Genomic DNA, 57,671 nt, shown 5'->3' on the forward strand with positions numbered 1-57,671 from the left:
CTGCCATTTTCTCTTTGCGCGTCTTGATGGAATTGCCCCAAACAAAGGTATATCTCCCTGCTATAGACTCTATTTTTGTACCATCTGTAAATACTTCTTTGAGGGTGACAAGTCCTTCTTCTGCTAAAAGTAAAACAACTTGTTTAAAAATGTCTTTAAAAATAGTCTTCAGTTTTTTACTGCGAAAACGTGCAATAGTATTATGGTCAGCAACTTGTTGCGCAGCAAGCCACATAAAGTTGATGTTCTCTCGCATTACCTTTTCTATCTTACGGCTAGAATAGGTATTATCCATATAGGCATAGACCATTACCTTGAGCATCATTTTTGGATGGTAACTTGGTTTTCCTTCTTTACTATATTCTTCTACCAGCAAACTTAAGTCGAGTTGCTCAACTATTCCATTGACTATTCGAACAGGATGATCATCAGCAATAAGCTCTTCAATAGAAGGTGGAAAAAGCCAATTTTGCTGTTGATTATAGGATTGAAAATTTGTATTCATATCTTTGATTATCAACACCTAAAGATACAAAATGACCGGTTTTTATACAAATCATTTAATAAAAAAACCGCCTCAGGTTATAAGACGGCTTCTTTTTATGCAATAATTTTATATTTATCAAAAAAATATAATTATTTTAAAATCAATTATATACTTAATTTTAATTGGTTTTAAAAACAATTTAAAACTAACTTGTTAGTCATATAGCTATATATTTATTTTCCAAACTTGTTTTACAATTGACTCTGTAGCTGCTTCCCATTCATCAATAAAATCAGCCCAACTTCCATCTCCATTAATTTCTTCATAGTATTTTTTAACACTACCACCATCATCGTCCATTTCAGCCCAATTTTTCATTCCCCATACAATTGCTATATCTCTTCCATTGTTTTCACTAAATTGATTTTGGTAAACCTGCATGTCTACATCTCCTTTTTTCGCAAAAGCTTCATTGATTTTTAACATTAAAGCTTTAAACCTGTAATACTCACCTCTTTTTATGTCTAAAAACCAAATTTCTTCTATCTTAGCTTCTTCAGTTCCAGATTTATAAGACCATTCTGATTTATATTTCCAATACTCCACAGCACCATATTTAGCAACTGTTGGTGCTACCTTTTGATCCCAATCTTTTTTATGAGCATCATTTTCTGGTCTAGTATCTAAATCTGTAAAAGTACAAGGACCCATTAACCAAACATACCAACCTGCTTGTTTTCCTGTTAAAATATAATCAACCTGACCTTTATACGCACCTTCTTTATGATATATGGCATTGTGATCTTTAACAGCCTTTTCAAAAGTAGATTCCATTCCAATTTTAGGCAACATAAATGTCAATTCGACCATAACATACTTTTCTTGCGCAATACAAGTAGTTGAAAATAAGACAAATAATAACAATACGGAGACAAATGAACATAATTTTGTTTTCATAATTTAATTGTAGTTTAGTTAAAAAATTGTAGCCTGTTTTGTTAATTAAAACAAACGTACTTTAAATTGATTTGTAAATTACATTTTACAAATTGCACATGCGCCTACATAATGATGTAGTTTTATCAATTGAAATTCTATTATTTTGATATACCAATCATTTAAAGATATCAACTAACTTTTAGTAAACAGTACAACAACTTTAACATTATTTCTCCCACATATACATGTAGTTTTAATGCATTGATTTTTTTTTTGATTAGATTTATTATTCAACAACAAAACAACTCTCAAACTACATATTTACAGGCTTTAACAATGATTTGTATTTTTTTACAGCATTAATTATTGCTTAATATTCACAATCAAATATGGACTTCATTTAACCAATTCAACAATAATTTTTATACATTTACTAAAACCAACTTTTTAAGATTTGTATTTTTTAGAATTATTTTTGGGTAAATACAAACCCCTCTTAATCAATTTCATCCATTACATCTTTTACTAATAACTAACTAAAAAACAATGTATTATGAAAAAACTACTTTTTACCGCTTTATTATTAATGCTAATTTCATCATGTCAAAACAAACAAAGGTATACACAAACTTCTGATGAAATTGAAACTGTTAAAAAAATTATCAATGCATATAATGCTAAAAATTACGAATCTATAGTTGGCTATTTTGCTGATACTGCCAATGTGTTTTTTAACTCACCTCAACCTTTCAAAGCATCAAAACTTCCTGAATATCATGCACAAACCGATTTAGAACTTTCTTCTAGAGGTTTTTTAGATGAAGGCCTTGAATATGAAATGGTTTTAACCGATGATAACAAAACTTGGGTTAATTTTTGGGGTACTTGGGTAGGAACATTGGCTGCAAATGGAAAGCAAATTACACTACCAATTCACCTTACACTTCAATTTATTGATGGAAAAGTAGTTACTGAATACGGATATTGGGATAGTTCATTAATGATTTTGGCTTTACAAGAAATTGAAGCAAATTATGAAAACAAAGAAATTATTAAAAATGCATATGATTTTTTTGCCAGTGGAGATGTGCCTTCATTTTTAGCATTACTTAGTCCAAAAGTAGTTTGGAACGAAGCTGAAAATTTTATTTACGCAGGTGGAAACCCATATATTGGTGCAGATGCTATTGTAAAAGGCGTATTTGAACCTATTGGCAACGAATGGGATTACTGGAAACTTACCGATTTACAGTTAAATGAAATGAGCAACGGGATGGTTTTAGCAACGGGAAGATATCAAGCAAAAAATAAAAAAAATGGTAAATTATTAAATGCTCAATTTGCACATGTTTGGACTTTATCAAATGGAAAAGTTACTAACTTTCAACAGTATACAGATACAAAACAGGCTGCGGAAATAATAAAATAATTTATACTCAATTAATTTTTATTTATTTAACTACTAACTATTTACTAATCATGCACTTAAAAAAATCAATCACAATTACTGTGATTATATTTATAATGGCAATAGGTTCTTGGGAATTGTATTGGCGATCTCAAGGCTATTTACCAAATATTGAGGATGATAAAGCATTGTGGGCAGTACAAAGGGCTTTAGTAGAACGTGCTTCTAAAAATGACATCGTATTATTTGGTTCCTCACGTGTTCTTTTTGATTTTCAACTAGATGCATTTGAAAAAGAAACCGGTATACGACCAATACAATTAGCAACAGCTGGTGCTTCACCTTTACCCGGATTTAGAGATCTTGTAGAAAAAACCACATTTAACGGTACGGTTATTTTAGGCGTTACTCCTGGTTTATTTTTTTCAACAACTTATCCAATGGCATCTCCATGGAATAGAATCCAAAGTAGGGTAAATTATTTTTACGATAGAACATATGCACAACGTATAAACAATATATTATCAATTCCACTTCAAAGCAATTTTGCTTTTTTAAGAGCCGATGATGAAGAATGGTCAGACGATTTAAACTTAAAATCTCTTATTTCGAGAATTAAAATTGGAAATAGAACTAACAATCAAATTCCTCCATTTTATAGATTTTCAGATATTGATTTAGACAGAAATGTAAAAATGTCTGATAAAACAGAAAAAGATACAGCTTTTGCAAATACCATTATAAAAGTTTGGGGATATTTTGGTAGCACTTCACCTCCACCAGATAAAGAGTCTACAATGGCTTTTTTTATGGAAGATGTTGAACGATTTACAGCTCGTGGCGGGAATTTAATTTTAGTGAGGTGTCCTTCTTCTGGAGGAGTTAGAGTTGGGGAAAATATGGCTTTTCCAAGATCTGATTTTTGGGATGATTTAATTTCAAAAACCAATGTTAAATCTTATCATTTTGAAGATTACGAACAATTGAAGCATTTTGAATGTCCAGAATGGTCACATTTATCTGCAAAAGATGCCATGTTTTATACTCGTGAATTATGTAAAATAATGAAAAATGATGGTGCTTTATTTAACCTTAATAGAAACTAATTATGTTATTTAATTCTTTAAGTTTTATTGTGTTTTTAGTCATTATATTGGCTTTATATTATTCCAATTTCTTAAACTGGACTTCTAAAAAGAGAATGCTTTTAATTGCTAGTTATTTATTTTATGGTTTATGGAATCCACCTTTAATTATCTTACTGTGGATTTCAACTATTATAGACTGGATTGCAGGCAATAAACTGAATAAAGAAGAAGACCCTATTTACAGAAAACTATGGTTACTACTTAGTATGTTTGTTAATCTCGGGTTTTTGGCATTTTTTAAATATGGTAACTTTATATTAGAAAATTTTACCGCAATGGTTAATGCTCTTGATATATATTATCATCCACAAAAAATGGATATTTTACTTCCAATGGGTATCTCATTTTACACTTTTCAAACTATGTCATATACCATAGATATTTATAATAAAAAAATAAAACCAGCAAACACTTTTTTAGATTTCGCACTGTATGTTACCTTTTTCCCACAATTAGTTGCAGGACCAATTGTAAGAGCAAAAGATTTAATTGAACAATTTTATGAAACCAAAAAAGCCACATTAAATCAATTTATATGGGGTGTTTTTTTATTTACTTTAGGATTGTTTATGAAAGTAGTTTTAGCTGACACTCTTTTATCCGACACATCAGATAGCATATTTAATTCTGATAAAATACTTAATATTTGGGATGCTTGGTCTGGTACTCTAGCATTTTCTGGTCAAATATTCTTTGACTTTGCAGGTTACTCAACTTGTGCTATTGGTGTTGCCTTAATGCTAGGTATTATTTTACCAGACAATTTTATGTATCCTTATGCCTCATTAGGTTTTTCTGATTTATGGAAACGATGGCACATTTCTTTATCTAGCTGGTTAAAAGATTACTTATATATTCCGTTAGGTGGTAATAAATTTGGAATTACAAGAATGTACATTGCTCTTATGACTACAATGCTAATAGGAGGTTTGTGGCATGGAGCTGCTTGGACATTTATAGCCTGGGGTGGCTTACATGGGTTATATTTAATTTTGGAACGATTACAACGGCAGTATTTTCCTTTTAAAATAACTGCAAAAAACGGTATATTTTTAGCTTTATTAACCTACACTTGTGTAAATATAACTTGGGTATTTTTTAGAGCAAAGGACTTTGTAACTGCAAAAAACATTTTATCATCTATGTTATTTCTTAATCCGGATGGTGAAAAAATATTACAATCATTTGATATTATTAAGGTATTTGTAGTTATTTCAATCTTATTTTTATGCCATTGGTTTATGCGAAATACAACCGTTAAAAATGTTTCAAAAAATACATCACCTACAGTTTTAGGAATCTTATGGGCAATTATGCTCATTTTAATTACAGTTGCTCAAGGCAGTGGTGAACAGTTTATTTATTTTCAATTTTAAATTAAAAACAGCCCATTAAAATATATTTTAATGGGCTGTTTTTATTTAATAATAAATCACTTATTCTATTTCACGGCGCTCATTATCAAGTTGAGAAATATACTTTCCTACAATAATAGCAGTTAAAATTACCATATAAAACTGTCCCATAAATCCAGTTAATAAAGTTGCTTTTTTTGCCAATAAAGTTATTGGTGTTATATCTCCAAAACCTATTGTTAATAAGGTAATATATGAAAAATAAACAAGTGAGCTATATTCTTTTATATAACCACCATCACTTACAACACCATTAAATGATCCTGGGTAAAAAATTTCGATGGTAATAAACATAAAAGAACAAACCAATCCTATACAAAAGTATCCACACATCAATCCAAAAATCACATTTCTATCAATAATAGCGGCGAGTAAAACTTGTTTAATTAAATCATACGTTATCAATACATAAAAAACAGAAAATGCTATTAATTTAAAAACCTCAAAATATCTTGAGTTTTGCTTTAAAAAAAATGAAATAATAAAATGCAAAAAAATCACAATCAGTAAAATTTTAGCAAAATTTATATTTTTTTTACTTTTAAAAACAACAAGAATACCAGAAAAAGCATTTATCAAATAAAGAAATGGAGCTACGTCAATATTAAAAATATTTTCTGGAAAAAAAATACCTGAAAATAAAATACTCAATAAACTGATAAAGAATATTTCAAATCTAAATTTATAGATATCTTCAAACCAACTATCTTTATTTAACATCATTATTTTAGTTTAAAGACTTTCTTTCTTCTCTTTCTTTTTTTCTTTGAATTTTAGCAAACTCCTTTCTTGCTTTTTCTTGCTCAGGTGTTAAGTGATAATCAACTACTTGACCTTGATATACCAACTTACTTTTATCAACTAAACTCACATCAACTCCCTGATCTTTAGCAACTTGTTCAGCATACTTATCTAACTCTTCATTAGATATCCATCCTCCACCTAAAGCTTGGTATAAATTCACATAAGAAATTAATAAATCTTGATAATTTTTTGAATAAGAAAGTTGTGCTTCAAATTCTGTTTGCTCATTTAATATTACTTCTAAATAACTTGTTACACCTTGATAATATCTTTCATAAGAAAGCTTACTTGCATTTTGAGCTGCATCAAGCATAGTTTTATAAGCAACCATTTCATCTTTATAAGTTGAAATTTCAGTTAACGCATTATTTACATCACTAAAAGCAACCAGAATATTTTTCTCATAACTTAACAAATATTGTTTTGCTTTTTCTCTTTCAATATCAACACGTCTTGCATTTTTTCCCCATTCAAATAGCGGACTCAATAAATTTGCACCAGCACTCCAACCTAATCCACTATTTAACAACGACGACATATCATTACTACCAACTCCTAAAAGACCTGTTAAACTAATTGATGGAAAACGCATTGCTGTTGCAACACCAATCAAAGCATTTTGCTGTTTATACAACTGCTCACTTTGAAGTATATCTGGACGTCTTTGCAACATTTCAGAAGGGATTCCACTAGGTATATCAGCAGGTAAAGGATTGTCTTTATAAGAACTATGTACCAAAATATTGTCTGAATATTTACCTAAAAGTACACTTAAATTATTTTCTGTAAAAGCAATTTGACGTTGATAAACTGGTATGGTAGCCTCTGCAATTGCTTTTTGAATTTGAGCCTGATTTACATCAATAATATTTGTATATCCTTTATCAAATCTATTTTGAATAATTTTCAATGCATTATTTCTAATTTCTACCGTATTTTTAGAAATTGCTAATGAAGTTTTATAATTCATTAATTGAAAATAATTTCTGGCAATTTCACTTATCAACCCTAATTCAACTGCTCTTTTACCATAAAAAGACCCTAGTAATGAAGCTCTAGCAGCTTCAGTACTTCTACGGTATTTTCCCCAAAAATCAATTTCCCAGTTAAATGTTGCAGAAGCTCCAAAGGATTTGATATTGTTATTTAAAATGTTACCTGCAATATTATTAGTTCCTGAAGCACTGGCTTGTACGCCAATTTTAGGACCATAATCTGCTTTGTTGTAGCCTAAATTTGCCCTAGCCTGATCAACTCTGCTTGCTGCAATTAGCAAATCTTTATTTTCTCTTAATCCTACATTAATTAATGAATCTAAAATAGGATCTTTAAAAATCTCCCACCATTTTAAATCTATAATACTATCTATTTTGTTATTTTCATATTTGAAAATTTCTGGACTAGCAATTTTAGGCTCGTGATAATTAGGTCCTACTTTACAAGAGGTAACAGTTAAAATCACTAAGAAAATGCTTAAATATGTAATTAATTTCTGTTTCATTATTCAGTGGTTTTAGCAATTTTTAATTCAAGTTCTTTTTGTTGATCTCGCTTCTTTTCATATCCAGCAATTTTACCTATAAAGACAAAAAGCATTGGATACAAAAAAACACCTAAAAATGTTGCAATTCCCATACCACCAAGCAATGCCATACCCATTACTTTTCGAGATTCGGCACCTGAACCTGAAGCTACAACCAAAGGAAAAACACCCAAAATAAATGAAAAAGCTGTCATTAATATTGGTCTAAATCTGGATTTTGAAGCTGCCATTGCTGCATCAAATAAACTCATACCATTTTTAAATTCGTCATTGGCAAATTCAACAATTAAAATGGCATTTTTTGCAGCCATCCCAATCAACATTACAAAGGAGACTTGTGCAAAAATGTTATTTTCAAAAGTTGGACTAATTAAACGACCAATCCATAGAAAAAATAAGGCTCCAAAAATTGCAAATGGTGTACCTAATAAAATTGCAAAAGGCAACGACCAACTTTCATATTGAGCTGCTAATATTAAGAATACAAAAAGCAGTGAAAACGTTAAAATAATACTTAAAGATCCTGAAGCTTTTTCTTCTTGATAAGACATTGCATTCCAACTATAGCCCATATCTGGCGGTAAAACTTCTGCTGCTACTTCTTTCAATGCCTGCCTGGCTTGATCAGAAGTGTATCCTTCTGCAGGAGCACCAGTAACTTCAACAGATCTGTATAAATTAAATCGAGTTGTATAATCGGGGCCCGAAATTGGTTTAATAGTTGCCAATGTTGATAACGGAACCATTTCTCCTTGGTTATTTTTTATAAAGAAATTATTAATTTGTGAAGGATCAACTCTATATTCAGGTTCTGCTTGAATATATGTTTTATACAATCTACCAAATCGGGTAAAATCATTTACATAAGCACCACCCATAAAAGCACCAACAGTAGTATAAAGATCGCTTAATTTAACACCCAATTTCAATGCTTTTTCTTTATCAATATCCATAAATCGCTGCGGAACAGTTGCTTGAAAAGTTGTAGCAGCTCTACCAATTTCAGGTCGTTCATTGGCTGCTTTCAAAAACTTCATTGAATTTTCAGCTAAATATTGAGGCGAATTACCTACCCTGTCTTGTAGCATAATACTAAATCCTGAACCATTACCCAAGCCAGGAATTGCTGGAGGTCCAAAGGCAAATGCTTGGGCATCCTTTATACCTAAAAATAATTTTTTATTTACAATGTCAATTACTTCTTTTGCTGTAATATCTCTTTCAGACCAATCTTTTATTCCTACAAATAAAAATCCGGTATTTGAAATCATTGCACCCGAAAGAATACTGTATCCTGTAGCAGTAGTGATATATTCTACTTCTGGAATTTCCTGTAGAATTTTTTCAACTTCTTTAGTTACTACATCAGATCTTTGAATAGATGCTGCATTGGGCAATTGAACGTTTACAAAGAAATATCCCATATCTTCTTCAGGAATAAATCCGCCAGGAACCATACTACCAAAAATACCCGCACCAATTGTCATAATAACAATAAATACAATCCCTCGTTTTATTTTTCTTGAAACAATATTGGTATAACTCATATAAGAGTCTGTAGATTTATCCATTCCTTTGTTAAACTTTCCAAAAAACCAACCCAAAGGACCTTTATACGGTTTTGGCTCTTTTAATAAAAGTGAACACAACGCAGGACTTAATGTTAAAGCATTTACAGAGGAAACCAATACAGAAACAACAATTGTTATGGCAAACTGTTGATATAACAAACCGGTAATACCTGCCATACCTGCTACCGGAATAAATACAGCAACTAAAACCAAAGTAGTTGCAATTACAGGAGCCGTTACTTTTCTCATAGCATCAAGCGTTGCTTCTTTAGCATTCATTCCTTTTGCTATATTTACCTGAACAGCTTCAACAACTACAATGGCATCATCTACCACAATACCAATGGCCAATACCAATCCTAAAAGTGACAATACATTGATTGTAAAACCTAAACTTGGAAAGAAAATAAATGCACCAATTAAAGAAACTGGAATTGCCAATGTTGGAATTAATGTTGCTCTCCAATCTTGAATAAAAATGAATACAACCAATACAACCAATATTAAAGCTATTATTAAAGTAACCACAATGTCTTTTATACCCGCTTCAATAGCTTTTGTTGTGTCTAAAGAAACATCGTATCTGATACTTTCTGGAAAATTTTTTGATAAACTTTCCATTTCTGCTTTAATTTGTTTTGCCAATTCTAATCCGTTAGATCCAGGTGCTTGATATAAAGCAATAATTGCTGAAGTTTTACCATTCATTCTTGGAATCATATTGTAAGTTTCAACGCCTAAATTAACGCTTGCAACATCACCTAATTTAATTTGAGACCCATCAGATTGTGTTCTAACTACTATATCTTCAAAGGCTTCAGCAGAGTTAAAACGCTCTGGCAAACGAACCGTGTAAGTAAACTCAGTACCTACCGGTGCTGGTTCGGCTCCAAATTTTCCACCTGGAACAATAATATTTTGTTCATTTATTGCATTTATTATTTCTGGTACAGTTAAGCCTAAATGTGAAATTCTATCAGGCTTAATCCATATTCTCATAGAATAGTCAGATGCTCCCATAACATCAACTTTACCAATACCTTTTACTCTGGCCAATTGATCTTTGATATTGATTAAAGCATAATTTCCTAAAAAATCTTGATCATATCTACCATCATCAGAAGTTAAAGCTACCAACATTAAAACGTTAGGCAAAGCTTTTTGGGTTGTAACCCCTAATTTTGTTACAGAAGAAGGTAGTTTTGCTGAAGCTGCAGATACTTTGTTTTGTGTTAAAACCGTATTCATATCAGGATCTGTACCTACATCAAACGACACTTGTATATTCATACTACCATCATTGGCATTGGTAGATTTCATATAAATCATATTATCAACACCATTTATTTGTTGTTCTAATGGTGTGGCTACAGACTCTTCAACATTTATGGCGTTTGCACCAGTATATTTTGCACTAACCTGAACAATTGGAGGTGTTAAATTTGGATATTGCTCAATAGGTAAACCTACTAAAGATACCGTACCAACAATCACAATTACAATGGCAATTACAATGGCTACAATTGGCCGGTGGACGAAAAAATTTCCTTTATTTTCAGACATATTCAGCTTATTGTTTTTTAAATTGACTTTCAAAAACAGTGATTTCAGGTATCACCTCTAAACCATTACCTACTTTTTGCAAGCCTTCAAATACAATTTTATCTCCTTCAGAAATTCCTTCTTTAACAATATAATAATCATCAAAAGAATCTCCTATAACAATTCTTCTAGATTCAATTTTATTTTCAGCATTGACTACAAAAATTGAATATTCACCCTGTAATTCTGTTACAACTCTTTGAGGCACCAATAATGCATCCTTTTCTACTTTACTTTTAACTTTAATACGAGCATACTGTCCTGGTCTCAAAATTAATTCGGGATTAGGAAAAGAAGCCTGTATTAAAATGGCTCCAGTTGAAGCATCAATTTCTCTATTTATAAAATCTACTTTACCTTTGTATGGATGCGTAGACCCATCAGTAAGCAACAATTCTATTTCAGCTTTTTGCGCTCTTTTTTCAACATCTAAATCTCTATGAGCTTCTGCAAATTCTTTTGCAAAAATTAAATAATTTGTTTCATTGATAAAAAATTGCACTCGTACATTATCAACTTTTGAAATGGTATTAATAATTACAGGATTTGGGCTTCTACCAACAAAATCACCTACTCTAGCTTGTGTTTTACCAATAAAACCATTAATAGGTGCTTTAATTTGCGTATAACTTAAATTAATTTGTGCCATTTTTAAAGATGCTTCAGCTGCTTTTCTGGCTGCTAACGATGCATCTCTATCTGCTAAGGCAAAATCTAAATCACTTTTACTTACCGCATCCATTTCAGCCAATGGCTTTACCCTTGCTAAATTATTTTCAGAATTTAGATATTTTGTTTGCGCTTCTGTAACTTTACTTTTTTCACCAGCAATAGCTGCATTAAATGGCTCTGGATCTATGGTATATAATAAATCTCCTTTTTTTACTCTTGCACCTTCAGTAAATAAGATACCTGTTAAATAACCTTCAACACGGGCATTTATAGAGACGTCTTCTTCTCCAAAAACTTCTCCAACAAAATAATTATAAATTGGAATGTCTTTTTTAATAACTTCAACAACTTTAATTTGTTGTGGTGGCATTTTTTGTTGTTCTTTTTCTTTACAAGAAATAAATAAGAAAAAAGACAACCCTAGAATAAGTGAGCTTAGTTTCATTGAATAAATTTTTAATAGCTAATATAACTAATTTTTAAATTTATATTCAATAACAAGATATTTTTTCAATAAAAACCATTGAATAATTACTGTTTTATATGAATATCATATCAAAAACCAATCTATCTATCAAAGTAATTTAAATAACATTTAGATTACTAAAAAAAAATTACAATAGCAAAAAAGCCCTGAAACACAAATTTCAGGGCTTTTTTATAATCTAAAATATTAATTTATATTAAAAAACGGTAATTTACTGAACCTAGGATTGATTTTCTATTCCCAAGAACACTGGCTTCCGTTCTAATCATCCAACGTTTATTAATTTGATATTGAGCACCAACTAGACCACTCCATGTTTCCTGTGGTCTTTTCTCTAAACCATATCTAACAGTAGCATCTTCCTGAATATTATCAATAGCATCAACAAGCGGTGTTAGTACTTTATCAGCTAATAGTTTTTCAGCAATTGATAAACCATCATACCACGCATCATAATTTTCAACAAACTGGTCTTTTTTATCCCAAAAATCAACTGGTAATGCCTCTTTTAAAGCAAGTTCACCTTTAGTATCAGCTGCAATTCCAATATTCATTGTACCTATCCAAACACCAATATTACTTTTAGGATTGTTTTTAAAAGTAAATACATGTCCTGCTCTTAATCCCATCACATTTACCATAACACTTTTATCTAAATATTCAGGCTTACTCCAAGTCCAGTTAAAATCGGCTGATATAAAAATAGGACCTAAACCTGCAGCTAATAATGCTCCAAAACCACTAGTTCTAACATTTTGTTCTACAACAGAATTAAGAGAAATAGGTTTAACAATGTTAATTTCGGTTCTTGAAGTAGAATTACCATAAATACCATACACATTAAAAAAAGGCAACACCCATAAATCGGCTCTAACGTTATATCCCCAAGCAGTACTGGTATTTTCACCAAAACCAATAAAATCTGTAGGAGTTAAAGGAATATCTGTATCTCCATTTTTAAAACCTAATTTTAAATTTTCTACAATTATATTTTGTTTCATATAAATATAATTTGCCATAACACCAGCAGGATAAGGAATATCAAATCCTTTTTTATAGGCTCCTTTTCCTAAAATAGGAAAAACAAATTTATAGTCTACCTGCTTTAAACTATCTGTATAAGCTTCGTGCTTTGTTCTAATTTTTTTAGTTGCGTACTGTGCGAAACCTGTTCCTATAAAAATAAAAACGAGTAGCATTGTTAAAATTGTAGTTTTTTGATTTTTCATAAGTATTTATTAATTAAAAAATAAGCAACAAATATATTATTTAATTATTTATTATAGATTTTTATTTACTCCAAGCACTTCCAAAAACAATGCTAAAAGCAAAATCTTTATTGTTGCTCCAAGCAAAATCTACACCTGCATCTACATCAAACAAACGTGCCAATTTATATCTAAAGCCAAGTCCGTAATTATAAACCAAAGTTGCAGGTCCAAATTCATCAAAAGATTTGAAAGCTTTACCTGTACCACCAAAAAAATCTAACGACCAACGTTTGTAAACTTTAAATTTCCATTCTGTTTCTACAAGCATTGTATTGTCACTTTGATATTTCATAGCAGGTACACCTCTTAATTGTATAAATGGCTTTGCATAAAAAGGAGAATCACCTCCTATCATAAAATTAGAATCAAATCTAAAGGCCGATAAAATATTATCGCTTATTTTTTGATATCCTAAAAAATAAGGATTAATTTGATAATAATTTTGATCACCACCAAGCCAGGTTGCATTGTACATAAATTGAAAACCAGTATTCACACCTTTTGATGGGGTAAAAATATTATTTCTAGTATCCCAATTTACCATTGGTGTAAGCATACTAATGGTAGTTGTATTATTTAATTTACTCAATAATTTATCAAATATTGGCCCTAAAACGGGTGTGTCTAAATACGGTTCAAATTTTGTTTTTCCTTGAAAAAACATATAAGAGCCCCCTACAAATAAGTTAGATTTAGCAACTCTAACATTAACACGTTGCATAACTAACCAGGCATCTAAGTTAAACTCTATAGGATTTTTACTTAAAAAATCACTATTGTTCCCATAATATTTAATATTTACGCTTGGTTTAGCAACAGCTCCTAAATATCTAATTTTATCTGGACCCCAAACATGAAAATGAAATAAGGCTGCCATCCATGTTTTATTTGATGTCCCTAAACCGATAACCCCAGAAATATTTGGAGGTACCGGAACATCATATTTCTTTTTTTGAGGCGTTATAAACAACGCTGCAAGTCCACCTCCATAACCAACCGCAGGCTCTGTAACAATAATTGGAATGGGCATAAACCCCTGTGGTTCAATTAAAAACTCGCTAATATCAAAAGCACCATCAAGTGAATCTTTAAATGAAATTTTCTTTTTTTCTTCTTTTTGAGCAAAAATCTGATTAAAATGTGTGCATAAAATAAGTAATAACAAACAACAAATTTGTCTAAAAGTAATTTGATTTTTCATAAAACATTTTTATTTTCTTTATTCTCTAATATAGCTATTGCTTCTTCGCTTGAGCCTAATAAAATAGCAATCCATTGGGTTTGCTTATTTTGCTCTAACATAATTTTTATTGCCATAGTTAAAGGCACTGATAAAAACATACCAATTGTACCTAAAATAAATCCCCAAAATAATAATGATACAAAAACAACATATGTAGAAAGCCCTAAACCTCTTCCCATTACTTTTGGTTCAACAAAATTTCCAACAATCATATTTACCACAAGAAATATTGATACCGTCCAAAAAACACCATCAAATCCTTGCTGAATTAAAGCAAAAAGTATTGCAGGAATGGCTGCTATTATAGAACCAAAATTAGGAATAAAGTTTAATAAAAATGCTATAAGTGCCCATATTATAGCATAATCTAAATCAATTATATACAAAGGAATCCATATAAGTACACCTGTTAAAGCACTAGTCATTGTTTTTATTGTTAAATAATGACGGATATTTTTAATTATAACACTAAAATACGAACTTGATTTTTTTGAATCTTGGTAAATAATTTTTGTTTTTATTGAAATACTATCTAATTCTAAAAGAAGAAAAATGGTTAAAAAGAAAATGGTTAAAGCATTACCCATAAAACCCCCTAATTTACTTAATAAATTGGCTGTAATATTCATTGCTTTTGAAACATCTACCAAATTAGTTATGTTTTTAAATGAAACATTAAAGCCCCTACTTTCTAAATTTAAAAACAAGTTTTCGCTCATTTTTTTTAAGTTAGCTTCATAAACATCAACATTTTGAGAAAACGATGATAACGAACTACCAATTACTTCAATAAAAAAAATAAAAACTACAGTTATCCCTATTAAAACAATTAAAAGAGCCAAGGATTTTGGCACTTTTTTAGATTGCAGCCAGTTTATAGGCTGAGCACATACTATGCTAATAAAAAGCCCCATTAATAAAGCATTAATTAATGAAACAGCATTCATAATTCCGGCAATGATAATAACAAAAGAAGCAATTATTAAAACTATTGGTGTGTGATTTATACTCGTAATTTTCTTGTTCATATAATTTATTTACAAAAGGTAACTATATATTCATTGTTATTAAAATCAATTATCTCTATTGAAGTAATATCTCCATAATCATTTTGTGTTTCCCATAATTCGAGTGGTGCATTGATAATATGATTTAATTCAACAGCATCACCTCCTACTGATATAACCATATCATACCCTTTAAACTGGTAATTGTAATTTACGCTCATTAAAGGAATTTCGTCTACTAGTATCTCTGAATTGCATAAAGTAATTGACACAAGTCTTCCTTTATTATCATCAGAAAATACACTAACACGTTCAATCCAATTTTCAGGCTGTATTTGTTTGGTTATCGACATTTATATTCTATTACACTTCTTTTTTTTAGCTACGCTCTCAAATTCCAAAAAAATCTTTAATTCCATCTAGCATAAATTGTAATCCCATAGCTACAATAATTAACCCCATAAATTTGGTTATAAACCCCTGTCCACTTACATTTTTTTTTGCTGCTACAAAGAGCATTGCTAAAATAATTACTAATGAAATAAGCACTGCAGCTATAACACCTACAACTGCAGAAACAGGAATACCTTCATAATGATGCACGGCAGCCAAAGTCATTACCATTGTAATTGTTCCTGGACTCGCAGCAAATAAAATAAGCTTAGTTAAATCTCCTGTTGTATTGTTATTTGAATTTCCCTGAATACCAAATAACATTTGAAATCCAAGAAAACCAATAATAATACCTCCTACTATTTTAAATGCTTCTTCTGAAATTCCAAAAACATTTAAAATAAACTTACCTCCAAATGCTGATATTAATAAAATTATTAAAACAATAAACATTGCTTTAAATGCTACTTGTATATTTACATTTAAATCTTTACCCTTTTGAATATCTAATAACATAGCTCCACAAACAACAGGATTTATAACTGCCAACATTGCTATGGTAGCTTGGAAATATTGTTCCATATTTATTTTAAAAATAAAAAATTCATTAAAACTTAGCTTAAAAACTAAATTTTAGTGAATTAAATATACTATTTTATTTGCTTGAGATTAATTTTTATTTGATTTCTTTTTACCTTTTTTACCTTTATCTATTCTTTTGGCTGCTTTTTCAGCGGCTTTTATTGCCTTTTTTTCAGCAGCAGCTTTTTTCTTAGCTTGTGCTCTTTCTCCAGCCCCAACAGGCAAACCAACATAAATATAATATGAAGTGTTTTTTTGATTTGCATTTTCTATTTTTGAAGTATTTACCAAACCATGATAATAGCGTACACCAAAATTAAGACCGTGCAGTACATTTTTAGCATGATAACCAATTCCTCCTTCTAGCCCCATATCAAGAAGCGAATTTTGTTTCTTAATCTTATTGTCATATTGCAAATCATCTCCATCAACTTGATTTGTAAATATATCGGTTCCTTTATAAAAAACACCAATCATTGGACCTGCCTCTATAAAAATATTGTTATTAAACTTATATCTTGCTAAAAAAGGTATATTCCAATATTGCAATCTTCTATCTACTTCTCCATTTAAAAAAAGCGCATCCAAAGCTTCGTCTTCTAATGAATAGGGTGCTAATTTAGCTCCCATAGTAGATTTAACAATAACACCTGAATGCAAATACCAATTAGGACTATCCTTTATTTTAAAATCAAAATAAAACCCAATATTAAAAAATGTATTCGTTGTTGCAGTTTCAAGATTTGAAACATTGGCAAAATTCATTCCTCCCTCTAAACCAAATTTTATCTTATCTGAATTTAACTTATCTCCAAACAAAAGAGTTATCAACACCTGACTTTGAGCCATTTGCACACAAAATAACAACATACATATTGTTGAAATATACTTTCTCATTCTTTCTTTTTAATTTATTAAAAAATATTTTAAAGATTTTTTTTATCAAATATAAACTAATATCAATAAAAAAAGCTTTTAAGTAATTGTGTAATTATTTAAAAGCTTTTTTTATAATAAGTTATTTAAAAATTTATTTATTTTTTTATTGGTTTAATCGGATAATTTTTCATCAATTTTGAAACACCTTTAGGAATTGTTTTACTTCTTTTACTTGCGTTTTCATTGATTGTTTTTTGAGAAACACCTTGCCATACTAATTTCTTAGATTTCGCATCATAAATATCAACTACAAAAGTACCTACTCTATAATCATCTTCGGTATATGTTGTTGTAGAATATCCACCACCCCAGCCCCAAGCCGGTCTATAATACCCACCATAAAAACCTCCACGAAAACCAGGACCATAACCCATACCTGTTCCCATGTAATTAGAATAAGCTGTTGTGCTAGTTTTTTCATCAATTACCAAAAATAATGTTACAACAACATCTGCATCTCCTAAAACATAATCCATATCTCTTTGTGTAAATTCAGATTTAAAAGATTGCAAAATTCTTTTTTTATCTAAATCGTTAATTAACTTATCACAGTCATCTTGCCAACCACCAAAACTATAAGTTTTAAATTGTGTAAAATCAGCATCTTTATCATAGTCATAAGTTATCTGAGCTTTTAATGTATTACTAAAAATAATACAGATTATAAAAATTGATAAAACCTTAAAATAATTTTTCATAATTGATTTTTGTATTTAAATTATAAAACAAATATAATAGTTCAATTTTAAAATACTGAGAATTACAAATGTTATTTTTAATTATGTAAAATAAAACTTAAATTATTAAGAGATCTATTTTATATTTATAATTACAAATATTGAATATAAATTAAACTTAAAATAGCTAAAAATATAACTTTAATTATCATTAAGATAGGTGTTAGATAAATTAATCATTAATTTTAAATGTTAAAAAACTGTACATTAAATTTATTTGTTTAGTCTAATTACCGCTAATTTTAAAAAATAAAACGTTTTGATTTTATTTACATTTAATTATTTTAGTTAATTTACAACTAATCCCACTATTAATGAAAAAATTATTTTTTATAATTCTATCCCTATTTATTATAAATATTCAAGCGCAAAAAAAAGTTGATTTAGACTCGCTTTTTAATGTACTTAAAACCAATATTTCAGAAAAACAAAAAGTTGACACTTATATACAAATTGTACGACAAGTAAGAAAAACTGATTCTTTACAAGCAATCACAAATATTAACAAAGCACTGAATATTGCCAAAAAAATTAATTATAAAGAAGGTATTATTGAGGCAAAATTTGAAGAAGCTTTTTTTACCAATTTATATGGTAACCCTGAACTTGCATTAAATCTATATAAAGAATTGATTAAAAATGCTACCAAGATTGGACATAAAAAAATTATTGGAAAAAGTTACTTTCAAATTGGATTAATTTATAAAACCAAATCCGACTACTCAAATTCAATTAAAAACAACATAAAATCTGCCGAAGCTTTTGAAGAAATAAAAGATACCGCTTCTTTTATAGTTGTCTACAGCTATATAGCAGGTCTTAGTTTATATCAGGATAATTATGCTTTTGCTTTAAAGTATTATTTAAAATTATTAGACATCAGCAAAAAAAAGAATGATCTTGAAGGTATTGCGCTGTGTTATAATAACATTGGGATTATCCACAAACAAAATAACGAATTTGATGATGCCATTAATAATTATAAAAAATCACTTATAATTTATGAAAAATTAAATGATTCGGCCAGAATAAGTGACTGTTTAAATAATATTGGAAGCATCAACGAAGTTAAAGGCAATTATTCTGAAGCTATGATTAATTTAAAAAAATCACTTGGTATTAGAATAAAACTAAAGGATACATTTAGTATCGCAGAGAGCTATAATAGCATTGGAAAGGTAGAGTTTGGACTTGGTAATTTTACAAAATCTTTAGAAAATTATTTTCAATCTATACAAATCAATAAAAGTTTTGAATCTAAATTGAATAAAACCAATTCATTAATAGGAATTGGGAAAAATTATTACAAACAAAACAAATTTAATAACGCAAAACAATATTTAGAAGAAGGTATTTTTCTTGCAAAAGAGATTCCTTCTCCAGATTTAATAGGTGAAGGAACAAAATATCTCTCAAAAGTTGAAAATGAATTGGGAAATTATAAAAATGCCTATAACAATCATTTAATATTCTCTAAAATTGAAGACAGCCTTCGTAACAAAGAAATGCTAAAAAAGCTAACAATTATGCAGGCTAACTTTGCATTTGAACAGCGACTTGATTCTATCAATTTTCAAAATGAAAAAAATCAACAAATAATTTCACAAAGACTAGAAGATGAACAAAAAATAGGTTTTTTTACTCTTTTCGTTTTAATAATTGTAATCATTTTTTCTTTTATTTTATTTCATAAAAATAAACGCATTAAACAAACAAACCACCAGCTATCTAAAGCTAATATTGAATTACAAAAACAACGTAATGAGCTTGATAGTATGAATAAAACCAAAACCCGTTTTTTCTCAATTATAGCGCATGACATAAGAGGGCCTATAGGCAACTTTATTGGATTTTTTGATCTTTTAAGAGATCATATAAAAGAAAATTATAGCGAAAAACACAATGAAGATAAATTTTTAGACAATACTTTAAATCTATTAAATAAATCTAAAGACCAATTGTTAAATTTACTTGATGGTTTATTAAATTGGGCGCTAAAAGAAGAAAATGTAATTCCGCATAAACCTGAAAATTTAAATTTAAAAAATTACATTGATAAAAACATTGAAATTTATTTACAACAAGCAAAAGCAAAAAACATTCAATTGTTGGCTGAAATTGATGAAAACATTTATGTATGGGCCGATAAAAACTGTGTGATGACCATTTTAAGAAACTTAACCAGTAATGCCTTAAAATTTTCTACTGAAAATAGCAGCATTTATTTTAAAGCATCTACAAATAATAATTTTACTGAAATACAAGTTATAGATCAAGGTGTTGGTATTTCAGCAGAAAAACTTAAAAATATTTTTGATATTGATGAAAACAAAACTACAATTGGCACAAAAGGTGAAAAAGGAACAGGACTTGGTCTTAACATTGTGCATGATTTTGTAAAATTAAATAATGGTCAAATAACTGTTACAAGCGAACTTAATGTGGGAACTACTTTCAATATTTTATTGCCAAAAAATAAAGTAATTTGATTTAAAAATAATAACATTTAAAAAAATAAACTTCTAGCAACTACAAATTTCACAAGCTTAAGTTTAACTAAAATCTGTAATTTAATCTAAGCATTTAGGTGGAATTAAAAAACAGTAATTACAAGCAAAACCTCTGTAACAAATGTTACAAAAAATCACATGTTTCATTTGAATAAAAAAAAATAAAAAGTTTTTATCAAATCAAAACCGCCCTGTTTTAAGGCGATTCAAGAGGTTTATTTACAATTTAATACTGTTTCTTAAAAATAAAAGTACATTAAAAACAATACATTGTACCACAAAATTAAGCGACCTAATAAATGTTTAAAATCTACATTTTTTTTATATTTGAGTTGTAACAATTTCTATAACAGATTTTGAAACAAAAAGTATTATAAAAAAATCTATTGTAATATAAAAAACACCTCAATATAAAACAAAAGTTATATAAAACCATTCTGCTTCTTTGTGAAATTTAGCAAGTAAAAACAATATAATTTCAGTTGATGTTGAGAGATCAAACTAGCAAAAAAATATAAATGGAAAATCACATTTCTGAAGTTATTGATATAAAAAAGCTACAAAATTTATTAGAGAAGTTTACAGATACAACAGGTACTACAGGAGTTTCTGTACTAGACAAAGAGGGCAATGTTTTAGTTTCATCAGCTTGGCAAGAAATCTGTAGTAAATTTCATAGAGTAAATGCAGACTCTTGTAAAAATTGTTTAACAAGTGATACTGTTATAGCAAGTAAAATAAAAAACGGAGCACATTATTCAATTTACAAATGCCTAAATGGTATGACTGATGTTGCTATGCCTATTGTTGTAAAAGACAAAACTATAGGTACCTTATTTATTGGACAATTTCTTTCAGAAGAGCCTAATATTGAATTTTTTAAACAGCAAGCTAAAAAATTCAATTATAATGAAAAAGAATATCTAGAAGCTCTTTCAAAAGTTCAAATTATAAGTAATGATGAAGTTAAAAAGAAAATTGAACTTTTATCTGAATTCACCTTTTTTTTAGCTGATTTAGGAGCTTCCAACTTAGATTTAATTGCATCTAAAAAAGAATCTCTTAAAATAATGCAAAAAGCAAAAGAAAATGAAATCATCTTTAAAAAACTTTTTGAAGATTCTTCTGATGCAATATTACTTCTTAATAGTTCTGGGAAATTTGTTGAGTTCAACCAAGCTACTTTGAATTTATTAAAAATGACCAAAGAGGAACTTCTGTTACAAACACCTGCAAGTATTTCTCCTAAATATCAACCAAATGGTCAAACTTCAGAAAAATGTGCTGAAGAAATGATTGATATTGCTTACCAAAATGGTTCACATCGTTTTGATTGGACCTGTATAAATGCTAATAGTGAAGAGTTTATTGTTGAGGTATCTCTTATGCCTATTGTTGTAAAAGGCGAAACAATGTTGCATGCCACTTGGAGTGATATTACACAACGCATTCAAAATGAAAAAGAACTCAAAAAAGCCAAAGAACAAGCTGAGAGAAACGAGTTAGAACTAAAAAAAGCACAGGAAATAACACATATTGGTAGTTGGTATTTAGATATAGAAACAAATAATGTTATTTGGACTACCGAATTATACAAAATGTACGGCTTTGATCCAACCCTCCCAGTTCCTCCGTACACTGAACATATGAAATTGTTTACTCCTGAAAGTTGGGAAACTTTAGCAACAGCTCTTGAAAACACAAAACAAACAGGCACACCTTATGAACTTGAATTAAAAACGGTTCGTACTGATGGTGGTCATGGTTGGATGTGGGTACGCGGTGAAGCCGTTAAAGACACCAATGGTAAAACAATAGCTCTTTGGGGTGCCGCTCAAGACATTACAGATAGAAAAAATATTGAATTAGAATTAATAAAAGCCAAAGAAAAAGCTGAAAGAAACGAAAGAAAATTTCGTGTACTATTTGATACTTTGCCAATAGGAATTACATTGGCTAATGAAAATGGACAAATCATAACATCAAATTCGGCTGCAGAAAGAATTTTGGGACTTTCTAAGGAAGAACAATTACAACGTTCTATTGACGGAGTTGAATGGTCTATAATTAGACCTGACGGAACATTAATGCCTCCAGAAGAATATGCCAGTGTTAGAGCATTGAATGAACAACGCCCTATATTTAATATTGAAATGGGTATAACGAAAGAAATCAATAAAACTGCATGGATAAATGTTAATGCTGCACCAATAAAGGATTATGGAGTTGTAATTTCGTATGAAGATATTACTGAGCGAAAAATGGCTGAAAATGAATTAATTACAGCTAAAGAAAAAGCCGAAGCAAGTGAAAAACAATTAAAACTAATTGCTGACAATTTTGTAAACGGTATGATATATCAAGTTGCTATGTTAGATGAAAACAAACGGCAATTTAATTATGTTAGTGAAGCTGTAAATAAATTATACGGTTGTACTGTTAAAGAAGCAATGGAAAATCCAGATTTAATTTATTCCAAATTACATCCTGATGATATTAATGGGCTTCTTGAAAAAGAAAAAGAGGCTTTAAAAAATATGTCAATATTTCAAACTGAAGCAAGAGTTTTTAATCCTGATGGAACAATTAGATGGTCTTATTACATTTCACAACCTCGAATAATTAATGGAATTGTATGTTGGGATGGACTTGAAATTGATTTAACTGACAGAAAAGAAATTGAATTAGAATTAATAAAAGCCAAAGATGATGCTCAAAAAAGTGAAGCGCAATTTAGAAGTCTGTTTGAAAATATGGATGAAGGTTTTGCAATTCACGAAATGATTTATGATATAAACAACAAACCAATTGATTACCGATTTGTAAATTTAAACAAAGGGTTTGAAAAATTAACAGGTCTTAAAAAAGTTGATTTATTAGGTAAAACAATAAAAGAAATTATGCCTAATATTGAACAAGTATGGATAGATAATTATGGAAATGTAGCCAAAACTGGTACCCCATTTCATTTTGAAAATTATTCACAAGAATTAGATAAGCACTATAATGTTGTGGCTTACTCTCCTAAAAAAGATTTTTTTGCAGTTATATTTTCAGATGTAACACAAGTTAAAAAATTTCAAAATGAATTAATTACAGCCAAAGAAAAAGCTGAATTAAATGAAGCACGTTTAATTGATGCACAATCTGTTGCAAAAGTTGGAAACTGGGAAACAAATTTAGAAACCATGGAAGTTGTATGGTCGAAAGAAACTTATAATATTTTTGAACTCGATGAAGAAGACTTTAAAAATTCACACCCTTCATTTTTAAATTATGTTCATCCTGATGATATTGAACGAATTGAAGCTGCTTTTGCGGAATCCTTTTCTTCAAAAAATTATCACAGTGTACAACATCGCATTATAACGCCTTCAAAAACAATAAAACATGTGCAAGAACAATGGCGAATTATACACGACAAAAACAACAAACCGATTAAAGCCTTTGGAACTTGTCAAGATATTACTAAAATAAAACAATTTGAATCAGAATTAATTAAGGCTAAAGATAAAGCAGAAGAAAGCGATCGATTAAAATCTGCATTTTTAGCAAATATGAGTCACGAAATAAGAACGCCTATGAACGGAATTCTAGGTTTTTCTGAATTATTAAAAAATCCAAATCTTACTGGTGAAAAACAACAGGATTATATTAAAATAATAGAAAAAAGTGGCAATCGAATGCTAAATATTATCAATGATATTATTGATATTTCAAAAATTGAAGCAGGACTTATGAAAGTTCATAAAACCAAAACCTGCATTAATGAAAAAATTGATTTTATTTATAAATTCTTCAAACCTCAAGTTGAAGAAAAAGGGATGCAACTTAAATTAAATTCTCCTTCAACAACACAAGAAATTTTTATAGACACTGATTCTGAAAAATTTTATTCAATATTAACTAATTTGGTAAAAAATGCGCTAAAATATAGTGATGAAGGCGAAATTGAAATTGGATATTACATAAAAGATGAAACACTTGAATTTTATGTAAAAGATACAGGAATTGGAATTCCAAAAAACAGACAATCAGCAGTATTTGAGCGTTTTATCCAAGCTGATATTCTTGATAAATTGGCTATACAAGGCGCTGGTCTAGGTTTGTCAATATCTAAAGCCTATGTAGAAATGCTTGGGGGCAAAATTTGGGTTGAAAGTGAAATTGGTATTGGGTCTACTTTTTATTTCAAATTACCTTATACGTCTAAAACAAAAACTAATTTAAACAATGATTCTTTGTTAAAAGTTGAAGATTACAATACTGATAAACAAAAACTTAAAATATTAATCACCGAAGATGATGAAACATCTGAATTACTAATTTCAATAATGGTTGAAACTATTAGTAAAGAAATTTTAATCGCTAAAAACGGAAAAGAAGCTATTGAAATTTGTAAAAACAATACTGATATTGACTTAGTTTTAATGGATATTCAAATGCCCGAAATGAATGGCTATGAAACAACAAAACAGATACGAGAATTTAATAAAAAAATAGTTATAATTGCGCAAACAGCCTTTGGCTTATCTGGTGATAAAGAAAAAGCGCTGAAAGCAGGATGTAATGACTATATCTCAAAACCAATAAAAAAATCTGAATTACTTTTATTAATTCATAAATATTTAATGTAATTAAAATATCTATACAATTAATTTTTTAACAAAACGAATAAGGTAAAATCTATAAAATACATTAAAAACAAGCTCTCTTTTCTAACCAATAAAGTTGAGAAAAAATCAGTGTATTTAGCCCTTGGTGAGGTCACAAAAAAATGGACAATGCCTATTCATAACTGGAGATTCATTTTAAACCAATTTATGACTATATTTGAAAATAGGGTTCAACTTGATAAAATTGAACCCTAAAAATATGTTTACACACTTTACGGAATAGTATCGATATTGTGTCAATTTAAATCAATACTTGCCTATTAAATCATCCAATAACGTTCTTACCTTTTTACTATTCCAATCTGCAGAACCCGTTTTACTAATTAAAACATTTCCGTCTTGATCTATTAAATAAGTTGCAGGTATACTATTTGTTTTTGTAAACAAAGCTGGAGGTGAACTTATAGAATTATATACTGGCAAATTGTAGTTGTTTTTCTTAAAAAAAGAATCAACTGTCTGCCAATTTTCAGTGGTTACAAAAACAAATTCGATTTTATCTTTATAACCATCATACAATTCTTGAATCATAGGTAATTCAGCTCTGCAAGGCGGACACCAAGTAGCCCAAAAATTAACCAAAATAACTTTACCTTTCAACTGATTAAAATTGATATTTTCAGTATTTAAACCTTGCAAATCCCAATTGTAATTTGCAATCTTATCAGATTCCTCAACATTTTCAATAGAAGGAGAAAATGCAATTTGACGCATAACCCATTCTCTACTAGGTGGATATAACATAACAACCAAAACAACCATAAAAATGATATTAGAAGGTGAAAATGTTTTTTTTGTAAATATTTCTTTCATAAAATTGATTTGATCTTTTAGTAGCAAAAAAACAGCTTTACTTACACAAATTTACAAAAAAAAGACTGTCTTTTCAGACAGTCATATTTTTGTACTTTTAAATCTATTTTAAACAGGTTCTCCGTATAAATCAAATTCTGTAGCAGATGTTATTTTAATATTGGCAAACTTACCTACTTGCACATAATGCTTTGTTGCATCTATTAAAACTTCATTATCAACGTCTGGCGAATCAAATTCTGTTCTTCCCACAAAAACATTTCCATCTTTTCTATCTATAATCACTTTAAATATTTCTCCAACTTTTTCCTGATTTAAATCAAAAGAAATTTGACTTTGAATATCCATAATTTCATTAACACGCTGTTGCTTAACATCTTCTGGAACATCATCAACCAAATTATATGCATGCGTATTTTCTTCGTGAGAATAAGCAAAAGCACCTAAGCGCTCAAAACGCATTTCTTTAATCCAATCTTTCAACTCTTCAAAAGCTTCTTCAGTTTCACCAGGATAACCAACAATTAAAGTCGTTCTAATTGCCATATTTGGAACAGACTTTCTAAACGCTGCAATTAAATTTGTTGTTTTTTCGTGTGAAGTACCTCTGCGCATAGACTTCAAAATATCATCATTAATATGCTGTAACGGAATGTCTAAATAATTACAAACTTTTGGTTCATTGTGTATAACTTCCAACACATCTAAAGGAAATCCAGTTGGAAAAGCATAATGCAAACGAATCCACTCAATACCATCAATTTTCACCAATTCTTTCAACAAATCGGCCAAAGCTCTTTTGTTGTAAATATCTAAACCGTAATACGTTAAATCCTGCGCAATTAAAATAAGTTCTTTAATTCCTTTTTTTGCCAATTTTGTAGCTTCAATAACCAAATTTTCTATAGGTGTTGAAACATTTTTACCTCTCATTAAAGGTATAGCACAAAATGAACATGGTCTATCACAACCCTCGGCAATTTTTAAATATGCGTAATGAATTGGTGTTGTAGTTAAACGTTCACCTATTAACTCATGTTTATAATCTGCTTCTAATACTTTAAGTAAATTTGGCAAATCGTGTGTTCCAAAATACTCATCAACATTCGGAATTTCTTTTTGCAAATCTGGCTTATAACGTTCACTTAAACAACCCGATACATAAACTCTATCAACTTCACCTAATTCTTTTTTATTTACATAATGTAAAATAGTATTGATAGATTCTTCTTTGGCATCACCAATAAAACCACAAGTATTAATTACAACAATATTTCCTTCATCGTTTTCATCTTCATGAACAACATTTTTGTTGTTTGCTTTTAGTTGCCCCATTAAAACCTCACTATCGTAAATGTTTTTTGAACATCCCAAAGTTACAACATTGATTTTATTTTCTTTTTTTGATTTGGTTCTCATTTTCTTAGTTTAACGACGTCAAAAGTACTACTTTTTAAATGAATGCTATAAAAAAAGACCTTTTACATTTTAGAAACATAAAAGGTCTTTTGTAAATTATTCGATAATTTTTATTTGAAAAAAGAATCTACAAATTCAATTTTATTAAAAACCTGTAAATCATCTATGCCTTCACCTACTCCAATATATTTAACCGGAATTTGAAACTGATCTGATATACCAATAACAACGCCTCCTTTTGCTGTACCATCTAATTTGGTAACAGCCAACGCAGTAACTTCAGTTGCCTTTGTAAATTGACTTGCTTGTTCAAATGCATTTTGACCAGTAGAACCATCTAATACCAATAAAACTTCATGTGGCGCATCTTCAACAACTTTTTGCATTACACGCTTAACTTTTGTCAGCTCATTCATTAAGTTTACCTTATTGTGCAATCTTCCTGCTGTATCAATAATAACAACATCGGCATTTTGTGCAACTGCAGATTTTAAAGTATCAAATGCTACAGATGCAGGATCACTCCCCATTTCCTGACGAACAATTGGCACACCTACTCTATCTGCCCAAACTTGCAATTGATCAATAGCTGCAGCTCTAAAAGTATCGGCTGCACCCAATACAACTTTATATCCTTTTTTCTTGAATTGTGAAGCCAACTTACCAATAGTTGTTGTTTTTCCAACCCCATTTACACCAACAACCATAATTACATAAGGTTTTTTGGTTGAAGGAATATTAAAGTCAATTTCGTTACCAACATTGGTTTCTGCTAATAAACCTGCAATTTCTTCTCTCAGAATGCTATTTAACTCCTCAGTTCCTAAGTATTTATCTTTAGCGATTCTAGCTTCAATTCTATCAATAATTTTTAAAGTAGTTTTAACGCCCACATCCGACGAAACTAAAACTTCTTCTAAATTATCAAGTACATCATCATCTACTTTGGTTTTACCTGCAACTGCTTTAGATAGTTTTGAAAAAAAAGAGGTTTTTGTTTTTTCCAATCCTTTATCTAAAGTTTCTTTCTTTTCTTTTGAAAAAATTCTTTTAAATAAACTCATTTTTTACAATTTAACGGTATAAATATAAAAAGAAAAAGCTACTTTCTAATAAGAAAGTAGCTTATATATTATTTTAATAAGTAAAATTATTTTTTACTTAAAAAATCTTTAACATTTGCTGGATCAACAATTGCTTCAACAAAAGTATAAGCTCCAGATTTTGGAGATTTTACCATTTTTATTGCTTTTGTTAATCTCTTTGAACCTGTTTGTAACGATGCTACTGATTTCTTTGCCATAATCCTATGTTTTATTTGACGTTTCCTTTAGAAAACCTCTAATTATTTAATTTCTTTATGAACAGTTACTTTTTTCAAGATAGGATTGAATTTTTTAATTTCCATTCTATCAGGTGTGTTCTTTTTATTCTTCGTAGTAATATATCTAGAAGTTCCTGGTACTCCAGTTGCCTTGTGCTCTGTGCACTCTAAAATTACTTGAATTCTATTCCCTTTAGCCTTTGCCATTTCCTAATATAATTAATTTTTATAAAATCCTTTTTCTCTAGCTTTTTTAAGAACAGCCGAGATTCCTAATTTGTTAATATTCTTTAAAGCTGATGTAGAAACTTTTAAAGTTACCCATTTATCCTCTTCAGGAATATAAAAACGCTTCTTTATTAAGTTAGCGTCAAATTTTCTTTTAGTTTTATTCATGGCGTGAGAAACATTGTTTCCAACCATTGCTTTTTTACCAGTAAGTTCACAAACTCTTGACATAATTCTATACTTTTTTATGTATTCTCAAAACGAGATGCAAAATTAAATTTTTTAAACGTAATACACAAACTTATTTTACTAGTTTTTTAAAATTTCTTTTTGAAGCAATTCCAATGCTTTAATTGAAGTACGTTCAATTACCTTTTCACGTGGTTTTCCAAAAAAATATTTCTCTGAAAAAACATGTGTTGGCGATGCAATTGCAATATAAACAACACCAACTGATTCATCAGTTAAATCTGTCGTAGGCCCAGCATTACCAGTGGTTGCAATCGCATAATCTGTTTTGTATTTTTCTCTAATTCCAATAGCCATTGCTTCTGCAACCTGAGCACTAACAACTGTATGTTTTTCTATTAATTGGGCATCAACATTTAATTCATTTATTTTTATTGAGGCATTGTAAGCAACCACTGCACCAATAAAATAATTAGAAGAACCCGCAATTGAAGTCAGTTTTTTTGCAATATTTCCACCAGTACAACTTTCTGCAACAGCTAAATGCTGTTTTTTTTCAGTTAGTAACTTACCTATTACCGCTTCAATCAATTCACTTTCATCAAAACCAACAATAACATCTGGTATAATTGCTTTTAATTTTTCAACCTCTAAATCAATTGCATTTACTAAAATATCACTATCTATTCCTTTAGCAGTTAACCGCAACCTTACACTGCCAAACGAAGGCAAATAAGCCAAGCTAATAAAATTAGGCAGATTTATTTCCCAATCTTCAATTTTTTCAGACAACATACTCTCTCCTATTCCGTAGGTTAAAATTGTTTTGTGAAGTATATAAGGTAGCTTAAAAGTTTTTGTAAGTTTTGGCAACACACTTTTTTCCATCAATCCCTTCATTTCATATGGCACACCTGCTAATGAAACCAACACTTTACCATTATTATAAAACCACATTCCAGGTGCGGTTCCCAATTCATTTTTTAAAGGTTCACATTTTGTAGGTACCAATGCCTGATTTCTGTTAATTTCTGTAAACGTATAATTTAGCTTCTCAAACATATTTTTAATATGATGGGCGATTTCTTCATTTAAAACAAGTTTGTCATTAAAATATTCAGCCAATGTTAACTTTGTAATATCGTCTTTTGTTGGCCCTAATCCACCTGTTACAATTACAATATCACAATTTTCCTGAGCCTGTTTTAATGCCTTTAAAATATGCTGCTTATCATCTTGGATAGATGTAATTTGGTATACTGAAATTCCAATTTTATTTAACTCTTCAGCAATCCATTTAGAGTTTGTGTCTAAAATTTGACCAATTAATATTTCATCTCCAATTGTAATTATTTCTGCGTACATATTTTTTTATTATATTATAAAGGTAAATGTATAAACTTTTTAAGAAAAATATAACATCACATCCATCAAAAAAGCACTTCTAAACGCAACCATTTTTATAAATTTGCATCTTTTAAATGAACATAATTATTAACTGCTATGACACCCGAAATTGAATTAAGCGACAATGAACTATTAGAGCAAATTGAAAATTGCACTTTAGACCCTGCATTATTTACACACGAAACCCTTTTAAGGCTAACTTGGATTTTAATAAATAAGTATGGCTTAAATATTGCTATTCTTAAAAACAATGAAATTAAAAGTAATTATTACAAAAATGCACTTAAAAGCGATAAATTCAATATTACTTTAACCAAAGCTTATACTGAAATTTTACATCACTTTATGCAACAATCATCTACAAAAGATTTTAATAAATTGTTGCGTGAATTTCCTAGATTGAAATACAATTTTAACAATTTAGTAAAAACACACTACGGATATAATATTTTAAAAGAACACAGAAAAGAAGGTCCTGAACCAACAAAACCTTTTTTATTTGCGACCTGTTAAAAAGGTTATTTTATTTTAACCGAAAACATTTCTTTGTTTTGAATTGTCCCAGTAAGTACATCATTTTCATGTACCTTACCAACTCCTGCTGGAGTTCCGGTAAAAATAACATCGCCCTTTTTAAGGGTGAAGTATTGTGATACATATGCAATTAATTCGTCTATTTTCCACAACATTGCGTTGGTATTTCCATCTTGAACCAACTCATTATTTTTAAATAATTTAAATTCTAAATTATTTAAATCACCAAAATTTTCTTTTGGAAAAAATTCACTCATTGCTGCACTACCATCAAAAGCCTTGGCTTTTTCCCAAGGCAAACCTTTTTCTCTGCTAGCATCTTGAATATCACGAGCTGTAAAATCAATTCCCAAACCAATTTCATCGTAGTATTTATGGGCAAATTTTTCTTGAATGTATTTACCAACTTTATTGATTTTAACCAAAACCTCTACTTCAAAATGAACATTGTTTGAAAAAGGTGGTATAAAAAAAGGTTGATTCTTTGCCAATATTGCAGAATCTGGTTTTAAAAAAACAACAGGGTTTTCTGGTTTTTCATTTTGTAATTCTTCTATATGTTTTGCATAATTACGACCAATACAAATTATTTTCATATCACCTTTTATTTTTATTTCCCCAAAAAGGAAATTTTAATTATTCATTTTTTAATTATTCCTTATTCATTAACCATTAAGGAATCCATTTTTTTTCAAAATTTGGTTTTCTCTTTTCTAAAAAAGCATTTCTACCTTCTTTTGCTTCATCTGTCATATAAGCCAAACGAGTAGCTTCACCAGCAAAAACCTGCTGCCCAACCATACCATCATCGGTTAAATTCATAGCAAATTTCAACATTTTAATAGATGTTGGTGATTTTGCTAATATTTCCTGAGCCCACTCATAAGCCGTATTTTCTAATTCGTTATGTGGAATAACAGCGTTTACCATACCCATTTCAAAAGCTTCTTGTGCAGAATAATTTCTTCCTAAGAAAAATATTTCACGCGCTTTTTTTTGTCCAACCATTTTAGCCAAATAAGCCGATCCATAACCACCATCAAAACTTGTAACATCTGCATCGGTTTGTTTAAAAATAGCATGTTCTTTACTTGCTAAAGTTAAATCGCAAACCACATGCAAACTATGTCCGCCTCCAACAGCCCAACCTGGCACAACCGCAATTACAGCTTTTGGCATAAAACGAATTAAACGTTGAACTTCTAAAATATTTAAACGATGATATCCATCTTCACCAACATAACCTTGGTGTCCACGAGCAGTTTGATCGCCACCACTACAAAACGAATATACACCATCTTTTGTTGATGGGCCTTCAGCAGAAAGCAACACAACACCTATAGATGTATCTTCACCAGCATCATAAAACGCATCATAAAGTTCTTTAGTTGTTTTTGGTCTAAAAGCATTTCTAATATTGGGTCTGTTAAATGCAATTCGAGCAACACCATTACACTTTTTATAGGTAATATCTTCAAATTCTCGAACGGTTTCCCATTTAATTTCTTGCATATATTTATTAATTTAAGGGTAAAAATAATTTATTTTTATGGTTAAAAAAACTAAAGATTAAAAAGTTTAAAAAACCTTTCATAAGTAAATTAGCTATTTATACTTTAGAATTAGTTTGGCTAAAGATTTTAATTAAAATCACTATTTTTGCTGTCAAACCTATTTTTATGAAAAAATTAGTATTATTCTTACCTATATTTTTAATGGCATTTAACTGCTGGTCACAAGACATTAAAATTAAAAATTTCGAGTCGTATGAATTAGACAATAACCGTACGTTAAAAATCTACATTCCGCCAAGTTACCATCAAGATTCTACAAAATTTTATCCGCTTACCATTGTTTTAGATGCTGAACTATTATTTGATGCTTATGTTGGAAATGCTATTTTATTTGCAAATACCGATGAAGCTCCTGAACAAATTATAGTAGGAATTCAACAAAATCAATACAACGAACGTGAAGAAGACTGTTCATACAAAAAAGAAAATAGCTTACCTACCAAACAAAGTGAAGCATTTTACAGGTTTATTAGAAGTGAACTTTTTACTTATTTTAATGATAATTACAGAGTTTCACCATTTAAAACAATTATAGGAAACACTTTAACTGCAAATTTTACCAATTATTTTTTAATTGAAAATTACCCTGGATTTAATGCCTACATAAACATCAATCCATCTCTTGCTATGGACATACCTCATTTAGTGAATGATAAATCAAAAGTTATAAAAGACGAAAATATTTACTATTACCTATCTAACTGCAAACGAAATTCAGACAAAAAAGAAACTACAATAAATGCATTAAACCAATTATTAGTAGCAAACGAAAATCCTAAATTCAAATATAGATACGACTATTTTCAGAATAGTACAGTAACTTCATCTGTTGGACAATCTATTTCAAGCGCACTGTCTTTTATTTTTGAATTATACTCTCCTATTTCAAAAGAAGAATTTGAGTCAAATATCAAAGATTTATCTCCACCTGAAGCCATTGCGTATTTAGAAAATAAATATGTTGAAATTGAATATTTATTTGGAAGTAATTTAAAAATGAGAGAAAAAGATATTTTTGCTATTGAAGGTATTGTAATGGATAAAGAAAATGGCGATTATCTAAAAGAATATGGCGAAATGATAAACAAACTTTATATTGAATCTCCTATTGGAGATTATTATATTGGTCGTTATTACGAAACTGGAAACAAACCAAAACAAGCCCTTAAATATTATAAAAGTGGCTATATGAAATTACCTGAAGGTGATCCAAATGCCGATGCCTATTATCAAAATGTTGAAAGAGTCCTAAACCAAACAGGAATAGGAATGTAATCTAAACCTCAAAATTAAAACAATCCCATGAAAAAATTATTTACAACTTTTTTATTACTTTTTATTGCTACCCAATTGTTTGCACAAGAAGGTGCCGTTTTAAAAGTTAACATCCCTAATGAACAAAAGTATGCGTTTACTACCATAATTGACATAGAAGCTTCGGCTGTAAAAAGTCAAGGAAATACTGGTACTTGCTGGAGTTTTTCTACTTCTTCATTTTTAGAATCTGAAATTTTTAGAACTACAGGTCAAATGATTGATATTTCTGAAATTTACAACGTTCGCAATACTTATGAAGCAAAAGCTTGGAATTATGTAATGCGCCAAGGCAAAACCCAGTTTAGCGAAGGAGGTTTGGCTCACGATGTTTTAAACTCTGTTCAATTAAATGGTTTAATGCCTGAAAGTGCATATAGCGGTTTGGTTGGTGATGCTACAATTCACAATCACGAAAATGTGGTTCCTGAACTTCAAAAGGTATTGGATATTTATATTAAAAACGATAAAAATGCGATCATCCCAAATTGGAAAATAGCTATTGATTCTATTTTAAATGCGCAACTAGGTGCGCCTCCAAAAACATTTAAATACAACGGCGAAGTTTACGATGCTAAGTCGTTTTTAGCAATGACACAATTAAATACAAGTAACTACATTACTTTAACTTCATTTATACACCAACCTTACAACACGTTTTTTGTTTTAAATATTCCTGATAACTTTTCAAATGGACTGTTTTATAATATTACGCTAAATCAGTTGGTAGATGAAGTAGATTACGCCTTAAAAAATGGTTATACTTTGGCTTTGGACTGCGATGTTTCTGAAAAAACATTTTCTTCTAAAAATGGTATTGCTGTATTGCCAAACAACCCTGCTGAAGAAGAAAAATCATTGGCCTATATTGTTGAAGAAAAAAATGTTACTCCCGAATTTAGACAACAGGAATTTGAAAATTACAACACTACAGACGATCATTTAATGCACATTGTTGGACTTGTAAAAGACCAAAATGGCACTGAATATTACAAAGTAAAAAACTCTTGGGGAGCAGACTCTAACCGTATTGGAAATAATGGTTACGTATATATGAGTAAAGCCTTTTTTAAATTAAAAACCATCTCAGTTATGGTTAACAAGCAAGCTTTAAGTAACAATTTAATGAGTGTAGATTAAACTAAAATATGGAATCTAGCATTTATTTTTAAATGCTAGATTCAACTTTTGACTTTTTTTCCTTTAAGATTTTGTAATCCCTTCTTCTGAAATAACAATCAACTTTTGTTTAAACAAACCACCTACAGCACTTTTAAATGCTTTTTTACTCATACCTAACTGGTATTTTATTTCGTCTGGAGTGCTTTTGTCATGCAGTGGTAAAAAACCTTCATTTGCTTTTAAAGCATTTAAAATCTTAATTTCATTGGTAACAACCGTTCTTTTAAAACCAATCGGATTTAAACTAATGTCCAGTTTCCCATCATCTCTAATCTTTTTAACATAACCATCTAAACGTTGACCTTCTTCTATTTTTTGGTACAATTCATTGCGGTAAAGCATTCCTTCAAACTCTTCTTCAACCAAAACTGTAAATCCAATTCCTGCTTTTCTAACCACAATTAAACTTACTTTATCTCCTATTTTTAAATCCATTTTTTTATTCTTTTAAATTGTTGAAATATGCTTTCAATATCAAATCGTTTTCTTCTCTAGGTGTAAAAATTTCTAATAATTTAGGGAAACTTGATTCATTATAAAAATCTGACAATTGATTTTTTAAAGATATTAAATCATGTGCCGATTTATATTCAAATTTATACATTTTACACAAATGTTCTGCTGTTAATTTATGTGGTGTTTCAAAATAATCCAATGATTCCGATTGCTTTGGACCTGGAATAAATCTAAAAATACCACCACCGCCATTATTTACTAAAATAATTCTAAAATCAGAAGGCATATAATTGTTCCACAACGCATTACTATCATAAAAAAAGCTGATATCACCCGTTATAAATACTGTTTTTTTAGCTGAAACAACTGCAGCTCCAATTGCCGTACTGGTGCTTCCATCAATTCCACTTGTACCTCTATTACAAAAAACTTGCAGTGATTTTTTAATATCAAACAATTGTGAATATCTGATAATTGAACTATTACTTATCTGTAATTGACTATTTTCAGGAATTGATTTTAGTAAAACATCAAAGACTTTTAAATCTGAAAACACACAATTTTCAATATATTGTTGATGCTTTTGCAATCTGATTGCTTTTTTAGACAACCAAAATTGTTGAAAATTGCTTTCAAAAGGTTTTGTTAAAAAGAAAAACTGACTAAAAAATAATTCGGGTGAAATTTTAAAGTGATGTTTTAAACAAAAAAAAGTATCAAAAGCCCTTTTTGAATCTACATGCCAATGTAAAGTAGGTTTAAATTTACGAAGATGTTGCTTTATTTTTTTTGAAACAATTAAACCACCTAAAGTCAGCAAAATTACAGGTTGAAATTGTGTTAATTCAGCATCTTCCAACGGAAAAATTAACTTATCAATGCTATTGATAAATTTATCGTGCGAAACATTTGCTGTATTTTCTACCAAAACCAACACCGAAGGATCTTTAGTTAAATGTGTTAACTGTATTTGCAACAAATCACTTGGATAATGTTCACCAACCAAAACTATTTTTTTAGCTGCGCTATTCCAAACATTGGCATATTGTTGCAATTCATCAACATCCAAAGGAATTTCCTCAACTTCATCTAAAACTTCATCTAAAACCAATATATCTGAAGTCGTTTCATACAAAGGTTCATCAAAAGGAATATTGATATGAACAGGTCCTTTTTGCAATTTTGAAACTGTTATTGTTTCATCAATCATTTCAATAACTGAACTTTTAACAGCGTAAGTTTCATTTAAATTAATGGCCGTCAAAATATGATTTTCAAAAACATTATCTTGTCTAATGGTTTGTCCGTCTCCAACATCAATCAAATGAGCAGGTCTATCGGCAGAAACTACAATCAACGGAATATTGCTATAAAAAGCCTCAGCAATGGCTGGGTAATAATTTAACAATGCAGAGCCCGATGTACAAACAACAGCAACAGGTTTTTGCAATTGCTGTGCCATACCCAAAGCAAAAAATGCAGCACAACGCTCATCTACAACACTATACGTTTTAATAGATGGATGATTTGAAAAACCAATAGTTAAAGGTGCGTTTCTAGAACCAGGTGAAATTACTACATGCTCAATATTGTGAGCTACAAAAGAAGCAATTAACAGTTGCGCTAATTCATTTTTGGGATACAAAGGCATTTTATATAATTAAAACGCAAATTTACATAAACTTTACATAGCAATTAACATAGAAATGTGTTGAATTTTGAAGTTGACAAATATCATTTAAACATCTGTAAAATTACCCTATTTTTATTTTTTAAACCTAAAAAATTTTACTTTGATTAAAATTATTGCATTACTATCAACGCTTTTTGTAAACTTGTATGGTGCCATATTTTTAGCTGCTAGTAGCAATAAACAATTTAAAAACAGATTGTTTTTAGCACTGTTTTTTTTCGATAGCTTTTTATTATTTGTAGGGCATTTTTTATCGTTTAATGAATACTGGGCTGCATTTCGGTTTTTTGATTTTTTATTTTTAGCCTCATTACTAGCATTTTACCCATTATACTACTTATATATTTATAGCGCTTTTAATTTTTCGCCCATATCTATTAAATGGATATACCACTTTATTCCTTCTATTGCTATTGCCATATTTATGCTGTTTACTGTTGTTTTTTCGAATTGGGCAGACTATGAATCTTATATGAATAATAATTTATACGGAACTGAACTCAATAGTTCATCTGCAAAATATTTGGCTTATTTATACAAAGGAAGTCGTATGTTTCATTTGGTTCAAATTGTTTTCTATAATTATTTAACCATCAAATTTCTATTTTTTGCCAAAAATAAAATGAATGATTTTTATTCTAATTTAGATAAATTTCAATTAAAATATTTTTATATAGTAAACATTTCTTTCATTTTATTAATGTCTATTCCAGGATTTTATGTAACCGTTATTGGAAGAACACCTTTAAATGAAAACGGATTACAATTACTATATATGTGCACTTTATTTACCTTGTTGTACATTATTTTAACCATTGTTGGATTGCGTCAAATTCCTGCGGAAATAAATTTAGATATTGATTCCGATGCTACTTTAGAAGAAGAAAACCATCAACAGGAATTGGTGATAATTGAAAAAAACTTACTGCATTATTTTAACACTAAAAAACCTTGGTTAAATTCACAATTAAATATTTTAGACGTAGCCAAAAATATTGGTACCAACCGCTCTTATGTTTCAAAAGTTATTAATGAAAGTTTTGAATGTAATTTTAATTTATTTGTAAATAAATATCGTGTAAATGAGGCAAAATTATTATTAAAAAACCATCCAGAACTAACCATTGCCGAAATTAGTGAACGGGCTGGTTTTGGTTCTGTAAATTCATTTATTCGAATATTTAGAAACGTTGAAAACTACACACCCACAGAGTTTAAGAAGAGAAACAGTGAACAGGGATAAGTAAACTTTTATTCAGTTGCAGTAAAAGTTTAATATTTGTAGTTTATCAATACAATCTAAAAATTTACCTTATTAAAACAAAACCTTAGCGTATTTCAATTCATTGTAACTATTATTATACTTTTTCACCCCTTAAACCTTTCAACTATTAAACTATTTAAAATTTACAAGTTTAATTTACGATTTAGGTATTGATTTTTACGATTTGAAAGCTAATATCTATACAACATTGCTACTTTTGAATGCAAAACAAAGAAATACTGGGTTTATTTAAAATCGTTAAAATTTGGGAATAATTGCTAGTTTTTTTTAAAAAAGTCCCCACCAACATTTAAAAAAAATCCTTTGAAAGGTGAACTTGGTATTTCTTGTTTTTTTACAATATTTTTTTCATTACTTCCGTCTTAAAAACGGTTTCGTCCCATTCCTTTTCAGCATTGCTTTCGGCAGTAATTCCTCCTCCAATATAAATTGAAATTTCACTGTTTACTATTTGCATACAACGTAAATTTACATACAAATTGGTTTCACAATTTAAGTTTATTTCACCTAAATAACCTGCATAAAAACTTCTGTTATAACCCTCATTTTCAGCAATAAAATGATTGGCTATTTTTTTAGGAACACCACAAATAGCAGGAGTTGGATGCAATCGTTCAATCAACTGTTCCAAGCCATTTTCGCTTTGTAAATCGCCATAAATATCGGTACGCAAATGCAATAAATTTCCGGCTTTAACGGTATATGGTTTTGTGTATTTTATATGATTAACAACACCATTAATGGTATTTAAAATATAATCTGTTACAAATTGTTGCTCTTCTTTTTCTTTGTGCTTCCAATCAACTTCAACAGTATCTACATAAGCTTGTGTACCTGCTAAAGCCATTGTTTTAAAATGTTGTTTATTACAATGAATTAAACGCTCTGGTGAAGCGCCCAACCAACAACCAACTTTTGGATGAAACCACAAGTAAACCATTGCATTTGGATAATTATTCAACATTTTTTTATAACTATTCAACAAATTAAAGTTTGAAGATTTTAACCGCTCTTTTCTTGAAACTACAATTTTATCAGCTTCTTTTTGTTGAATAAAATCAATTGTTTTTTGCACCAAATTCAAATGCTGAAGCTTTGAATCTTGAACATCTAAAACATTTTCTACAATTGTTTTTTCTTCAGAAATTTGCAATTCATTAAAGTCTGTAATATTTAATGAAAATTGTTCACAAGCAGTTAATGGAAATAATATTTTTTCTTCATCTTTATTAAACGGTGCAAACACAAATCCATTTGTAGCAAAAGTATCTAAATAAAAAAGTTTGTTAGTGCTTTGTACTAAAACTGATACCAATTTTTCATTGGGTTTACGGTACACAACAAAGGGCAAGTCTGACTTTAAAACTTCGCTTATTTTATTAAAAAAATGAATTATTTGATGTTGCAAAATAGCAGATTTATTGTTGAAGATTGTATTTTATTTAGCTAATATATAATTGGTTATTTTACAAATAGAAATAAGCCTGTCACGGTCATCAACAATTTTAATTTCAACCAAATGAATGGTTTTTCCTTTGTGAATTATTTTTGCAGTTGCCGTAACCAATCCGCTTTTAACACTTCTTAAATGATTTGCCGAAAATTCTATTCCACGAACGCTGTATTTACTGCGATCAATCGCCAAGATAGATGCCGGACTCCCAACACTTTCGGCCAAAGCCATCGTTGCTCCTCCATTTAAAATTCCATCAGGCTGGTGAACTCTAGAATCTACAGGCATTGTAGCAACTAAAAAATCTTCACCCAAATCTGTATATACTATGCTTAAAGTTTCATTCAATGTGTTCTCACACATTTTATTTAATTCTAAAAGTATTTCTTTTTTACGATTCATAAAAAAATGTTAGACTGTAAAAATAGGAATTTAACTTTAAATTGTAACTTTGTGCTTTCTTAAAAAATGAAAGTTATGGCTTATAAAATTAGAGTTATTTTAGATGTTGAAGAAGATGTAATTAGAGATATTATTGTAAATGAAACTATTAGCTTAGAAAATTTACATTTTACCATTGCAAAATCTTTTGGTTTTAGCGGACAAGAAATGGCTTCTTTTTATAGAGCCGATGAGGATTGGGAACAAGGAATTGAGATTCCTTTGTGCAATATGTCTGAAGATGATGACGATATTTCTATGGATAACTGCTCGCTAACTGAAGTTTTAAGACGCAAAGGTGATAAACTAATATATGTTTATGATTTTTTTGCTATGTGGACGTTTTTTATTGAATTAACCGATAACAAAGCTACTTTGAAAGAAGGAAATTCAAAAACCGTTTTTTCTTTTGGAGATGCTCCAGAAAAAGCTCCCGAAAAGGAATTTACTTCTGAGAGCATTTATGGTGATGTTGATATTGATGACTTTAACGACGAGTTTGAAAGCCTAGACGATATGGATTTTGATAATTATTAATTAATAATATACGTATTTACGTTTTCGTAATTTCTAGTTACAAAATTAAATGCCACTTGTAAAATTTCACCCATTGAGTTACAATCTTTGAAATTTTTATCGTTGGTATATTTTTTCAAATCCATTTTTAATTGATGAACTTTTTCTGGAGTAGAAATTGAATCATTAACCATACAAGCCAACAAATCTGTAACACGCTCGTGAGATCCTTTCAATCTTCGAGCAATTGCAGAGCGTTCTTCTTTTTTGTATTGCTCAATAGACTCTGGTCTTAAATTATCGGTAACCATTTTTACAAACGGAAAGTTTTCTTTAAAAAACTGCGGAAAATAAACCTTTAAATTACCTTCAAAACTTTGTTGATCAAAATCCATTGCTCTAATTCGGTATTCAACTTGGTCAAAATCGTATGACGCAACAATCACATAATTATAAGCGCGCATATCTCCCAATAAACGTATCATACAACGCTCATTAAATTTCACAAATTCTTTAGAAATACGCTTTAACCCACTGGTTGATACATTTTTAAGATTTTCTTCTAAAAACTGATCTCCTGGAATTCCTAAAACATGTTCTTCAATTAAAGTATCCTTATAAACCAAAAAGTTGATGTTATTTGGCGATAAAATATGTTCCAATTCTAAACCATAAACCCTTGAAGCATCTGCTTTTTTAATGTATAAATAGGTATGGTTATCGTTTAAAATGTTTCTAATTTTTATTCTAAAAGGTTTAGAATTACCAAAGGTGCAATAATCTATTGCATCAACAGATAAAAACGGAATAGAATCTTCACTACCATCGCCATGCAAAATTAAATACATGCGTTTTAAACTCAAATCAATTTCTTCTCGCTCGTGATCTGCATAGTAAACACGAATCCATAAAGTATCTTCTCCGTTTTTATCATACACATTTATAGCACCTGCAAAACGCAATAAATCATCATAAGAAGACGGAATTTTAATATTTCTATTGTACTCCGTTAAATAATCATACAATTGTTGATTGATTGGAAATGCTGGTTTCTTTTTTGAAATTAATTTTTCTTCCTCCATATTAAAAATATCATGTTGACGCCAAATTTACTATATTGCTGTAACAATTTTTAATAATTAGCGTCTTAATTTTATACTAAACACAAAAATATTGGAAACAATTATATCTATCAACAACCTAAACAAAAAATTTGGGCATATACACGCTGTTAACAATTTATCGTTCGACATACAAAAAGGAAATATTTACGGAATTTTAGGCCCAAATGGTAGTGGAAAATCTACTACATTGGGTATAATTTTAAACGTTGTAAACAAAACTTCGGGTGAGTTTAGTTGGTTTGATGGTAAATTATCTACCCACGAAGCGCTAAAAAAAGTGGGCGCAATTATAGAGCGTCCAAATTTTTACCCATATATGACTGCTGCTCAAAATTTAGCTTTGGTGTGCAAAATTAAAGAAGTTTCTTTAGCAAATATTGATGATAAATTAAAACTTGTTAATTTATACGAACGCCGAAATAGTAAATTCCAAACATTTTCATTGGGTATGAAACAAAGACTTGCCATTGCCTCTGCCCTATTAAACAATCCTGAAATTTTAATTTTAGACGAACCCACAAATGGTTTAGACCCACAGGGAATTCATGAAATTCGTCAAATTATTCAAAATGTTGCAAAAAACGGAACAACTATTTTATTGGCTTCGCATTTATTAGATGAAGTTGAAAAAGTATGTACACATGTTGTAGTTATAAGAAATGGCATTAAATTATATGCTGGCAGGGTTGATGAAATGACTGCTTCAAACGGTTTATTTGAATTAAAGGTTGAAGAAAACTCAGAAAAATTAATAGAATTACTTTCTAATTTCAACGGAATTTCTTCAACAAAAACAGAAAACGATATTATTATAGCCACATTAAACAAGCCTATATCATCATCAGAAATAAACAGTTACCTTTTTAACAACGGCATTATCTTATCTCATTTGGTAAAAAGAAAACCAAGTTTAGAGCAACAATTTTTAACAATAACCAACAACAACAATTAAAATGTTACGATTACTAGATATTGAAATTCATAAATTAAAATACAACCGTGCTAGTCGCATTTTAATTTTTATATATTTTGCATTACTTACTTGCATTGCCCTAATAGCAGCCATAAAATTTGACATTGGCCCAGTACAATTTCATTTAGCTGAAATGGGCATTTTCGACTTTCCCTACATTTGGCATTTTAACACTTACGTAGCAGCAATTATTAAATTCTTTTTACTGCTGGTTATTGTTTCTATGATGTCTAATGAGTATAGCAACAAAACCCTAAAACAAAATTTAATAGATGGATTAAGCAAAAAAGAATTTGTACTTTCTAAATTTTACACTGTAATTCTGTTAGCAAGTATTTCAACATTATTTGTGTTTATTGTATCGTTAATTTTGGGATATACTTATTCTGATTTCAATGAATTTTCAATAGTTACAAGCGATTTAGAATATTTGGTTGCCTTTTTTGTAAAACTTGTAGGTTTCTTTTCTTTTGGATTATTTTTAGGAATATTGGTAAAAAGATCTGCTTTTGCTGTTGCCGCAATGTTAGTTTGGGCGATGGCTGAAGGTTTTATAAAAGGAATGCTTTATTGGAAACTTGACAGTCACGTAAATGATTTAATGCGTATGTTGCCTTTAGAAGCCATGAGCAATTTAATTAAAGAACCTTTTACACGTTTAAGTGCTGTAAAAACGGTTGCAAAACAAGTTGGAGAAAATTTGTCAAAAGATTTTTCAGTACAATTTTTAGATATTGTTATTGTACTAATTTGGACCGCCATTTTTATTTATTTATCATATGCTTTATTAAAAAAGAGAGACTTATAATCAATTCATCATTTTTTTGTGCAATTTTTACAGTTTTAATTAAACTTTTAAACTTAAATTTGGTCAAACCCAAAATGGTCATTTGTGAAGATAAAAAGTTTAAAAAGTAAATTACTTTTATTTGCTGTATTATTAGTTGTTCAAGTAAGTTTTTCGCAATTAAGTAAAACACATTATATACCACCTTTAACAGCAGCAGATTCAGGAAGTTCTGAACCTGAAAATCAATATTTTTATATTTCAACACCCAGTACAAAAGATGTCTCTGTAACTATACACCGTGTTGGGCAATCTTCATCAAAAGACAAAACTTATATAGTCTCAAAAACCGCACCCCAAGAAGTTTATATTGACAATGGCTATGCGCAATTGTTTATTCCATCGTATTCAACTGGTCAAATAATTACGGATAGAGGTTTTATAATTGAAGCAACCGATTTAATATACGTTTCCGTTAGAATGGAAGCTGGTGGCGCACAAGCTGGTGCGCTGGTTAGCAAAGGTGCATCTGCTCTTGGAACCGTATTTAGAGTTGGTAGTTATACAAATGAAAATCCTAAAGATAATTACCTAAACTTTGTTTCAGTAATGGCTACTGAAGATGGTACAAAAGTTACTTTTGATGACTTGCCTACTGGCTTGATTGTTAAAAATTACACAGGTTCTTTTCCAATTAATACAACATTAAATGAAGGCGAAAGCTTTATAGTTGCTACAAATAGTTTTGACAATACAATTAATCGTGATGGCTTGATTGGAACTTTGGTTAAATCTGACAAGCCAATTGTAGTTAACTGTGGTTCAGCAAATGGCAGCTTTCACAATGGGAATGCAAGAGATTATGGTATTGATCAAATTGTGGGTGCCGATAAAATTGGAAACGAATTTATTTTTGTAAGAGGTTTTGGTTCTGATGGATGGGAAAACATTTTGATTGTTGCTCATGAAGACAATACCGCTATTTACATCAACGGAAATACAACAGCTGAAACTACTATAAATGCAGGAGCATATCATTTAATTGAAGGAGATAAATACAGTGCTAATGGAAATATGTATGTTGAAACTTCAAAAAAGGTATTTGCTTATCAAGGTGTTGGAGGTTTGGGTAATAATGGAGCTCCCAATGAAGCCAACCAAGGTATGTTTTTTGTACCACCATTAAGTTGTGAAACAAAAGGCAATGTTGATAATATTGCTCAAATAGATAAAATTGGAAGTGAAATATATAATGGTGGTGTTTCTATTGTTACAAAAGTTGGTGCAAACATTACAATAAACAAAAATCCTATTACAGCTTCACCAAATACTGTCACAGGAAAACCAGATTATGTTACTTATAAAGTTTTAGGCTTGTCTGGTGATACTTCGGTTGAAAGTGATGATGAATTGTATTGTGCTTATTTTAATTACAATGGTTCTGCTACTTCGGGTAGTTTTTATTCTGGTTTCCCAACGGCGCCTGAAATTAATTTCGACAATAATTTTACAACCTTGGGTAATTGCATTGACAATATTACCCTTGAAGCTGCCAATATGGGGAATTTTGACAGTATTGAATGGTATTATGATGATGGCTCTGGAAATGGTTTTATACCTACAGGAAACACCACAAAAACATTTAAACCTACATTTCCTGCTGATGGTCCATTCAGCACAGGAACTTATAAATTAATTGGTATTACCTGCACAGGCATTAAAATAGAATCTATTGAAATTCCTGTTAGTATTTGTCCGGATGATACTGATAATGACGGGATTATAGACAACATAGATATAGATAACGACAATGATGGTATTTTAAACTGCACCGAATCTTATGGTAATCAAACTATCAATTTAGCAGATCCAACTAGTGGTAATTTACCAATTGGAGGTTATCATTTTATAGGTGATGTAAAAACTGTTGAAGTTTCTTCAAATAGTATTACAGGAGATATCAACGGAAATTTCACCAGTTCTGTAGCTTCAAAAAACAACGTAATAGCATCTGGTGTAAAACATTTGTTAACCTTCAACAAAAAATTAAATCTTGAAATATCAAACAATAGTGCTTTAACCAATCAAGATGAATTCATAATTCAGGTTACAAACGATAAAACAATTACACTATTAGATCCAGACAATCAATTGTTGGTAGATACTAATTTTGATGGTGTTTATGAAGCTGGCATCACACAATTTTCTTCTTTTGAAATCAGATTTAAATTAAACTCAACCTCACTTGCTGCTGGTACCTCCACCTTCAAATTTGTAACAAGTATGGTCGATTTTTTTACTTATAAGCATTTAAACATTTCTGAAACCAATAATAGCACTGCTTCTTTTAAAATAACAGCAACTTGTTTACCTTTTGATGCTGATTTAGATGGAATAACCAATGAATTTGATTATGATAGCGATAATGATGGTATTCCTGACCGAGTTGAAGGAACAGGAACATTGCTTACACTTTCAGGAAATGATAGCAACCTTGACGGTTTAGATGATATTTTTGATGCTAATATTTTGCCTATTGATAACGATAACGATAAGGTGCCTGATTATTTAGATTTAGATAGCGACAATGATGGTATTTATGATTTAGAAGAATCAAATAGTAATTTACCCGACCTAAATTTTGATGGAATTATTGACAATGTAAACACTACTATTGGTTTAAACGGATGGGACGACAATGCTGAAACAAGTCCTGATAGCGGAGAAATTAACTTCAATATTAGAAATATTGATGGAGATAGCAACTTTGATTATATAGATAATGACAGTGATGGAGATACTTGTTTTGATGTTTTTGAAGCCGGTTTTACACCTAGCGATACCAATCAAACTATTATAAAAGGTACAAGTATAAATTCTACCAATGGTTTAATTGTTGGAAGCGACGGTTATAAAACTCCAAATACCAACTATAGCACTCCAGGAATTATTGAGATAATTGCTCAACCTACAGATTTAACCAGCTGCGAATTAGACACTACAATTTTAACTATTGAAACAAATACTATTGATAGTTATCAATGGCAAGTAAGCATAGACAATGGTAATTTATGGACTGATATTATTGATGATTTAACGTATAGCAATTCTAAAACAAATAAATTAACTATTTTAAACACACCGCTAAGTTTTAAAAATTATAAATACAGGGTGGTTTTAAATACAAATGGAAATTCTTGCGGATTAATTTCTAATGAAATTATTTTAACAGTAAATGCCTTACCTATTATCAATCCAACAGCTGAATTAACTCAGTGCGACGATGCTAGCAATGATGGTATTAGTTTTTTCAATTTAATTGAAGCTGCAAAGCTAATAATGCCAACAATTTCAACAGAAATAATTACATTTTATACCACACTTACTGGAGCAGAAACTGCTGACCCAAATTTCTTAATTTCCGATAGTGAATCTATTGCTTTTGAAGCTAAAGATGGCACAAAAGTATATGCAAAAGTAACAACTTTAGCAGGTTGTTTTAATATTGCTGAAGTAACATTATTTGTTGAACCAACTCAATTAAGTTCTAGTTTTAAAGTCGATTTTTCAAAATGCGACGATAATAGAGATGGCATTACAACTTTTGATTTTAGCAATGTAACCAATTTAATTTATACCGAATTAAATACAGACGCTTCAAGAGTTTCAATAAAATATTACGAAAACGAATCTGATGCTTTGGCTGAAATAAATGCCATTGACCCTGCAAATTATACAAATACCAATTACCCAATTTTAACTCCAATAACATCCCATCAAATTTATGTTCGTATTGACAGTAACAATAAAAATGCTTGTATTGGATTAGGACCGCACGTTAATTTATTTGTTGAAGCTTTACCTTTTGCAAACCCAGTAACAATTGCACAACAATGTGATGATGATGCCGATGGAAAATTCCCTTTTGACACTTCAACAATTGAGTCGACTGTTATTGGCACACAATCAAATGTTACGGTTAGTTATTTTGACGAAAACAACAATCCACTACCAAGTCCATTACCAAATCCGTTTTTAACGGCAAGTCAAACCATTACAATTAAAGTTACAAATAACACTACCAACGCAACAAATGGACCTTGTTTTGACCAAACAACATTGATCTTTACCGTAAATGTTGCTCCTGTTGCCAACCCGGTAGTTATTGCACCTGAATGTGATGATGAGTCTAATGATGGTATTTATAATTTTAACACAACAAACATACAAGCTACTATTTTAGGCAACCAAACAGGAATGGAAGTTCATTATTTTGATGCCTCTGGAAATGAATTATCTAGTCCACTTCCAAATCCTTTTTCAACAGCAACACAAACAATTACAGTAAAAGTTGTCAATCCTTTAAATACCACTTGCATTGCTTCAACCAATATTGATTTTGTTGTAAATCCGTTACCTGATTTTGAAGTTGATACGCCTCAAATAATTTGCACTTCAACACCAAATGCAATTGTCAATTTATTTGTTACTCAAAAAAACAACAACGAAAATTTAGACTATGAATGGAAAGATTCTAACAGTACCGTAATTTCAACAGATAAAACAACAAATATTTCAACACCGGGTATCTATTTTGTTACTTTAACCAAAAAAGATGGTACTTTATGTTCTAGAACAAAATCAATTGAAATAAAACCTTCTGAAATTGCAAAAATCACTTCTGAAGACATCCAAGTTAAAGATGATAGCGATTACAATACCATTACAATTAATACCCTTAATTTAGGCAATGGTGATTATGAATTTGCGCTAAACAAAGATTATGGTTATCAAGATGAGGCAATATTTGAAGGCGTTGAAGCTGGTATACATACTGTTTTTATACGTGATAAAAATAATTGTGGAATTGCTAAAATTGAAGTTTCTGTAATTGGTTTTCCTAAATTTTTCACCCCAAATAACGACGGGCATAATGATACTTGGAACGTACTAGGAGTTAACAGTAAATTGTATAAAAGTGCTAAAGTTTATATTTTTGATAGATTTGGTAAATTACTCAAAACTTTTGACCCAACTATTACAAATTGGGATGGTCTTTTTAATGGTGAACAACTACCTCCAACAGACTATTGGTTTTCTGTAGAATTGATAGATACAAAAGACATTTCAAAAGTAAGAAAAGGACATTTTAGTTTAATCAGTAAATAAATATACAGCTATCTAATTTGATATTTATATCTTTGATTTACGATATGTTTGTAGTGCATGAAAAAATTAACTTTTCTTATATTTCTTTTAAATGCTGTTGTGGTTTTTGCACAAGGTGAAGCCAATAATTGGTTTTTTGGGGAAAATGCTGGTATTAATTTTAGCAATGGCACTACCAATATTGTTACTGGATCAATAATCACCAACGAAGGTTGTGCTTCTTTTTCTGATAAAAACGGAAAATTGCTATTTTATACTGATGGTACTCAAGTTAGAACTTGGGATCACAGCATTATGAAAAATGGAGATAATTTATTAGGAAATCCTTCTAGTACACAATCTGCTATCATTGTACCTTATCCAGGTATCGCAAATAAAGACAAGTATTTTATTTTTACTGTTGGTGCTTATTTTGACAAAAAAACACCTGGTTTTAATTATTATATGGTAGATATGGCTACCAATGGCGGCTTAGGTAGTGTTGTTTTAGGACCTATCAATTTATCAAACGGAAAAGATTCAGACTGGACAGAGAAAGTAACCTCAGTTAAAGGGGCAGATTGCAATACCTTTTGGGTAATATCGCTGGTTAATAATAATTATTACAGTTATAAAGTTGATGATATTGTAGGCTTAAATCCTGTTCCTGTAATTTCAACCGTAAATTATAACACTACAGACTTTAGAGGTTATTTAAAAGTTTCTCCTGATGGCAAAAAATTAGCAAGTGCTACTTTTACACAAGGTACAAACCGAGAAACTGGTGAAAATATTTTGGGAGATGGCAAGCTTCATTTATACAGTTTTAATGATGCTACTGGTAAAGTTAGTAATGATGGTATTGAGTTAATTTCAGACGTAACTATTGATGGCGCTCCTTATGGTGTCGAATTTTCTCCACAGTCAACAAAAATATACTGTGCTACATTTAATGGAACCGACAATAAATTATTTCAATTTGACCTAGATAATTCAAATTTTAAAACATTGATAAAATCACAAGTTGGTTATAGAGGTGCTTTACAATTGGCTCCTAACGGAAAAATTTACGCAACTGTACCTGAAAACTACTATATTGGAACCAATTATTTGGACGCTATAAACGCACCCGATGAAATTGGGTTAAATTGTAACTATCAACAAAAGGCTTTAAACTTAGGCTCTGGAGTGGCAATGCAAGGTTTACCACCTTTTATAGCCTCATTATTATTGCCAATTAAAATTACAAGTGTTGAACGAAATAATGAAATTATTACCAACAAAACCTTAAAATTATGTGTGGGCAGTAATTACACTTTTAATGCAGAAAATTTACCTGGAAACCCTCAATATTCGTGGACAAAAAACAACGTTGAAATTGACACAACAGCAAGTTACACTTTTCAAAATATTCAATTGTCAGATGCTGGTACCTATAAATTAGAGGTTAACTTATTAGATTCTTGTGGTTTTCCTATTATCTACAAAGGTAATTTTAAAATTGAAACTTACATTCCGCCTTCAACTTTTAACACCATTGTTTACGACCAATGCGATATAGATGAAGACCCTACAGATGGAATTTCAACCTTTAATTTATCAACCAAATTAGCTGAACTCACCAACAATGATCCAACTACTGAAGTGCTTTTTTATAAAAATCAATTAGATTTAGATAACAATTTGGCAATAACCGATATTTCAGCATATCGAACTTCAAATACCCAATTGTTGGTAAAAGTTACAAACAAACTTTCTGATTGTTACACCTTTGGAGCAATGGACTTAAATGTGTATCCTACAAGTTTAGATTTTTACGAAAACAGCTATACTTGTGAAAACGACTTGGCAAACTCAAACGATCTGAGCAGCTTTGGAAACGGAGAAGGTACTTTTAATTTTGAAACAAAAAGACAAACCATTGAAGCTATTTTTAATGACCCAACAATTGCAGTTGATTTTTATGAAAACAGCACAGATACACAATTGCAAACAAATCCTATAACCGGAATTAAAGAATATCCTTCAATGGCAATTTTTGTGAAAATTTCTGATAAAATCACAAAAAATTGTATTTCTGTTGGAAAATTTGATTTAGTTATAAATCCTATTCCGCTTCCAAAAGGAAAAGATGAGGCTACAATTTTATGTATCAACAATCCCAGAGACACACCTCAACAATTTACAAAACAATTAAATGGGGCTACAGGTATTACAAACGACACTTACCAATGGTATTTTAACAACAAAATAATTGCAGGTGCTACAACTGAAAATTATGATGCAAATGCTGAAGGTATATACAAAGTTGAAGTCACACATAATTACGAAAACAATATAAATGATTTAAATGATGATACTTATTGTATAGGCTTCAACACTTTTGAAGTTATTGAATCCAATCCAGCTTTAATTCGTCAAAAAGACATTAGCATTACAGACGACTCTAACAATAACACCATAACAATCAACAATATAAATCAAAATTTAGGTGTAGGAGATTACGAATTTATGTTAACTGATACGAATGGATTTATTGAATTTTCATATCAAGATGAACCTCATTTTGAAAATGTTAAAGCTGGGATACACACTATTTTTATTAGAGACAAAAGAAATTGTGGTATTTCTCAAATTGATGTTTCTGTTTTAGGTTTTCCTAAATATTTTACACCAAATAACGATGGCTTTAATGATACTTGGACAATTGAAGGGATGAATTCCAATTTTTATGGAAATTCTAAAGTATATATTTTTGACAGATTTGGAAAATTATTACTTCAAATACAACCTGATGGAGCTGGCTGGAATGGCTTATTTAATGGGCAATCAGTACCTGCAACAGATTATTGGTTTACTGCTGAAATGATAGACAACGAAGGTAACATCAGAAATCGAAAAGGTCATTTCAGTTTAATTAGATAGTAATTATTGCTTATTTTTGCAACATGCAATTCAAATTAGAGTCCAATTTCAAACCTACTGGAGATCAGCCAGAAGCCATCAAACAACTTGTTGAAGGCATCAATTCTGATGAAAAATTTCAAACCTTATTGGGTGTTACTGGTTCAGGTAAAACATTTACAGTGGCCAATGTAATTCAGCAAGTTCAAAAACCAACTTTGGTTTTGGCTCATAATAAAACCTTGGCAGCACAATTGTATTCAGAATTCAAACAATTTTTCCCAAACAATGCTGTGGAATATTTTGTTTCATATTACGACTATTATCAGCCTGAAGCTTTTTTACCAACTACAGGAACTTATATTGAAAAAGATTTATCTATCAACGAAGAAATTGAGAAATTGAGAATTAGCGCCTCTTCTGCCCTACTTTCAGGAAGAAGAGATGTACTTATAATTGCTTCTGTTTCTTGTATTTATGGTATTGGAAACCCTGTTGAATTCAAAAAAAATATCATTTCTATTGAAGTTGATCAGGCCATACCAAGAACAAAATTTCTTCAACAATTGGTAACCAGTTTGTATTCTAGAACAGAAGCCGAAGTTAGTAGCGGAACTTTTAAGGTAAAAGGTGATACCATTACCGTTTACCCATCATACGGAGAACACGCTTATAGAATTCATTTTTTTGGTGATGAAATTGAAGAGATTGAAAGTTTTGATATGACTAACAATTCAGTTGTTGAAAGATTTGAACAACTCAATATTTATCCTGCCAATTTATTTGTAACCTCACCAGATGTATTGCAAAATGCCATTCACGCCATACAAGATGATTTGCTAAAACAATACAATTATTTCAATGAAATTGGGAGACCTTTAGAAGCAAAACGCCTAAAAGAACGTACCGAGTTTGATTTAGAAATGATTCGTGAACTGGGTTATTGCAGTGGTATAGAAAATTATTCGAGGTATTTAGACGGCAGAGAACCTGGTACCAGACCTTTCTGCTTGTTAGACTATTTTCCTGAAGATTATTTGATGGTTATAGACGAAAGTCATGTAACCGTTCCGCAAGTTCACGCCATGTACGGTGGAGATAGATCTAGAAAAGAAAACCTGGTGGAATACGGTTTTAGATTGCCTGCAGCAATGGACAACAGACCTTTAAAATTTGATGAATTTGAAATGATTCAAAATCAGGTGATTTTTGTGAGTGCCACGCCAGCTGATTACGAATTAGAAAAAACAGAAGGTCTTTTTGTAGAGCAGGTTATTAGACCAACAGGTTTATTAGATCCAATTATTGAAGTAAGACCTAGTTTAAATCAAATAGATGATTTAATTGAAGAAATTCAAATTCGTGTAGAAAAAGATGAGCGAACTTTAGTTACAACGCTAACAAAACGAATGGCTGAAGAACTGACCAAATACTTAAGTCGAATTCAAATTCGCTGTCGTTACATTCACTCTGATGTTGATACACTTGAACGTGTAGAAATTATGGCAGATTTGCGAAAAGGACTTTTTGATGTACTTATTGGTGTAAACCTTTTGCGTGAAGGTTTAGATCTACCTGAAGTTTCTTTGGTTGCAATTTTAGATGCCGATAAAGAAGGATTTTTGCGCTCTCACCGTTCACTTACACAAACCATTGGTAGAGCTGCTCGAAATGTAGATGGTAAAGCCATTATGTATGCTGATAAAATTACCAACAGTATGCAATTAACTATTGACGAAACAGATAGGCGACGAGAAAAACAAATTGCTTACAATACAAAAAACAACATTACGCCTACACAAATTAAAAAAAGTATTGATAATATTTTATCTAATAAAACCACTGGCTCATACAATTACGACGAAATTAGCAATATGGCCGCTGAAGAATCCTTGAATTATTTATCCAAAGATGAAATAGAAAAAAGAATTCGCGAAAAAAGGAAACAAATGGAAGCAGCTGCTAAAGCTTTAGACTTTTTAATTGCGGCAAAACTGCGTGATGAAATAAAAATATTGAAAGAAAAATTATAAAAAAAAGGCTGTCAAAATTGACAGCCTTTTTTTTATAAAGTAGTTGATAATTATTCTATTATAAATAAAGTATCTCCTTTTGCAACACTGTCTCCAGAATCAAATTTAATTCCTGAAATCACACCGTCTTTAGCAGCTTCAAAATTGTTCATCATTTTCATTGCTTCTAAAACAACAACAATATCACCAACTTTAACTTGATCACCATTTTTCATTTTATACTCAACAATCATTCCTGGGATTGGTGATTTTACAGCTCCATTAAGTTCTTCTTCATCTTCTTTCGCTTTTTTCTTTTTACGTTTAGGTCTAGAAGAAGCTTTTCCACTTGGAATTGAAACAGTGAATTTTTCACCATCAACATAAACATCCATTTCTTGCATAGGAACATCTCCGTTTCCTGCAGAAGCAGATAATTCACCAGCTAAAGCTTTTCTCACTAATTCTTCATCTCTCTTAACTTCCTCCATCGTTTTAGCCTTCATATCAGCAGGTAATTGATCAATACCATACTTGATTTTCAAGAAACGTTTTCCAGTTACAGGGTATAAAGCCATCAATACTTCATCATCAATATCTTTTGCCAATCCTTTAGCACCTTCCTTAACAGCTTCCATTTCTGGTTCTAAAATACTACCAGGTCTAACTTCAATATGTTGTTCACCTCTTGGGTAATCTTTTAAAGCTTTCTTTCTTAATTCAGGATTAATTGGTAAAGTTGTTTTACCATACAATCCGTAACATAAATCTTTAACCTCTTGCGTAATTTTAGAATATTCTCCTTCATAAGAATCAAACAATACATTGTTTACTGTTTGTACACCAACAATTTGACTAGTAGGTGTAACCAAAGGAATTTGTCCTAAATCTTTTCTTACTTTAGGTAACATTCTAAATACATCATCCAATCTATCTAATGAATCCATTGCTTTTAATTGATTCACCAAGTTAGATAACATACCTCCTGGAGTTTGATGTAAAATTACATTTGTATCAATAATTGCGTATTTAGGACTGTTATCTAAATGTTTATATTTAGGAATAACAGTTTCCATTTGAGCGCTAATAGCTGTTAACTTTTTAATATCCAAACCAGTATCTCTATTAGTTCCTAATAAAGAAATAACCAATGGCTCAATAGCTGCATGAGAAGTTCTATAAGCATATGGAGACATACAAGTATCAACAATATCAACACCCGCTTCAATAGCTTTAAAAATTGCTAAATCACCCATACCTGAAGTAAAGTGTGTATGCAAGTTTAAAGGAATATCAGTAATTTTTTTAAGTTCAACTACTAAGTTATAAATATCATAAGGAGCAATTAAACCTGCCATATCTTTGATACAGATAGAATCAACACCAAATTCAATCAATTCTTTTGCTTTGTTGATGTAATATTCCATATTATACACTTCTCCACCCAATCTAGGTTCTGTTAATGTATAACATATTGTACCTTGAAAATGTCTACCATTACGTTTTACAACTTTTGCAGCAGTTTCAAAGTTTCTATAATCATTTAATGCATCAAAACATCTAAAGATATCCATCCCATTGTCACAAGCACGTTGAACAAAACTATCAACAACATCATCAGCATAATTTCTATAACCAACAACATTTTGTCCTCTTAACAACATAAAAAATGGTGTTTTAGGCATATATTTTTTAAGAGTCCTTAAACGTTCCCAAGGATCTTCACCAAGGTATCTGTGCATGGTATCAAAAGTTGCTCCTCCCCATGTTTCAATAGCGTGAAAACCAACCTCATCCATTTGCTCAGCAAAAGGTATCATATCTTCAGTTCTACCTCTTGTTGCAAATAACGATTGGTGTCCATCACGAAAACTTAAATCCTGAATTTTTATTGGATTTTCTGCTTTTGGTCTGTCTGCATCATAGTTCATTGGAGTCATAATTAATGACCCGTGTTTATCGTATATCATTGTACGTTTATTTTAAATTTATACTCCTGTTATTCTACCTTGATTAAATAGAAATTTTTTATCATTTGCTATTCTATTCATTCCCATTTTACTCCAATTACATGAATTTTTACTCCAATTGCATGAAGCTACTCCGCTTTCGTTGCCATTGTTTTCATCTGCTTGTAAAAATAGAGAAACTGCAATTGCTGCTGCTCTTTTCTTTTTTGCTAATAATTCCATATATTTAAAGTTTATTGAGGAATGTTTCCATGTTTTTTAGCTGGTACTAATTCTACTTTAGAGCTTAATGCTTCTAAAGCCATTATCAAACGTTCTCTGGTTTCACTTGGTAAAATCACCTCATCAATGTAACCTCTTTCTGCAGCTAAATATGGTACTCCAAATGCAGTTTCATATTCATTAATTTTTTCTTCTCTTACAGCTGCTTTATCTTCTGCTACGGCAATTTCTTTTTTATAACTTGAAATTACTTCAACAGCACCTTTAGCACCCATTACAGCAATTTCAGCAGTTGGCCAAGCAAAAACCATATCAGCACCTAAATGTTTAGAACTCATTGCTACATATGCTCCACCGTAATCTTTACGAACAACAACTGTAAATTTAGGCACAGTTGCTTCTGAATAACTCCATAGCAATTTAGCTCCGTGTCTAATAATTCCATTCCATTCTTGTTGAACTCCAGGTAAATAGCCAGGCACATCAACAAAAGTAATGATAGGAATATTAAAAGCATCACAAGTTCTAATAAATCTACTAATTTTATCTGATGCATCAATATCTAAACATCCAGCCAAGAAACTTGGTTGATTTGCAATAATACCAACAGATCTGTTATTTAATCTACCATAACCAACAATACAGTTTTCAGCAAAATGCTCGTGTACTTCATAAAAATGACCCGCATCCAAAACTTCTTCAATAATCTCCTTCATATTATAAGGTACTTTTGAATCGTCTGGAATAAAAGTATCTAACATATCACAAGAACGTTTTGGATCATCACCCATTTCTAACAATGGTGGTTTTTCCATATTGTTATTAGGTAAATATTCTAACAATTCTCTAATTTGCTCAATACAATCTGCATCATCTTCACAAGCAAAATGTGCATTTCCACTTTTTGTATTGTGAACCATAGCTCCACCTAATTCTTCAAAAGTAGTCTCTTCACCAGTTACTGTTTTAATTACATATGGACTGGTAATAAACATATTACTTGTTTTTTTCACCATAAAAATGAAATCTGTCATAGCAGGTGAATAAACTGCACCACCAGCACAAGGACCCATAATTGCAGAAATTTGTGGTATTACACCCGATGCTCTAGAATTTCTAAAGAAAACATCACCATATCCTTTTAATGCATCAACACCTTCTTCAACTCTTGCTCCTCCAGAATCATTTAATCCAACTACAGGTGCTCCAGCTTTCATAGCTAAATCCATTATTTTACATATTTTAGTTGCGTGCATTTCTCCTAAAGCA

At 30.2% G+C, this 57,671-nt stretch carries 45 protein-coding genes (1 of these 45 running past the window's edge); 15 read left to right on the forward strand and 30 right to left on the reverse strand.

Annotation, left to right across the window (positions count from 1 at the left end; genetic code table 11):
* The coding region (locus tag EC396_RS16380; RefSeq protein WP_164975337.1) for a transposase at positions 1-505 on the reverse strand (505 nt) is incomplete at its 3' end.
* A 207-nt stretch (positions 506-712) separates the two neighbouring features.
* Complete coding sequence (locus EC396_RS16385; RefSeq protein WP_129367937.1) at positions 713-1,444, reverse strand: hypothetical protein; 732 nt, start codon at positions 1,442-1,444, stop codon at positions 713-715.
* Positions 1,445-1,979: 535 nt separating this feature from the next.
* Here EC396_RS16385 and EC396_RS18185 point away from each other — a divergent pair.
* From EC396_RS18185 to EC396_RS16400, 3 genes are read left to right on the forward strand one after another with little or no spacing between them, the layout of a single operon-like run.
* Positions 1,980-2,855 carry a nuclear transport factor 2 family protein gene (locus EC396_RS18185; protein WP_240665755.1) on the forward strand — a complete coding sequence of 292 codons (876 nt, stop codon included), beginning with the start codon at positions 1,980-1,982 and terminating at the stop codon, positions 2,853-2,855.
* A gap of 50 nt (positions 2,856-2,905) precedes the next feature.
* Complete coding sequence (locus EC396_RS16395) at positions 2,906-3,940, forward strand: hypothetical protein (RefSeq protein WP_129367938.1); 1,035 nt, start codon at positions 2,906-2,908, stop codon at positions 3,938-3,940.
* Positions 3,941-3,942: 2 nt separating this feature from the next.
* A complete protein-coding gene (locus tag EC396_RS16400; protein ID WP_129367939.1) occupies positions 3,943-5,358 on the forward strand; it encodes an MBOAT family protein in 1,416 nt (471 codons plus the stop codon).
* Between the two features lie 60 nt (positions 5,359-5,418).
* On the opposite strand, the gene EC396_RS16405 is transcribed toward EC396_RS16400, so the two are convergent.
* From EC396_RS16405 to EC396_RS16455, 11 genes are all read right to left on the reverse strand, one after another.
* On the reverse strand, positions 5,419-6,120 hold the full coding sequence (locus tag EC396_RS16405) for an ion channel (protein ID WP_129367940.1): 702 nt from the start codon (positions 6,118-6,120) through the stop codon (positions 5,419-5,421).
* A gap of 4 nt (positions 6,121-6,124) precedes the next feature.
* On the reverse strand, positions 6,125-7,702 hold the full coding sequence (locus tag EC396_RS16410) for an efflux transporter outer membrane subunit (protein WP_129367941.1): 1,578 nt from the start codon (positions 7,700-7,702) through the stop codon (positions 6,125-6,127).
* The gene (locus EC396_RS16415; RefSeq protein ID WP_129367942.1) at positions 7,702-10,878 is read right to left on the reverse strand and encodes an efflux RND transporter permease subunit; all 3,177 of its coding nucleotides are present in this window, start codon (positions 10,876-10,878) and stop codon (positions 7,702-7,704) included. The genes EC396_RS16410 and EC396_RS16415 overlap by 1 nt, the downstream gene beginning before the upstream one ends.
* Positions 10,879-10,885: 7 nt before the next feature.
* Complete coding sequence (locus EC396_RS16420; RefSeq protein ID WP_129367943.1) at positions 10,886-12,034, reverse strand: efflux RND transporter periplasmic adaptor subunit; 1,149 nt, start codon at positions 12,032-12,034, stop codon at positions 10,886-10,888.
* A gap of 233 nt (positions 12,035-12,267) precedes the next feature.
* Positions 12,268-13,305 (reverse strand): hypothetical protein, encoded by a 1,038-nt coding sequence (locus EC396_RS16425; protein ID WP_129367944.1) that lies wholly within the window; start codon positions 13,303-13,305, stop codon positions 12,268-12,270.
* 61 nt (positions 13,306-13,366) lie between these two features.
* A complete protein-coding gene (locus tag EC396_RS16430) occupies positions 13,367-14,548 on the reverse strand; it encodes a BamA/TamA family outer membrane protein (RefSeq protein WP_129367945.1) in 1,182 nt (393 codons plus the stop codon).
* Entirely contained in the window at positions 14,545-15,618 is a 1,074-nt protein-coding gene (locus tag EC396_RS16435; RefSeq protein WP_129367946.1) for an AI-2E family transporter, read from the reverse strand. Before EC396_RS16435 ends, EC396_RS16430 begins: the two co-directional genes overlap by 4 nt.
* A 5-nt stretch (positions 15,619-15,623) precedes the next feature.
* Complete coding sequence (locus EC396_RS16440; protein WP_129367947.1) at positions 15,624-15,950, reverse strand: DUF5335 family protein; 327 nt, start codon at positions 15,948-15,950, stop codon at positions 15,624-15,626.
* Positions 15,951-15,987: 37 nt separating this feature from the next.
* Positions 15,988-16,572, reverse strand: a complete 585-nt coding sequence (locus EC396_RS16445; RefSeq protein ID WP_129367948.1) for a MarC family protein — start codon at positions 16,570-16,572, stop codon at positions 15,988-15,990.
* Positions 16,573-16,659: 87 nt separating this feature from the next.
* Positions 16,660-17,469, reverse strand: coding sequence for a porin family protein (locus EC396_RS16450; RefSeq protein ID WP_129367949.1), 810 nt, complete (start codon positions 17,467-17,469; stop codon positions 16,660-16,662).
* Positions 17,470-17,606: 137 nt separating this feature from the next.
* On the reverse strand, positions 17,607-18,209 hold the full coding sequence (locus tag EC396_RS16455; RefSeq protein WP_129367950.1) for a DUF4136 domain-containing protein: 603 nt from the start codon (positions 18,207-18,209) through the stop codon (positions 17,607-17,609).
* Between the two features lie 353 nt (positions 18,210-18,562).
* On the opposite strand from EC396_RS16455, the gene EC396_RS16460 reads away from it, so the two are divergent.
* Positions 18,563-20,737 (forward strand): tetratricopeptide repeat protein, encoded by a 2,175-nt coding sequence (locus tag EC396_RS16460; protein ID WP_129367951.1) that lies wholly within the window; start codon positions 18,563-18,565, stop codon positions 20,735-20,737.
* Positions 20,738-21,276: 539 nt separating this feature from the next.
* On the forward strand, positions 21,277-25,395 hold the full coding sequence (locus EC396_RS16465; RefSeq protein WP_129367952.1) for a PAS domain S-box protein: 4,119 nt from the start codon (positions 21,277-21,279) through the stop codon (positions 25,393-25,395).
* Between the two features lie 285 nt (positions 25,396-25,680).
* Here EC396_RS16465 and EC396_RS16470 read toward each other — a convergent pair whose 3' ends face one another.
* The 7 genes from EC396_RS16470 to EC396_RS16500 all read right to left on the reverse strand — a co-directional run bounded on the left by EC396_RS16470 (position 25,681) and on the right by EC396_RS16500 (position 30,772).
* Positions 25,681-26,247, reverse strand: a complete 567-nt coding sequence (locus EC396_RS16470; protein ID WP_129367953.1) for a TlpA disulfide reductase family protein — start codon at positions 26,245-26,247, stop codon at positions 25,681-25,683.
* Positions 26,248-26,355: 108 nt separating this feature from the next.
* Positions 26,356-27,666 carry a 30S ribosomal protein S12 methylthiotransferase RimO gene (gene rimO, locus EC396_RS16475; RefSeq protein ID WP_129367954.1) on the reverse strand — a complete coding sequence of 437 codons (1,311 nt, stop codon included), beginning with the start codon at positions 27,664-27,666 and terminating at the stop codon, positions 26,356-26,358.
* 110 nt (positions 27,667-27,776) lie between these two features.
* Positions 27,777-28,730 carry a signal recognition particle-docking protein FtsY gene (gene ftsY / locus EC396_RS16480; RefSeq protein WP_129367955.1) on the reverse strand — a complete coding sequence of 318 codons (954 nt, stop codon included), beginning with the start codon at positions 28,728-28,730 and terminating at the stop codon, positions 27,777-27,779.
* A gap of 86 nt (positions 28,731-28,816) precedes the next feature.
* Positions 28,817-28,969 carry a DUF4295 domain-containing protein gene (locus EC396_RS16485; protein WP_129367956.1) on the reverse strand — a complete coding sequence of 51 codons (153 nt, stop codon included), beginning with the start codon at positions 28,967-28,969 and terminating at the stop codon, positions 28,817-28,819.
* 42 nt (positions 28,970-29,011) lie between these two features.
* A complete protein-coding gene (gene rpmG / locus EC396_RS16490; RefSeq protein ID WP_129367957.1) occupies positions 29,012-29,197 on the reverse strand; it encodes a 50S ribosomal protein L33 in 186 nt (61 codons plus the stop codon).
* A gap of 12 nt (positions 29,198-29,209) precedes the next feature.
* On the reverse strand, positions 29,210-29,449 hold the full coding sequence (rpmB, locus tag EC396_RS16495; protein ID WP_129367958.1) for a 50S ribosomal protein L28: 240 nt from the start codon (positions 29,447-29,449) through the stop codon (positions 29,210-29,212).
* Positions 29,450-29,527: 78 nt separating this feature from the next.
* A complete protein-coding gene (locus EC396_RS16500) occupies positions 29,528-30,772 on the reverse strand; it encodes a competence/damage-inducible protein A (RefSeq protein WP_129367959.1) in 1,245 nt (414 codons plus the stop codon).
* Positions 30,773-30,910: 138 nt separating this feature from the next.
* Between EC396_RS16500 and EC396_RS16505 the strand changes: the two genes are divergently transcribed.
* Positions 30,911-31,327, forward strand: a complete 417-nt coding sequence (locus EC396_RS16505; RefSeq protein WP_129367960.1) for a hypothetical protein — start codon at positions 30,911-30,913, stop codon at positions 31,325-31,327.
* Positions 31,328-31,332: 5 nt separating this feature from the next.
* Here the strand turns inward: EC396_RS16505 and EC396_RS16510 are convergent, their stop codons facing one another.
* Both EC396_RS16510 and EC396_RS16515 read right to left on the reverse strand, forming a co-directional pair.
* Positions 31,333-31,944 carry a fumarylacetoacetate hydrolase family protein gene (locus EC396_RS16510; RefSeq protein ID WP_129367961.1) on the reverse strand — a complete coding sequence of 204 codons (612 nt, stop codon included), beginning with the start codon at positions 31,942-31,944 and terminating at the stop codon, positions 31,333-31,335.
* Positions 31,945-32,020: 76 nt separating this feature from the next.
* The gene (locus EC396_RS16515; protein WP_129367962.1) at positions 32,021-32,860 is read right to left on the reverse strand and encodes a 1,4-dihydroxy-2-naphthoyl-CoA synthase; all 840 of its coding nucleotides are present in this window, start codon (positions 32,858-32,860) and stop codon (positions 32,021-32,023) included.
* Positions 32,861-33,027: 167 nt separating this feature from the next.
* Between EC396_RS16515 and EC396_RS16520 the strand changes: the two genes are divergently transcribed.
* Together EC396_RS16520 and EC396_RS16525 are read left to right on the forward strand one after the other, a co-directional pair.
* Positions 33,028-34,197 carry an alpha/beta hydrolase gene (locus tag EC396_RS16520; RefSeq protein WP_129367963.1) on the forward strand — a complete coding sequence of 390 codons (1,170 nt, stop codon included), beginning with the start codon at positions 33,028-33,030 and terminating at the stop codon, positions 34,195-34,197.
* A 27-nt stretch (positions 34,198-34,224) separates the two neighbouring features.
* Complete coding sequence (locus tag EC396_RS16525) at positions 34,225-35,376, forward strand: C1 family peptidase (protein WP_129367964.1); 1,152 nt, start codon at positions 34,225-34,227, stop codon at positions 35,374-35,376.
* Positions 35,377-35,439: 63 nt separating this feature from the next.
* Here EC396_RS16525 and EC396_RS16530 read toward each other — a convergent pair whose 3' ends face one another.
* Both EC396_RS16530 and menD read right to left on the reverse strand, forming a co-directional pair.
* Entirely contained in the window at positions 35,440-35,853 is a 414-nt protein-coding gene (locus EC396_RS16530; protein ID WP_129367965.1) for a DNA-binding protein, read from the reverse strand.
* Positions 35,854-35,857: 4 nt separating this feature from the next.
* Positions 35,858-37,525 (reverse strand): 2-succinyl-5-enolpyruvyl-6-hydroxy-3-cyclohexene-1-carboxylic-acid synthase, encoded by a 1,668-nt coding sequence (menD, locus tag EC396_RS16535; RefSeq protein ID WP_240665757.1) that lies wholly within the window; start codon positions 37,523-37,525, stop codon positions 35,858-35,860.
* Positions 37,526-37,667: 142 nt separating this feature from the next.
* Between menD and EC396_RS16540 the strand changes: the two genes are divergently transcribed.
* Positions 37,668-38,810 carry an AraC family transcriptional regulator gene (locus tag EC396_RS16540; RefSeq protein WP_129367966.1) on the forward strand — a complete coding sequence of 381 codons (1,143 nt, stop codon included), beginning with the start codon at positions 37,668-37,670 and terminating at the stop codon, positions 38,808-38,810.
* Between the two features lie 376 nt (positions 38,811-39,186).
* Here the strand turns inward: EC396_RS16540 and EC396_RS16545 are convergent, their stop codons facing one another.
* Positions 39,187-40,260, reverse strand: coding sequence for a chorismate-binding protein (locus EC396_RS16545; RefSeq protein ID WP_240665759.1), 1,074 nt, complete (start codon positions 40,258-40,260; stop codon positions 39,187-39,189).
* Positions 40,261-40,290: 30 nt separating this feature from the next.
* A complete protein-coding gene (locus EC396_RS16550; RefSeq protein ID WP_129367967.1) occupies positions 40,291-40,707 on the reverse strand; it encodes a PaaI family thioesterase in 417 nt (138 codons plus the stop codon).
* Positions 40,708-40,782: 75 nt separating this feature from the next.
* Between EC396_RS16550 and EC396_RS16555 the strand changes: the two genes are divergently transcribed.
* Entirely contained in the window at positions 40,783-41,283 is a 501-nt protein-coding gene (locus tag EC396_RS16555; protein WP_129367968.1) for a hypothetical protein, read from the forward strand.
* Here the strand turns inward: EC396_RS16555 and EC396_RS16560 are convergent.
* Positions 41,280-42,344: a hypothetical protein gene (locus tag EC396_RS16560; protein WP_129367969.1), complete on the reverse strand. Its 1,065-nt coding sequence runs from the start codon at positions 42,342-42,344 to the stop codon at positions 41,280-41,282. The two genes, EC396_RS16555 and EC396_RS16560, sit on opposite strands and share 4 nt — an antisense overlap.
* Before the next feature lie 91 nt (positions 42,345-42,435).
* Here EC396_RS16560 and EC396_RS16565 point away from each other — a divergent pair, with 91 nt between their 5' ends.
* From EC396_RS16565 to uvrB, 5 genes are all read left to right on the forward strand, one after another.
* Positions 42,436-43,338: an ABC transporter ATP-binding protein gene (locus EC396_RS16565; RefSeq protein ID WP_129367970.1), complete on the forward strand. Its 903-nt coding sequence runs from the start codon at positions 42,436-42,438 to the stop codon at positions 43,336-43,338.
* 1 nt (position 43,339) lies between these two features.
* Complete coding sequence (locus EC396_RS16570) at positions 43,340-44,167, forward strand: ABC transporter permease (protein WP_129367971.1); 828 nt, start codon at positions 43,340-43,342, stop codon at positions 44,165-44,167.
* A gap of 84 nt (positions 44,168-44,251) precedes the next feature.
* Positions 44,252-49,315 (forward strand): T9SS type B sorting domain-containing protein, encoded by a 5,064-nt coding sequence (locus EC396_RS16575; RefSeq protein ID WP_129367972.1) that lies wholly within the window; start codon positions 44,252-44,254, stop codon positions 49,313-49,315.
* A gap of 57 nt (positions 49,316-49,372) precedes the next feature.
* A complete protein-coding gene (locus EC396_RS16580; RefSeq protein WP_129367973.1) occupies positions 49,373-52,219 on the forward strand; it encodes a T9SS type B sorting domain-containing protein in 2,847 nt (948 codons plus the stop codon).
* A gap of 23 nt (positions 52,220-52,242) precedes the next feature.
* Entirely contained in the window at positions 52,243-54,231 is a 1,989-nt protein-coding gene (gene uvrB, locus EC396_RS16585; RefSeq protein ID WP_129367974.1) for an excinuclease ABC subunit UvrB, read from the forward strand.
* 50 nt (positions 54,232-54,281) lie between these two features.
* On the opposite strand, the gene EC396_RS16590 is transcribed toward uvrB, so the two are convergent.
* The 3 genes in view from EC396_RS16590 to EC396_RS16600 are tightly spaced (at most 18 nt apart) and all read right to left on the reverse strand, a layout consistent with a single transcriptional unit that may run on beyond the window.
* Positions 54,282-56,180: a pyruvate carboxylase subunit B gene (locus tag EC396_RS16590; RefSeq protein ID WP_129367975.1), complete on the reverse strand. Its 1,899-nt coding sequence runs from the start codon at positions 56,178-56,180 to the stop codon at positions 54,282-54,284.
* An 18-nt stretch (positions 56,181-56,198) separates the two neighbouring features.
* Complete coding sequence (locus EC396_RS16595; RefSeq protein WP_129367976.1) at positions 56,199-56,402, reverse strand: hypothetical protein; 204 nt, start codon at positions 56,400-56,402, stop codon at positions 56,199-56,201.
* An 11-nt stretch (positions 56,403-56,413) separates the two neighbouring features.
* Positions 56,414-57,671, reverse strand: partial view of an acyl-CoA carboxylase subunit beta gene (locus tag EC396_RS16600; RefSeq protein WP_129367977.1) — the 3' portion only. The gene runs 299 nt beyond the window's last position; 1,258 of the gene's 1,557 nt are visible here — the last part of the coding sequence; its start codon lies off the right edge, out of view; it ends in the stop codon at positions 56,414-56,416.

Origin of the sequence: Lutibacter sp. HS1-25 (assembly GCF_004121075.1) — a bacterium.
In the GTDB taxonomy this organism is placed as follows: domain Bacteria; phylum Bacteroidota; class Bacteroidia; order Flavobacteriales; family Flavobacteriaceae; genus Lutibacter.

Coding starts and splice junctions, on each gene's coding strand:
- EC396_RS16385 (WP_129367937.1), bottom strand. CDS start 1,444: ATGAAAACAAAATTATGTTCATTTGTCTCCGTATTGTTATTATTTGTC.
- EC396_RS18185 (WP_240665755.1), top strand. CDS start 1,980: ATGAAAAAACTACTTTTTACCGCTTTATTATTAATGCTAATTTCATCA.
- EC396_RS16395 (WP_129367938.1), top strand. CDS start 2,906: ATGCACTTAAAAAAATCAATCACAATTACTGTGATTATATTTATAATG.
- EC396_RS16400 (WP_129367939.1), top strand. CDS start 3,943: ATGTTATTTAATTCTTTAAGTTTTATTGTGTTTTTAGTCATTATATTG.
- EC396_RS16405 (WP_129367940.1), bottom strand. CDS start 6,120: ATGATGTTAAATAAAGATAGTTGGTTTGAAGATATCTATAAATTTAGA.
- EC396_RS16410 (WP_129367941.1), bottom strand. CDS start 7,702: ATGAAACAGAAATTAATTACATATTTAAGCATTTTCTTAGTGATTTTA.
- EC396_RS16415 (WP_129367942.1), bottom strand. CDS start 10,878: ATGTCTGAAAATAAAGGAAATTTTTTCGTCCACCGGCCAATTGTAGCC.
- EC396_RS16420 (WP_129367943.1), bottom strand. CDS start 12,034: ATGAAACTAAGCTCACTTATTCTAGGGTTGTCTTTTTTCTTATTTATT.
- EC396_RS16425 (WP_129367944.1), bottom strand. CDS start 13,305: ATGAAAAATCAAAAAACTACAATTTTAACAATGCTACTCGTTTTTATT.
- EC396_RS16430 (WP_129367945.1), bottom strand. CDS start 14,548: ATGAAAAATCAAATTACTTTTAGACAAATTTGTTGTTTGTTATTACTT.
- EC396_RS16435 (WP_129367946.1), bottom strand. CDS start 15,618: ATGAACAAGAAAATTACGAGTATAAATCACACACCAATAGTTTTAATA.
- EC396_RS16440 (WP_129367947.1), bottom strand. CDS start 15,950: ATGTCGATAACCAAACAAATACAGCCTGAAAATTGGATTGAACGTGTT.
- EC396_RS16445 (WP_129367948.1), bottom strand. CDS start 16,572: ATGGAACAATATTTCCAAGCTACCATAGCAATGTTGGCAGTTATAAAT.
- EC396_RS16450 (WP_129367949.1), bottom strand. CDS start 17,469: ATGAGAAAGTATATTTCAACAATATGTATGTTGTTATTTTGTGTGCAA.
- EC396_RS16455 (WP_129367950.1), bottom strand. CDS start 18,209: ATGAAAAATTATTTTAAGGTTTTATCAATTTTTATAATCTGTATTATT.
- EC396_RS16460 (WP_129367951.1), top strand. CDS start 18,563: ATGAAAAAATTATTTTTTATAATTCTATCCCTATTTATTATAAATATT.
- EC396_RS16465 (WP_129367952.1), top strand. CDS start 21,277: ATGGAAAATCACATTTCTGAAGTTATTGATATAAAAAAGCTACAAAAT.
- EC396_RS16470 (WP_129367953.1), bottom strand. CDS start 26,247: ATGAAAGAAATATTTACAAAAAAAACATTTTCACCTTCTAATATCATT.
- rimO (WP_129367954.1), bottom strand. CDS start 27,666: ATGAGAACCAAATCAAAAAAAGAAAATAAAATCAATGTTGTAACTTTG.
- ftsY (WP_129367955.1), bottom strand. CDS start 28,730: ATGAGTTTATTTAAAAGAATTTTTTCAAAAGAAAAGAAAGAAACTTTA.
- EC396_RS16485 (WP_129367956.1), bottom strand. CDS start 28,969: ATGGCAAAGAAATCAGTAGCATCGTTACAAACAGGTTCAAAGAGATTA.
- rpmG (WP_129367957.1), bottom strand. CDS start 29,197: ATGGCAAAGGCTAAAGGGAATAGAATTCAAGTAATTTTAGAGTGCACA.
- rpmB (WP_129367958.1), bottom strand. CDS start 29,449: ATGTCAAGAGTTTGTGAACTTACTGGTAAAAAAGCAATGGTTGGAAAC.
- EC396_RS16500 (WP_129367959.1), bottom strand. CDS start 30,772: ATGTACGCAGAAATAATTACAATTGGAGATGAAATATTAATTGGTCAA.
- EC396_RS16505 (WP_129367960.1), top strand. CDS start 30,911: ATGACACCCGAAATTGAATTAAGCGACAATGAACTATTAGAGCAAATT.
- EC396_RS16510 (WP_129367961.1), bottom strand. CDS start 31,944: ATGAAAATAATTTGTATTGGTCGTAATTATGCAAAACATATAGAAGAA.
- EC396_RS16515 (WP_129367962.1), bottom strand. CDS start 32,860: ATGCAAGAAATTAAATGGGAAACCGTTCGAGAATTTGAAGATATTACC.
- EC396_RS16520 (WP_129367963.1), top strand. CDS start 33,028: ATGAAAAAATTAGTATTATTCTTACCTATATTTTTAATGGCATTTAAC.
- EC396_RS16525 (WP_129367964.1), top strand. CDS start 34,225: ATGAAAAAATTATTTACAACTTTTTTATTACTTTTTATTGCTACCCAA.
- EC396_RS16530 (WP_129367965.1), bottom strand. CDS start 35,853: ATGGATTTAAAAATAGGAGATAAAGTAAGTTTAATTGTGGTTAGAAAA.
- menD (WP_240665757.1), bottom strand. CDS start 37,525: ATGCCTTTGTATCCCAAAAATGAATTAGCGCAACTGTTAATTGCTTCT.
- EC396_RS16550 (WP_129367967.1), bottom strand. CDS start 40,707: ATGAATCGTAAAAAAGAAATACTTTTAGAATTAAATAAAATGTGTGAG.
- EC396_RS16555 (WP_129367968.1), top strand. CDS start 40,783: ATGGCTTATAAAATTAGAGTTATTTTAGATGTTGAAGAAGATGTAATT.
- EC396_RS16560 (WP_129367969.1), bottom strand. CDS start 42,344: ATGGAGGAAGAAAAATTAATTTCAAAAAAGAAACCAGCATTTCCAATC.
- EC396_RS16570 (WP_129367971.1), top strand. CDS start 43,340: ATGTTACGATTACTAGATATTGAAATTCATAAATTAAAATACAACCGT.
- EC396_RS16580 (WP_129367973.1), top strand. CDS start 49,373: ATGAAAAAATTAACTTTTCTTATATTTCTTTTAAATGCTGTTGTGGTT.
- uvrB (WP_129367974.1), top strand. CDS start 52,243: ATGCAATTCAAATTAGAGTCCAATTTCAAACCTACTGGAGATCAGCCA.
- EC396_RS16590 (WP_129367975.1), bottom strand. CDS start 56,180: ATGATATACGATAAACACGGGTCATTAATTATGACTCCAATGAACTAT.
- EC396_RS16595 (WP_129367976.1), bottom strand. CDS start 56,402: ATGGAATTATTAGCAAAAAAGAAAAGAGCAGCAGCAATTGCAGTTTCT.